The organism is Collinsella sp. TM05-37, assembly GCF_003436455.1.
In the GTDB taxonomy this organism is placed as follows: domain Bacteria; phylum Actinomycetota; class Coriobacteriia; order Coriobacteriales; family Coriobacteriaceae; genus Collinsella.
Genome location: NZ_QSPN01000008.1, coordinates 1 through 57,671, shown reverse-complemented (window position 1 = coordinate 57,671; position 57,671 = coordinate 1). Strand labels below are relative to the sequence as shown.

Genomic DNA, 57,671 nt, shown 5'->3' with positions numbered 1-57,671 from the left:
CACGGTAGAAGCACTCACCATACGGATGCCCTCTGACCAAGCGACATAGCCCTTGCCAGGTGCCGGCTCGGCTTCCGTCCAGCCCACGAAGACGTTGAACTTGCCTGTATCCGCATCGATAGTGCTGACGTCATAAGTAGGCTTCGGGATGCCGCCATTAAGGTTGCCGAGCATATCGTCTTGCTGAGCAACTTTGCCGTCCACATCCGTGGCATTGAGGTGGTACACAACCGCCAACGGCGAATAGTACGCCACGAATGTATAGGCTCCGCCAGGTTCCACCGGATAAGAGCAAGTACCATGCTCCACATCGTAGGGAAGCGTCTTGATCTCGCCGTTCGGAAGCTCGATCTCAACCTTCTGCAACTTATACAGCTCACCGCCTGCTTTATAAACCGGCGTCGTAACGTCAGGGGTCACCGTTGCCGTAGCAGGATTGGTGTCCGCGTTGATAACGGGAGCGATGTTGTAGCTAGGCACATTGACCTTGTCCGTACCCTCAAAACCTGCGCGATGCAGGTTGGTGGTGTAGCTGACGTCGTACTTTGCGTAGACGGGATAGGCATCCTGCCACTGGGTGACCTTGGACTCGTCGGTCGCCAGATACGGCTCTGCCTTATCCGGATCACTCGTCACATAGGAGTCGCCGGCGACGTCGTAGATATACTTCCAGACGTCAGAATCCTTCTGAACCTCGGCGGTCGAAATCCAGCCCAGGAACTTATAGCCCGGCACGGCCATGTCGGCATCGGTCGGGGAAGCTTCGAGGGTCAGGGGGCTCTCATACGATCCCTTCTCACCATCTTCTGGCTTTTCGGCCACTTTAACCGACTTATTAACATGCGGGTAGTAATACGTGAACGTCGGATCCGCCCCGTTCACCTTGGTCTGCAGCAAGTTACTCTCATAGCGCCGCGTGGCAGTCCTCACGACATTATCGCCCTTGTTGTAGAAATTAACGTCCGTGGTAATCATCGCGCGAACGTAGTACTTCTTATCTGTACGCACCATGCTCTCGATGGGATTTTTCACATATGTCCAATATTCACCATCGCGCTCAAGCGTCCAGAAATTCAGGCGATAGCGATCATTCACCGGTTTGACCGTTACGTTCAGCGAAGCCGAAGTCCAAGTATCGCTTAGCGTTGCAGCGCCTGGAAAATCGGTATCGGCATAGAGGTTTTTTAGAGTATCGGCTCCCGTATCGTTTTTAACGTTGTGCGAGTACGCGTTAAGGGGACTCACGACAAGGGTTTCCTTCGTGAAGCGCGTGCCACACGTTTCATAACTATCCTTTATACCGTGGTCAACATGCTCCGGGCCCCAGTGGACGACGTTTTCACGCACGAAGGTACTACCGACGTTTTCCTCAAAGGGCGTTTGATAGCGATTCCAAACGGAACAAAGTAGCTTGCTGTCCGTAAACTCATGGTTGGTATAAGCCCGAACGTAATAATCCACTCGGTACTCAAAGCGGGCGATGTAGGTATGCGGCGCAGTTAAATCGACATCGGCGGGGAGCGTATAGCTGGGGTCGCGGCTTACGCGCACCTCGAGCGGGGCATCCTCGGTTCCCTTGTTTTCATACCAACCCAGGAAACGATAGCCGTCGGGCAGCTGGCCCTCCTCGGATATAGCTTTACCGGATACGTCGAGCACCTGTACGGTATACGCGCTTGTGCCATCTTCTGCAGTCTCAACCTTAACGTCAGTTTTGCCCACACCGTCGCGCCGAGTCTGATCGTCGGTTGCATCCTGCTCATTGCCCTCAAACACCGTCATGATGTTCGACACATAGTCGGTGTACACCGGATAAAAATCGGTAGGGCCAAGCACAGTGATCTCGGTGCCGGCAGGATAGAACGCACCGGCGTTTTTTAACTCGGCAAGCTCAGGCGAGGTGATGGCCGCGTAACCGCCATGCATCCCGGCCTCGCCACTCGGCTGCGTCGTCCAACCGATAAAGGTGGCGCTGGCAGAAAGAGTGCCGCGGTCCGCAGGGGCAGCCGGCGTTAAACCGACGCCATAGCGGTACCAGTCCGTCGACTTGTCGTGCTCCTCGCCGCTCTGCCACGCGAGCGTCTCGCCCTTGACGTTATAGAACAGTACCTGCGCCTCGTACGAAGCAATAAACAGGTCGTTGCCCTTAAAGGCCTCGGCCCCCTTCGCGTTATCGGCGGTATAGCTCGACGTTATCTCGTGCGCTTCGTTCTTCTGGACCTGCTTGCCAGCCTTAACGGCATCGGCATCGGTCTTGCCGTTAAACCAGGCGTTATCGGCATCGATACGGTTCACATTGACTCCGGGCTCACGGAACCAGCCCATAAAGCGGTAGCCGCCGTTGGCCTCGGTCAAACCCTCTGGCTTTGCGGAGGTATCCTGCTTAAACGTTACCGATGTATCGCCCTGGGCCAGGCCTTGGGCCGTTCCCGCCAGCACGGCGCTCACGGCAAAGGCGTACGGATCCGAGGTCGCCTGGTCTTTGCCAAGTTTGGTCTTCTCGATTGTCGCGGTGCCCGCACCGGGAAAATCGATCGTCGCCTTAACGCTCTGGCCATGCACAGGAATATTCAGCTTGTAATCCATCGCCCACTCATTGAAGTGCGAGCCACCCAAGGCCCCGTTGTTAGCAGTCGAGCGCTTGGTGCCGGCACAAAAGTCGTAGTCGTGCTCTTCCCACAGCTCGCGCGTGGTGTAGCGCTCGTCATCCCATGGACCATAGCCATCACCCTTGGTGGTGTCATCGCCGCCAAACGAGGGGATTTTCTTTTTGGCAGGGTTGCCCTGGCTGTTGCCAGAAAGGCTCACGCTCGGCTTAAAGTAGCACTCGGTGACCGTGGCATCATCCTTGTTGGCACGCGCGGCAATGCCGCCCAGGTTCACATCGTTTTGAATGATGGGGATCACGGCGATGGGATTGTACTGACGCGAGCTCAAGTCACCCGCAAAATGGCTTCGAACGAGCTCGTTGCCCTTTTCGGTTAGAATACGACCCGCCAAGCCACCCGTCCACGCGCGCGTCACGGCGACGACGCCCACGTACGACGCGGCATAGCTGTAGCACTGCGCCGTCGAGAAGCAGTCGATAATCTTGGCCTCGCCCGCCATGCAGCCCACAAAACCCGAGGCGTACACGTTGTTGCCGCCCAGGGCGCCAATGGCCACGTCGTACTTATTGGTGACGTCGGTCATGCCCTTCTCGGCAATCGAGCCGTCGTCCTTACGCGTCGGCGTCACGCGACAGTACTCGATAGTCGAGTTCTTAACGTAGCCGGCAAACGCCGCCATATACAGACCCTCACCGCCGAGCGCCTGCACGCCCGAGGTCGTATTGTTGACGGCACGGCCGCCACGGACCTCGCAGTTGTAGAGGGTGCAGCCGTCGAGCTCGCCGGCGATGAGACCGCCCTCAAAGCCTGCGTTGGTAATGAGGTTGAGAGCATTGTTGGCGCAGGTCACGTGCAGCGTGCTCTCCATGACCATAACGTTTTCGAAACGCGTTTTGACGGCCTTGCCCACGATAATGCCACCGCGGAAGTCCGCCCACACGTTGGCGTCCTTGACCAGGAAGTTTTTGATGGTGGCGCCGTTGGTCTCGGCAAAAAATCCCGTATCGCGCTCGGGGTCAAAAGCGTCTTTATCGTAGTTCAGGCCCTCAACGGCGTGGTTTTGACCATCGAACACGCCCTTAAACGGATGCTCCTTGTTGCCAAACGACAGATGCTTAACGGTGTCTGCAACGATGGTTTTCATGTCGTCGCTGTCGAGCTCAATGTCGTTATCGAGATAAACGTGCCAGCCGGACGTATCGCGCTCGCGCGACAGCGCCACACACGACAAAAAGTCAGCCTCGTTTTTGATGTGGAATTCGATTTTGGCCTCGGGCACATCCTCGGCATGCACCACCGTTGGCAGCGCCATAACGCAGCAAAGGGCAATCGCTGCGACGGCAACCAGCCTGCTAAGCATACCCCGGTTCATATTCTTGATCTTCATAGGCTAGTTCGCCTCCGGCCAACCCACAACGTCAAGTACGTCGAGGGCGGTATCGCTTGTCTGCTGGTTTTTGGCCTGCACGGCCTGAACATCGATATCGAGCTTGAATGAGCCGCCGCGCGCGGCATCGTGGTAGTCGCCCACAAATCGCAGCGAGTCCATAAGGCTTTCCGTCATGGCGCCGGGGTCGAGCATGCCGCCACGCCCGGCCAATCCACGGTAGTAGTACCACCCATCGCCGCCGTCGATCCACGGGACCCCTCGCCCGCGTCCACATGAAACGCAACGTTGCCCGAGGCATCCGCGCACGAGCCGTCGGGTGCCACTGACTTCATGCGCAGGCGCGCGCGAACGTACTCAGGCTGCGAGCCGACGTTCTCCACGCGCACAATGCGGCTGATGTCAGAACCCCCGGCTTTGGTGTCGGGATAGTCCCCGTGCTCGTTGGGCTCAAACGGAATCTCCTCGCCCTGCTCGTTTAGGGTGTATTCGCAGACTCGTACCTTCACGCTGCCAAACGATAGAACGTTGTTCGCCGGAACCATATCAACAGTAAAAGCCAGCGTGCCGCACAGGCACGCCAGGGCCAACAGCGCCATCGCGGCAAGCGCCAAGGTGCGTTTCTGATTGTCGGAAAGATTATTGAGCATTACGTTCGCCAGTCGTCGATAAAAAGGGGGACCGAGATCCCGACCCGAAAATGGGGATGGGGAGCGGGCCGGGATCTCGGTAGAGGGGGTGGGATTACTACAGGTCCTTAGCCCAATTCTTGGCAGCAGCCAAAGCAGACGCAGACGAACCCTCAGCGGTATTGTCTGCCGCGTAAATGAAGCAGTTGACATCCATCGTGGCAGAATTGGCGAAATCCTTTTGCTCGGTGTCCTTGGGCGTAGTCACCTGGCTGAACAGCTCGCCAGTCCACTTATCCTCATTCTTGCTGGCAATAAGCGGGGTAGCCTCGGTTCCTTCGCCAACATAAACGAAAAGGCCACCGAGATAATGAGTCGGCTCGCCCTCAACGGCGGTCGCCTCAACGGCCTTCCAGCCAGAGTTAATGGTGAAGTAAGTCGTCTTGGAATGATCGGCCCCGGCAGACGCCGTCTTGTTGTTCACGAAGACGTACACATATGCATCCTCGGATCCCTTGCCGATACCGACATTAGGATTCTTGGGTACAGACACGCCAGGGGCGAGCTTAGAGTCCTTAACCCATTTGGTCTCGGTCAGGTTGCCGTTGACCTTATTGTTATCATCCGGAAGCGGCTGATTCGGATGGTCGGGATCGGTAGTGGGCTTGTTGATGCCCGCAGTGGTGAAGTTGTTGGTCAGGCTCGACTGCGCCGTCAGCCAGGCGTAGGTACCCACGCCGGCAGCCAGCACCAACAGCAGCAGGGCGGCAATGATGCCGTAGCGCTTTTTCTTCTTGTTTTCCATCGTTCTCTTCCTTTCGAGAATCGTCTTCCCCGGCAACGGCCCCTACCGCCGCCGACGTTTTTCCCTGCCGCTATGAACGCCGCTCCCTCGCATGCACGCGGGTATGCTTGCCCGCAGGCTCGTCGGGAACCATCCGATCGAGCACTATCGACGCCGTGATCAGCAGCGCCAGAACGGCCACCACAACAAGCAAACCGGGCATCGTCGTGCAATATGCGTTAACGAAGCCCAGGTAAGGGACACAAAAAGAAACAGTGCCGATAACACTCGAAAAAGGCGTGTGCTCGGCATCGTGCATGATGCTTCCGTCTGCATTTTTGTTCGCAATTCCCTGCGTGCCGATCATCTGCGCCACAGGGTCGATCTGATACACCTGGTGCGTCACCACGGCGCCGTCCGATCGGTAAAAGGTTGCATTGTCGCCCACGGCAATATCCGTTGGCTCAACCTGGCGGACAAACACCATGGAGCCAACGGGAAGCTCGGGTTCCATAGAGCCCGAAAGCACAGCAAAGGGCGTGTATCCAAATGCGCGAGGCACAAAAGAAACAACGGCAAGGGCTATGACAAGCGCGAACGCCAAGCTACTCAAAAGCGTAATAAATCGTTTGAGTCTACGCGCCGTCAAAGTGATAATTCATCCCCCTTGAGGACCTATTCGACCCATCCAAAGGTCAGCAAGTTTCAACAGGAACCGCAAGGCGCTTGAAAAGTGAGTCCGAAATAAGCCAATTTGGAATCTTTTCGTAATAAAAACATAGCGATGTGCTACATATTTTTCAATGTTTTATCGCTAAATGCTACTTATTTTGGCGTAAGTGGTCATTTATCCCCAAATTAGTCTGTTTTATCCAATACTTACGACTAACCCCCTACGCAACTTCCCCATAGAAGGTTCGTTTTTTGCGAAACTAAAATAATGGTACCCCCCCCCCACATTAAAACAAACTACTGGAAGTGTCATTTATTTCCGACCCCCCTTTGCCGGAGTTTTATGACAGCCCCATGTAGTTCGCAGCCCATAATCCTCTGAGAACCGTGTCCCAGAATTCGCTTGCGAAATGGGATGCGGTTTCCGCTTGTGGCCCCGTTGGGAAACCACATCCCACTCCGATCGCAAATTCCGGATCGCACTTTCCGCCAAGACCCTCAACCGGAAACGGCATCCCATTTCTCGGCCGAAAACTGGGATGCGGTTTCCACAGAGCCCCTCAACGGGAAACCGCATCCCATTCCAAAGGCAAATTCCGGGACGCAGCTTCCGCAACCCCACCCATCCGGAAATCCCATCCCACTCCGCACACATCCGGGCATAGAACAATCAGCTTATTAGGCCTTCCATCAATAAAGGGGCGCCCTCGTGTCACGAAAAAAGCCTCGAGAATCTCGAGGCTTTCACGTTTGTATTATCTCGAGCGCGAGGCGACACGCCTACTCGCCCAGCACGGCCTTCTTGGCGGCTGCGGTCATGTTGTCCAGGTCCTCCTTGGTGGGGTGATCCTTTGCGGCAACCCAGTTGTCGAGCAGCATCTTAAATCGGGCGTTTTCGGGATCTTGCTCGAGCATGGCCTCGTAGCGCTGCTTAACCGCGGGACCCATCTTGCCCTGGCACATCGCCCAGCCCGCAAGCTCGGCATCCTCGGCCAGATTGGAAGTTACGCGGTCGACAATCTGCTGGTAATAGCTCTGGTCGGCCCCAAAGCCGCAGGTGCCAAACAGGAACACGCGCTTGCCGTGCAAGGCGGAGAGCAACGCCGCCACCGAGGGCGTGCAGGCACCCTTGTCGCACCAAAAACCGACAAGCACCGTATCGGCAGCGCAGGCACCCTCTGCCTCGTGCGCGACCTGCTCCGGATCTGCATCATCGCTCAGCGCGGCGGCATGGATAAACTCGACGCCTGCAGCCTGCAGGGCGCGCTTGATCGCCCCCGAAACCATCCTGGTATTACCGCTCTTGCTGTTAACCACCATAGAGCATGTCATAGTCACGTTGCCTCGTTTCCCCCGAAACTCGAGCCATTAATGCAATTTGTTAAAAGCATATCTTAGTACTAACGACGCAGATGTAAACCATCTGCCGCTAATCGGCAGCCCCTACTGGGCAAACTGGCTGCGGTAGAGCTCGGCGTAGAAGCCGCCTGCCGCTAGCAACTCGTCGTGCGTGCCGCGCTCGATAATCTGGCCGTCGCGCATAACCAGAATGCAGTCGGCATTGCGGATCGTCGACAGGCGGTGCGCCACCACAAAGCTCGTGCGGCCAGCCATGAGCTCGTCGAATGCCGCCTGCACCTGCAGCTCGGTACGCGTATCGATGCTCGACGTTGCCTCGTCCAGCAGCAGAATCGCCGGATCGGTGAGCATGACGCGCGCGATGCACAGCAGTTGTTTTTGACCCTGGCTAAACGTGCCGCCGTCCTCGCCGATTACCGTATCGTAGCCGCCTGGCAGCTGCACGATAAACTTGTGCGCGTGCGCGCGCTTGGCCGCCTCGATAACCTGCTCGCGCGTGGCATCTGGGCAACCGTAAGCGATGTTTTCCGCCACCGTGCCCTCGAACAGCCAGGTGTCCTGCAGCACCATGCCAAAGGCGCGACGCAGGCTCGAGCGCGTGTAGTCGCGCGACGAACGCCCGTCTACCGAGATGCGGCCGGCATCGATATCGTAAAAACGCAGCAGCAGGTTGATGAGCGTCGTCTTGCCGCAGCCCGTGGGACCGACCAGGGCAAAGCGCATGCCGGGCTTGGCCTCGATGCAGATATCCTGCAGCAGCTTGCGGTCGGGCACATAGCTAAAGTCCACATGCTCAAAGGCCACCTCGCCCTGCGGGGCGGCAAGCTCCACGGCATCTGGCGCATCGGGCTCTTGCTCGCTGGCGTCGAGCAGCGCAAACATACGACGCGCCGAGGCATACGCCGTCTGGATTTGCGTAATGACGTTGGTGACCTCGTTGAACGGCTTAGTGTACTGGTTGGCATAGGACAGGAAGATCTGCACGCCGCCCACCGTGAGCGCCGCGGGCACGCCCGTGATCACGCCCACGCAGCCGATGACGGCAACCACGGCGTAGATGATGTTATTGATAAAGCGCGTACCGGGGTTGGAAAGCGAGCCCATAAACTGCGCGCGCTCGCCTGCGGTGTAGAGCTCAGCGTTGAGGGCATCGAAGCGCTGCTGGGCGTTGGGGCCATAGGCAAAGGCGTCGACAAGCTTCTGCTCGCCCACGTATTCCTCGATATGGCCGCCAAGCTGCCCTTGAATACGCTGCTGAGCCGTAAAGCTCTTGTTGGAGAGCTTGGCAATAGCACCGGCGGCAAAGATGGAGAGCGGCGTGACGAGCACCACCACGAGCGTCATGGTCAGGTTAATGGAGAGCATAAACGCAAGCGTGCCCACGATGGTAATAACACCGGTGAAAAGCTGCGTGAAGCCCTGCAGCAGACCGTCGCCCACCTGGTCGACGTCGTTGACCACGCGGCTCATAAGGTCGCCGTGGGCGTGGCTGTCGATAAAGCTGAGCGGCATGCGGCTGAGCTTGTCGCTCGCCTCCACGCGCATGTCACGCACCGTCTCGTAGGACAGACGGTTGACGCAATAGCCCTGCAGCCACTGGAAGGCCGCGGCCCCCACCACGACGAGCGCGAGTTTGGTGACAAGCGGCAGCAGTGCATCGAAGTCCACCTGGCCCGCCGCGACGATGAGGTCGATGCCCTCGCCGATGAGAATAGGCGTGTAGAGCTGCAAAATCACCGAGATGGCGGCGCTCACAAACGACGCCGTAAACGAAATACGGTGCGGACGGACGTAGCCCATCAGGCGGCGGGTCACCGCGCCCACGGGATAGCGCTCGGGGTCGCCGGGCTGGCGCGGGCCGTCGCCCAGGTCGTTGAGCTTGTCGTTGCCGGACACATTGGCCGTCATCGTGGCGACCGAACCGGAAGAAGTGTACGGATTCATTTAGCAGCCCTCCTTTGCGCAGGCAGATGCAGAGGCGATTGGGGCGGGCGTGGCACTTGGGGCGGACGCGGACGCGGCACTCCCCTGCTGGCCCTCGAGCTCCTCGCGGCGAAGCTGCGACTGGCAGATCTCGCGGTAAAGCTGACAAGTCGCATACAGCTCGTCGTGCGTACCCAAGCCCGCGACCGAACCGTGGTCAAGCACGCAGATCATGTCGGCATCGCGCACGGTCGAGACGCGCTGGCTTACGATGACGGTTGTCAGCGGCAGCCCACCCTCGACGGCACCACGACCGCTGCGCTCACGAATGGCGTGACGAAGCGCCGCATCGGTCTTAAAGTCGAGCGCCGAGGCAGAATCGTCCATGATCAGGACCTGCGGCGAGCCCACCAGGGCGCGCGCAATGGTCAGGCGCTGGCGCTGACCGCCGCTGAAGTTCTTGCCGCCCGCCTCGACCGGGGCGTCGAGCCCCTGCGGCTTGTTGCGCACGAACTCGCTGGCCTGCGCTATATCGAGCGCCGTCCACAGTTCCTCATCGGTTGCCGACTCGTCGCGCCAGGTCAGGTTGCTGCGGATCGTGCCGCTCACCAGCGACGCTCGCTGCGGAACGGTCGCGACCACGTGACGCAGCTGGTCGAGCGGCCATGCGCGCACGTCGGCGCCCATCACGCTCACGCTGCCGGTGCCCGCATCGTACAGGCGTGGGATAAGCGAGACGAGTGTGGACTTGCCGCTGCCCGTACCGCCGATAATGCCGAGGGTTTTGCCCAGCGGGAGTTCCAGCGTCACATCGTTGACAGCATTTGCCGCGCCAGCGCCAAACGAGAAGCTCGCATGGCTCAAGCTCAGCGCGGAGGCCGGAGCGGCATTGCCCGTCGCGCCCGGCTTGGGCAGCGCGACCGGCTGGTTGCCCTCGTCGGTGATGCTCGGCTCGCAATTGAGCACCTCGTTGATACGCGAAGCGCTCGCGCTTGCCTTGGTAAAGACCACAACCAGGTTGGCGACGTACACGATGGAGGTCAGGGTCTGCGTCATGTAGTTCACAAACGCCATGACCTGACCCTGCGTGAGATCGCCCACGTTGACCTGGATGCCGCCCACCCACAGGATGGCGCACACGCCCAGGTTCATCACCAAAAACGTAACGGGGTTAAGGATCGACGAGAGCTTGCCCACCGCGATGGCAGTATTGGCCTGATCGTCGGCTGCTTGGGCAAAACGCTCGCGCTCGTGGTCCTCGCGCACGAAGGCGCGAACCACGCGAGCGCCTGAAAGGCCTTCGCGGCAGATAAGCGCGATGCGGTCGAGCTTTGCCTGCAGCTGCTTGTAGTACGGGATGCAGCGCGCCATGACAAACCAAAATACCAGGCCGATAGCGGGCGTGCAGATCAAAAAGATGATGCCGAGCTTAAGGTCGATGGCAAGGGCCGCGCACATGGAGCCCACCGCCAGGAAAGGCCAGCGGATGAGCATACGCACGCCCAGCGCCACGGCGAGCTGCACCTGGTTGACGTCGTTGGTGATGCGGGTGATAAGCGACGGCGTGCCAAAGCGATCGAGCTCAGCATAGCTCAGCTTATTAATGCGCTCGTAGAGCGCACCACGGATATCGGTGCCCATGCCCTGCGAGGTGAGCGCCGCCATCTTTTGGCAGACGAGCGTAAACGAGATGCCGATCACGGCCATGGCGGCAAGCACTATGCCGTAGTGGACGACGGCGTCCACGTCGTGCGAGCCAATGCCCTTATCGATCATCTGGGCAATCACCAGCGGCGTCAGCAGGTCAAAGATCACTTCGATCAACTTGCACGCAGGGCCGATCACCATATATCGGCGAAACTTACCACCAAAACGCCTGAGCAACTCAATCATGTATAGGCGCTCCCTATCATCATCCACATTCAATTCGAACCATGATAGTACCGCCACCCCAAAAGAAGCGTAAACAACTCGTCATTTCTAACGGGATTCAGTTTTCAGAGGAGCATACGCGCACACCCAGCCAGTGGCGGGCCAATCGCTTGGTATACTTACATTAGTGCTACCAAGTTAGTCGCCGACCCTTGAAATGAGGTGCCGAGATGAACGACATTCTCGCGAGAAGAGCAAGACGAACAACCTTGGGCATCGCCCTTTCCGCGGCACTTATCGCGGGAATCGCCCCCGCAACGGCGATCGCGGCGGAAACCAGCTCCCCCACCGGTGCAGTTGCCTTGCAGACGGAAGACGCGGCCGCCGCAAAAGAAAAAGCGTATGCAGCCATGCAGGAAGCGCTCAAAAACCTCGAGGCCGCAAAAAACGCCGCAAGTCCCGAGAAAATTGCGAGATTCAATGATGACATTGCCCGTTTTCAAGAGCTCCGCGACAAGATGGCGGCGCAAGCCGCCGAATTGAGGGAATCCCTTCCCACCATGCAAGCGGACATCAATGCAGCCCAAGCCAAATACGACAAGGCCATCAACCGGGTAAGCGAGCTCCAAGCAAAATTAGACATGAAACTTGAGGAGCTTAAGGCAGTCGAAGCACTCGGCGACGAGGAGCTTGCCGAAACTATTAAACAGCAAATAAAGTCGTTGCGCCAAGAGATCGTAACGGCAAAAGCGCGAGTTGACTTTTGCGAAATGGAGCTCCGCGAGGTCCAGGACCGCCTCAAAAGGCAGGAAAGACAAGTTAATGACTGTGAACGTTCTGCAGAGAAGTATAAAGCCCATACCGACCAGTTCATAGCCTGGCGAGATGCGCTCCTCGACAATTTGAAAAAGGCGCAAGCGGCCTATGACGACGCCTGCAAGGCATACGAAGAGGCGAAAGCCGCGGCAGACAAGGCCACCTCGCCCGAGATAACGCAACCGACCGAGACGACGCCTCCCTCCAACTCGGCGCAACCGGCCGAGGCGACACAGCCCACCGGCTCGTCCGCGACCGGCAAAAATACCCCGCCGAGCTCCACCAAGCAGGCGAACTCGAGCAGCGGCAAGCAAGCAGATACGACCGCCGGCAAGCTCGCGAACACGGGCGACGCAGCGCCGGGCGCAATCGCACTCGCAGGCATCGCCGCCACAGGACTCGGAATAGCCACCGCAGCCACACGCCGCCTCAAGAACTCAAAATAGCCGCCAGATCATACTACCTTCGCCAATCCACAAACCCGGAGACAAAAGAGGCCCGTTTCCCCAACCAAGGGAAACGGGCCTCTTTAACTACAAAAAATCAAGCAACAGCACCGCCGCCTCTTGAACCACGTAGCCATCAATGCCCAAACAACGCCAACGAGCAGCAAAAGACACGGGATTAAATTATTCAGATAAATGTGACCCTTCAGGTGGTTTTGGTCGGCTACCCGCGAGTGCCGGCAGGGCGCTTGGTAGTCGAGCGATCCCGCAGGCAAAGCCGAGGACCAGCGAGACACCAAGCGCCCTGCCGGCACTCGCGGGTAGCCGCGGCACCAAAAAGCGCCTGCGCGCTCGATGGATTCGGATGCCCGACAGAGGCTCCTTATGGCTGCTTCCTTCCGGACCTGACCAGATTCGGAACATGTCGTCATCCGAACCCATCGAACGCGCTAGGCGCTCGGTATATCTTACCTGCTCCCGCCCGATGGGGCAAGACAGCTAATTTGGGACGGGGCTTTTTTGACTACTTTTTGACTGGGGGCATCAGAGTGGCGAAAGTGGTCAAGAAAGCCCCGTCCCAAATAGACTGGTCTGACGCTGCGCCACGAAAAGGGCCTATCTACTACGTTTAGGCCGCGGGGTCAACCATAGCCGACTTTTTCGAAAATCGGCAAGCTTTCTACCTGCGGTTTTAATTTCACAAAATCCGGGATGGTCGAGGGTGTTCCGCTAAACGTAGTAGATTACCGCATTTCATGGCAGACGGTCCGACCCAAAGCACAAGGCGACCAGCCTCGGATGGCCATTCACGAAGTTGCGGTGGAATACGGACTGAATTGGCGCCTTAAAGGCAAAAACACTCCGTATTTCACCGCAAGTTATTGGGGAGGGATTGGTTTTAGAGGCGGCCAAGGTCGTAGGCTCGCGCGGCAGACTCGCCGGCGCAGATGAGGTTGGTTGCGGCTTCTTGCGGATCGAGCGCCCGCTCCAGGTCCATGGGCTTGCGACAGATCGGCAGGACAAGGTCGATGCCCTGCTCGTACACCGCATCCAGGTTGTCGGCGCGACCGCCCACGACAGCGGCCACCGGCTTGCCATATCGCTTGGCACGGCGGGCCACGCCCACCGGCGCCTTACCGGCGGCGGACTGCTCGTCCATATTGCCCTCGCCCGTTATGACCAGGTCGACATCGCGCACATGTTCGTCAAACCCCACGAGATCGAGCACCGTCTCCACACCCGAGTGTAGCTCCGCACCGAGTGCCAGCAACGCCGCGCCCAAGCCACCGGCAGCGCCCGCGCCGGGCACGCCGAGCACCGAGCCAAATGTCCGTGCGCCCTCGGGTGTGCGCAACAACCCCTGGGCCCGAGCCTCGACAATTGCCGTATCGAGTAGACGACCGTAGCCGACCATCCAGCTGTCGCACCTGCTCAGCGCCTCGGCGTCACCCGTCGGCAAGCCTTTCTGCCCGCCAAACACCGCTAATGCGCCCCGACGCCCCACGAGCGGATTCTCGACATCCGAAAGCACAACGATACGAGCGCCATTCAGTGCCCGTAGCGCCGGTGCCAAATCGATACTCGCCACGTGTTCAAGGCCCGCGAGCCCCGGCGCGATATCGCAGCCACGGTCATCGACAAGACGCGCGCCCAGCGCCTGCAGCATGCCGGCGCCACCGTCGTTGGTGGCGCTGCCGCCCAAGCCAATATAGATAGTCTTTGCGCCCGTGCGAACCGCGCGAAGCATGAGCTCGCCCACGCCATAGGTTGTAGCGGCCAGCGCCGACGACTCCGTGCAAGGCGAGTACCCGATGCCGGCCGCCTCGGCCATCTCGATGACCGCGGACTCGCGCTCGACATCAACCAGCATCCGGGCAGGCACACGCTCGCCCAAGGGGCCTGCCACCTCGCAGGTCACAATCTCACCGCCGCACGCGGCAACGGCATCGAGCGTTCCCTCACCACCATCTGCCAGCGGCAACGTGGCCACCTGGGCATCGGACCACACACGGCGCACGCCTTCGGCAACCGCCGCCTCCGCCTGCGCGCTCGAAACGCTACCCTTAAAGGAGTCGATCGCCAACAGCACACGGCGGGGCCGGCGGCACGCGGCACCAAAATCGACCACCTCAACGGCGATTTCTTCGGCACACGCGAGCGCCTCGGCATGAGCGGCATGTGCCTCAAGATCGGCCCCACAACCGCAGCCAGTACCATCGGTGCCACGCAACCCACTAAAATAGCCGCTCAACACCTCACGACACTCGTCTGCCAGCACGCCAGCCGTCACGTTAAACCGATGATTCAGGCGCGAATCGGCATTCAAATCGTATAGGGATCCCAACGCACCCGCCTTGGCGTCGCTCGCGCCATACACGCAGCGCCCCACGCGCGCGTTGACCATAAGCCCCGCGCACATGCAGCAGGGTTCGAGCGTCACGTAGACCGTACAGTCGGAAAGGCGCCAGCGGCCAAGCGCCTGGGCAGCGGCGCACAGGGCCGCGAACTCTGCATGCGCCGAAGGGTCCTGGTCGAGCTCGCGACGATTATGCGCCCTCGCGACGATCTCGCCGTCGCGCACCACTACGGCTCCGATGGGCACCTCGCCCACCGCCGCGGCGGCTCGCGCCTCCGCCAACGCCTCGCGCATGAACTTCTCGTCGATTTCGGTGATCGTCATCGTTCGCCTTCCCTGTTGCAAATTCAAAACGATGCTATCATTACGACTCACGGAGAGATGGCAGAGCGGTTGAATGCGGCGGTCTTGAAAACCGTTGAGCGCGAGAGCGTTCCGGGGGTTCGAATCCCCCTCTCTCCGCCACTTTTAGTGATGCACCGGCGTCATGGTCCGCTCGAACAGCGCATCGACAACGTCGGCCATCTCGGGTCGACGCTCAAGATTGTGGCCCGATTCCCACCATATCGTGAAAAGTCGAATAATACCGCCGGCGACAAACTCAGACGTCGTCTCGAGTGACACGGGGGCCAGGGCATCCTCGGCAAGCACGTTCATCACACGCTCGCGGATGGAGCGGGCAATACGGTCGCAAATAACGTTGGTCAGCATTCCCGACATGCTGCTCGCCAAAATGTTGTCCATGAGCTGCTCATGGGCCAGAATCAGGTCCATGGCATCGTCCAAAATCGCGTGCCGGAGCGCGCGCACGTCCTCGGCAGACACTGTGCCGGCCTCATCGGGCTGTTTTTGCGGCAAGCCGGACATGAGCTCATCGATATAAAAGGCAAAGTAATCGTTCTTGTCGCGAAAGTGCTTGTAGAACGTCGTGCGGCGAATCATGGCGCGGTCGCACAGCATGGCAACCGTCAGGTCCTCAAAACGATGCTCCTCGAGAAGCTCGGTGAAAGCATCGAACAGGGCACGGTAGGTTTTCTTAATGCGAAGGTCCACTGGTATCGCCATCCTCAGGGCAAAGACAACACTCGTCAATCTGTCGCATATCTTACACCTGTACCTCGCGCGCTTTGTCCCGGTACCAACCCCACCGAAAACATAACGCTTACCGGAAAGTTCGGCACGGCAAAACGTTGCGGGTATACTAGTAGCGTTATACCAACGGCAGCTGGCGCATGCCGCCGCGGCCATTCGAAACGGAGACATCATGATTACCGTCATCATCGGCATCGTTGTTGTCATTGTGATTGTCTGCGCCATCGCCGGCATCTACAACAACATGGTCACCAAGCGTAACCGCATCGATAACGCCTGGCAGAACATCGATACGCAGCTGCAGCGCCGCAACGACCTGATCCCCAACCTGGTCGAGACCGTCAAGGGCTACGCCAAGCACGAGCAGGAGACGCTCTCCGCCGTGATCAGCGCGCGCAACACCGCCGTCAAGGCCACCACGCCCGAGGCCAAGATGGAAGCCGACAACGTGCTGACCGGTGCGCTGCGCCAGCTCTTCGCCGTAGCCGAGGCCTATCCCGATCTTAAGGCAAACACTAACTTTACGCAGCTGCAGGCATCGCTCGAGGATACCGAGAACAAGATTAGCTATGCACGCCAGAGCTACAACGATTGCGTGCTCAGCTACAACAACGCCATTCAGACGTTCCCGGCTGTCATCTTTGCCGGCATCTTCCAGTTTAAGGAGCGCCAGGGCTTCGAGGCCGCCGAAGCAGCCCGCCAGGCCCCGACCGTCAAGTTCTAGTAGTTTGACAGCGCATCCTTAATCGTCCAAATGTATAAACCGCCCCGTCGAATGCATACTTCGACGGGGCGGTTTCCTTTTTCGCGAAGGTCCCCCTCTAAGCGCCGTGCATTTTTAGGAGTATTCAACATAACCAAGGGCTTCGGACGCTACGATAAATGCCAAAGACCGCGAATGTCCCTGCAAATCAAAACGCTGTCAGCCCATAACCCCGCCCATCATTCGTAGAAAACATCGAGAAATCCCGATTTTTGCCCGAGGTCGGTATGCAGGGGCCTTCGATTGCAGAATACTCGCAAAAATGCACGTCGCCACCACCCCCACATGGCGCGAACCAAAACAAAAGCGCGGCCTTCCTTTCCGGCGCACTCCGCAGGACGAAAGAACCTCCGCCGCACGAAGTGCGCAGCGGAGGTTCTTTCATGTCCGAGGATGCGCCGGAAAGGAAGGTTGCCCTCGGGCCGAACAGCTATGGCAGCTTACGCGACGGTGTAAACCCAGTCGTGCTTATCCTCGACAGCACCAGATTGGATGCCGGTCAGGGTCTCGCGGAGCTTCTTCATCACGGGGCCAATCTCGGTGTAGCCAGCCGGGAAGGTCACGGTCTCATCGGCACCATAGACCTTGTTGTCGATCTCGCCCACCGGGGAAATGACGGCAGCGGTGCCGCACAGGCCGCACTCAACAAAGGTGCCGGACTTGACCTCAGCCCACTCGACGGGACGCTGGTCAACGGTCATGCCCAGGTCCTCGGCAACCTGAACAAGCGAACGACGGGTGATGGAGGGCAAGATGGAGTCGGTGTGCGACTGCGGAACGACGAGCGTGCCGTCCTCCTTCACGAACAGAACGTTCGCGCCGCCGGTCTCCTCGACATAGGTGCGGGACTCAGAGTCGAGATACAGGTTCTCGGCATAGCCCTCGCGATGGGCCTCCATCGTGGGCTTGAGGGACATGGCGTAGTTCAGGCCAGCCTTGATGTTGCCGGTGCCGTGCGGCGCGGCGCGGTCATACTCGGAAACGCGCAGCTTAACGGGCTTAAGGCCACCCTTAAAGTACGGACCGACCGGGGTCACGAGAATGCGGAACGTGTACTCAGGAGCGGGAGCCACGCCGATCACGTCACCAGAGCCGATCATAAACGGACGCACGTACAGAGTCGCACCGGAGCCGAAAGGCGGAACCCAGGCGGCGTTGGCAGAAACGACCTGCTTGACGGCCTCAACAAACTTGTCCTTGGGGAACGGGGGCATCTCGAGGCGCTGGGCAGAGTTATACATACGCTCAGCGTTCATGTCGGGACGGAAGCAGACGATGCTGCCGTCTTCGGCGGTGTAGGCCTTCAGGCCCTCAAAGACCTCCTGGCAGTAATGGAAGATTCCGCCGCACTCGGAAACATGCAGGGTGTGGTCGGTGGTCAGGCCGCCCTCGTCCCACTCGCCATCCTTCCAATGAGCCTCGTAGCTGTAATCGGTCTTCATGTAGCCAAAGCCGAGGCTGCCCCAATCGATATCCTTCTTCTCGACAGTCATATGTCGCTCCTTACATACACAGTTGCATACTCGCGAACCCGCACGCAAAGACCGAAGCCGACCGCGTCGCAACGTCGCACGCCCGGAGCGTAGAGCCGGACGGGACACGCGAACGGCATCAAAGCCGATGGCACGTCGATTCGCATGCACGAGATTGTACTCCCCGTACGCGTCTGATAAAACGCTTTTCTTTAACTAAGTAAAGTATTTTCATTTGACCGAAGCAGAAAGGCCCGCCACCGTAAAGGGTGACGGGCCTCAACGGCACGGTTTGCGCGCTGGCTCGAGCTACGCGTTCTTTTTGCCCAGCTTAGCCTTAACCAGACCGACCACGGTCGGGATGATCGACACGGCGACGATGCCGATAATCAGCAGCTCAAAGTGCTCCTGCACAAAGGGGATGCCGCCAAAGAAGTAGCCCAGCAGAGTGAAGACCGTCGACCAGGTAATGCCGCCCAACACGTTAAAGATGACAAAGTTGCGCCAATGCATGCCGCCCATGCCGGCGATGAAGGGCACAAAGGTGCGGATAAACGGGAAGAAGCGACCCAGGAAGATGGCCAGGTGGCCCCATTTGTCCAGGAATTCCTCGGACTTTTTGATGCGCTCGGGCGTCATGGCCTTCACCTTGCCCGAGGCGATGATCTTTTGGCCAAAGAAATGACCGATCATAAAGTTGCACTGATCGCCCAAGATGGCAGCCGTCCATGCGACGGCCAGCAGAGCCACGATGTTAAAGCCGCCGTTGTGGGCAAAGAAACCCGAGGCAAACAGCAGCGAGTCGCCGGGAAGGAACGGGAAGAACACCACGCCCGTCTCGATAAAGATGATCAGGAACACGCAGCCGTAGGCCATAAGCGGGCCGGCGGCGATCCAGCTGGCGATCGCGGTGCGCGGATCCTTAAGCAGCTCGGCGATAAAATTGATGAAACCCATGAAGTAAAACCTCTCAGTTGTGGGCGCGGACACGTCCAAGTTGACCAGTATACGGTTGCGGCGCCCCCTCGTGCGCAACCCCACAAAAGCATGACCCCATTACCAGCAAGTTTGCATAACTGACACCTGTTGCGCAATGCCGCCAAGATTGTCCTTCCTAATCCCTAGCGAATCGCTATACTTTATTGAATCGCATTGCCATGGCGCTAAGGGAGGGCGGCCGGTGAGCTTTATCAATACCATTCGCGAGGACATCAAGACCGTCCAAGCGCAGGATCCCGCCGCGCAAAACGGTCTAGTCATCTTCCTTTCCTATCCTGGCCTGCACGCCAAGTGGAACCACGTGCCCGAGCACTGGCTCTGGGAGCACGGTCATCGCTCGCTCGCCCGCGTGCTCTCGCAAATCCCCCGCCACATCACCGGCGTCGAGATTCATCCCGCCGCACAGATCGGCAAGCACTTCTTTATCGACCATGCCATGGGCGTCGTCATCGGCGAGACCACCATCGTGGGCGACAACTGCGTGCTCTACCAGGGCGTCACGCTCGGCGGTACCGGCAACGAGACCGGCAAACGCCACCCCACCCTGGGCAACAACGTCACCGTGGGCACAGGCGCCAAGGTGCTCGGCAACATCCGCATCGGCAACAACGTCAAAATCGGCGGCAACTCGGTTGTCGTCAAGGACGTGCCCGACAACTGCACCGTCGTGGGCGTGCCGGGACGCATCATCAAGCGCAACGGCTGCCGTGTGTTCGAGGAGAGTTTCGACGCCAAGCAGCATCGCGAGTACATGCCCGATGACGCCGCCGAGCAGAGTGCCCTCAACCGCCAGGGCATCACCGAGAATGCCCGCCGCGTCAAAGAACTCGAGCGAGAGGTGGCCGAGCTCAAGGCCCTCGTCGCCAAGCTCATGGACGAACGTTAGGAACGCAAGCGGCACAAAACAATATCGGCACCGACGCAAAAGGCGCGCCAGGGAATCAATCCCCGGCGCGCCATTCCTTTTGATGTGACATGCGGGACTGTCCCTTTGTCACATTATGCGAACTGACTCAGATAGAGGTCGGCGTAAGCACCCTCGGCAGCCAGCAGTTCCTTATGCGTGCCTTGCTCGATAATGTTGCCGTGGTCCATGACCAAGATCAGGTCGGCGTCCACGATCGTCGACAGGCGATGCGCGATCACAAAGCTCGTGCGCCCGCGCATGAGCGCGTCCATGGCGCGGCCGATAGCAAGCTCGGTGCGCGTGTCCACACTTGAGGTCGCCTCGTCCAGGATGAGAATCGCCGGGTTGTTGAGCAGCACGCGTGCGATGGTCAGCAGCTGACGCTGGCCCTGGCTGATGCTTTCGGCATCGTTGGCTACGCGCGTGTCGTAGCCCTGAGGCATGGTGCGCACAAAGAAGTCGACCTGGGCGGCGCGAGCGGCCGCAACAATCTCCTCGCGCGTTGCCTCGGGGCAGCCGTAGGCGATGTTCTCGGCAATCGTGCCGTCGAACAGCCAGGCGTCCTGTAGCACCATGCCAAACTGCTGTCGCAGCTCGCCGCGATCCATGCGGCTCGTATCCACGCCGTCGAGCGTAATACGCCCGCCGTCAATCTCGTAGAAGCGCATGAGCAGGTTGATGAGCGTCGTCTTGCCTGCGCCCGTGGTTCCCACCACGGCAATCTTCTGGCCCGGCTCGGCGGTAAACGACACGTCGCGCATGAGCGGCTTGTCGGGCGCATAGCCAAAGCGCACGTGCTCAAAAGCGACGCGGCCCTCAATGCGACCCGGCAGCTTGGCGGCCTCGTCCGGCAGCGGATCGGCCTCTATCTCGGGCTCATCAAGCAGGTCGAAAACGCGCTCCGCACTCGCCAGCGCGCTCTGCAGCGAGTTAAAAGTGAACGACAGCTGCGTCATGGGTTCGGACGCCTCGTAGATAAACTGGAAGAACGCCTGGAACACGCCGACGGTCATGTGACCGGCGACCAGCATGCTGCAGCCCACGAGCGCAATCACAATCTGCGCCAGGCGACCAATAAAGCGAACCGCGGGTCCGACGGCGTTGATCATAAAGTCGGCCTTGGTGCTCACGCGCGCCAGCTCGCCCGAGGCCTCGTGCACCTCGGCAGAGCTCTGGTGCTCGCGGTTGAATGCGCGAATCACCAAACGGCCCGAATAGCCTTCCTCGACCGCGCTCGTGATTTTGGACACCCACTCCTGACGCTCGCCCGTCACATCATGCGTACGGCGCGAAACCACCTTGGTCACCAGCAGCGACAGGGCCGTGAAGCCCAAAAAGACGAGCGTGAGCTTAACGCTATAGACGAACATCATGATGATGGCACCCGTCACGGTGCCGATCGACACAAGCAGCTGCAGCAATCCGCGCTGCATGCTCTCGGACATCTTGTCCAAGTCGTTGGTCGCACGGCTGACGACCTCACCGGGACGATGCGCGTCAAAGAAGGCAAGCGGCAGAAGATTGAGCTTTTGTGCGATGCGGTTGCGTAGACGCAGGTTGAGGCGTTCGGCCACGCTCGACATCAAAAAGCTCTGGAGCGCATAGAACGAGGCAGCGGCAGTCCAGACCATAAAGTAGACGAAGATGGTCTTGCCGCAGTTCTCCCAGGTGATGTTGAAGGTGGTTCCGCTGGCAAACGCCACCTGTATATGGCCCCACAGCTCGTCGATAACATGGGCGCTATATGCCGGCGCGGCGGTGTTAAAGATGACGTAGAACACGATGCTCGCAAACACGATGTAGAAGCGCCAATGGTCGCCGGCGGCCTCGCCCCACAAGCGGCGTACCGTCGCCCAGGTATCGCGGGGTTTCTCGTCCTCATCCTCGTCGTCCACATCGCGCATGCGCTCTGCTTCCGCGCGGGCACGCTCGTCCTCGGCACGCTCGTTTTCCTCGTACAGCGCTTGGCGGCGAGCCTCACGCTCGGCCGCGGCCTTGGCAACGTCATCCAGCTCGGTCGACGCGGCAGCCTGCTCGACCGTTTTCTCGCCAGCGTCCACAGCGTTCGAATCGATTGCGTCACCGCACTTCTTGAGCTCCTCGGTCATGCTACTCACCTCCCTTCATCTGCGATTCCGCGATAGCGCGGTACACCTCGCAGGTTTCCATGAGCTCGTCGTGCGTGCCCAGGCCCACGACCTCGCCGTCCTTGAGCACCACGATCTGGTCGGCATGCAAGATCGTCGAGATGCGCTGCGCGATGATGAGCACCGCAGCGTCGCGCGTCTCCTCCCGCAGCGCATGGCGCAGCGCTGCATCGGTCTTAAAGTCCAAGGCCGAAAAACTGTCATCGAAGATATATAGATCGGCATGCTTCATGAGCGCGCGGGCAATGGCCAGGCGCTGGCGCTGACCGCCCGAAAAGTTCGTGCCACCCTGCGCCACCGGGGTATCGAGCCCCTGCGGCTGATCGAGCACAAAGGTGCTCTGGGCAACCTGGAGCGCGTGGAGCATATCGGCCTCGGTCGCGTCTTCGTTGCCAAAGCGCAAATTGCTTGCCACGGTGCCCGAGAACAGCCATGCCTTCTGCGGGACGTAGGCAATGCGCCCGCGAATCTCGTCTTGCGAAAGCTCGCGCAGGTCGACGCCGTCCAGGCGAATGGCACCCTTGGTGGCATCGTGAAAACGCAGCAGAAGCTTTGCCACCGTCGACTTGCCCGAGCCCGTCGAGCCCACGATCGCGGTCGTCTGTCCACGGCGGCAGGCAAAACTCAGGTTGCACAGGGTGTCCTCGTCGGCATCGTCAAAACGGAACGACATGTGGTCGAACTCAGCGACCGCATCCGCATCGCCCCCGGAGGCAGGCGCCCCGTCACCCAGCGTACGCTCGCCGTCCACGATGCTCGGCTCAATCTCCAACACCTGCTGCGCACGGTTCAGGCACGCCGCGGCGCGCGGCAGCGTCAGCACTACCATCTGCGCCATCATCACAAAGAACAGGATCAGGAGCGCATATTCCAGCACCGCCGAGATGCTCGCGATCTGCATGGCGTGGGCGCCCACGCGGTTGCCGCCAACCCACAGCACCGCTACCTCGGCGATGTTCATCAAAAAGAAGCTTGAGCTGTCGAGGCCCACAAACAGGTGGTTGACTTTGATGGCGTTGGCGGCGTAGTCGCTGAACACCTCGTCCAGGCGCCGCTCCTCGTGACGCTCCTTGTTAAACGCACGGATGACGCGCACGCCCACGATGTTTTCGCGCAGCACCACGTTCATGCGGTCGATAAAGCTCTGCAAGCGCATAAAGATCGGAGCCGCGTTGGCAACCGTAAAGACCGCCGCCACCAGCACAATCGCAACCACGACGCCCAGAAGCGTGCCCATGGCAGGATCGATAAACCAGGCAAAGATGATGCCCGCCACGGCCAAGAACGGTACCGGCAGCACCAGCTGAATCGTCTGCAGGATCGCTTGCTGGATCACGTTGATGTCGTTGAGCGAGCGCGTGATCATCGAACCCGTGCCAAAGCGCTCAAAGTCGCTGGCGGACAGCTCGAGCGATTTGTCGTACACGGCGTTGCGGATATCGCAGGCCACGTTGGCCGCCAGGCGGGCCGAAAGATAACAGCCCAGCACCGCACCACCGCTGGCCATGCCGGTCGCGATAAACATGTACAGGCCGTTGCGCAGGATGTAGTCGACATCACCCGTCGTGATACCGGTATTGACCATATTCGCCAACATTGTAGGCACCAACAGCGTGCCGACGTTATCTATCAGCAGCACAAACATCGTCACCGCGATCAGACCGCGGTACGGCCTCATAAACCTCATTAAGAGTCGCATGTCTCCCCCTTGCCCTTATCGTCAGCCTCGTTCTCGGCGGCAACTTGCCGTTTAAATGCCTCGCACTCTTCGTTAAGAACATGGGAGAACTTACCGACCAAGCGCATGATCTCGCGCTGTTCCCACGGCTCGAGCGCCTCGAATGCCTGTTGCTCGGCTTTTTGCGCCGGCAACGCATAGCGCTTGGCAAACTGCATACCTTCTGCGGTCAGTCGCACAACCTTGTTCTTACGACTGCCCTCGGCAAACTCCAACGTCGCAAGCCCTCGCGCCCTAAGCGTCTTGATTGCCGAATTGATGGTCTGTTTGCTGTAGAACCATTCACTCGTCAGCCGACTCACGGCAACGCTTCCACCCGCTGCACTCGTGTCGACGAGCATCCAGTAGGCGCAATCCGAAAGACCACAGGTGCGCGCGAACTCCGAATAGATACGATCAAGCCCGTTGAGCATCCGGTCGAAATCGACCGGGCTAACTGTACTATTCATCTCTCCCGCCATTCGATAGTCCGAGTTTTGACTAATTAGGGTTTCAGGTTAGTCCGAGTTTTGACTATCGTCAAGGGCGGCCGTGCAAGACGTGCGACCCATAACAACATATCGACAAAAAGACCGCCGGCGCGGGGGCGGCGCCGGCGGTTGCAAGAAAATATCGATTGTTGGCCGTTACGCAGCGACGGCCTCGTAGACCGTGGCGCCCGAGAAGCTGTCGTGCAGGCTCTTGCCGGCAATCCACGGCAGCTCGACGACCTCGCAGACCGTGTTGACCAGCTCGGAGCAGTCAGTAAAGTGGCCCTTGTCGTTGAGGGCCTCGCAATCCTGAACACGCCAATAGCCATCGGTGTGCGTGATGTAGTACTCGTGATCGTCAATCGTCACAAAAGCGCGCGTCTTGGAACGCAGCAGCTTCAGAAATCCTTCGAAGTCGGTCTCGACGACATCTCCAGCCTGGAACATGATGTTACCTCCTGGCCCGGCGCCACCACGGCGCATTGATAAACGTTGGTACTCCTTTAGTAAAACCTTTATCAGAGGTTATGCGTTCGTCATTTAGGCAAGTGGTAAAAAACCGCAGGGTAGACGGGATAAAACGTTTAACCATCCCATTTGTTTGTCACATTCTGAAGGTACTTTTATGCAAACCTACTTTCCCAATTGGGATCTACCCTTTTGGCCGGGCAATTGACCGTCTATCGTTTGAGCCCGACGGGTATGAACGTGGCATCTGCAACGCCACCGCAAGGAGACACCATGGAGACTATCGAAGCACTCATCCACCGCCGCAGCTGCCGCAAATACAGTGATCGTCCCGTCGAGGCCGAAAAGCTCGCACGCATTATCGAGGCCGGCCAGTATGCACCCAGTGGCATGGGGCGCCAGCCGGTGACGTTTGTCGCCGTCACCGACCCCACGACCGTTGAGCGCCTCTCGCAGCTCAACGCACAGGTCATGGGCAGCAACAGCGACCCCTTCTATGGCGCCAAGACCGTTGTGGTGGTACTGGTCGACCGCAGCGTGCCCACGCACCTGGAAGACGGATCGCTCGCCATGGGCAACCTGCTCAACGCCGCCTATGCACTGGGTGTCGACTCATGCTGGATTCACCGCGCGCATGAGGTCTTTGACTCGCCCGAGGGCCTGGAGCTGCTGGCCAGCTGGGGCCTGCCCGCCGACGGCAGCCTGCGCGGCGTCGGTCACTGCATTCTGGGCTATGCCGAAGACACGCTACCCGAGCCCAAACCCCGCCGCGACAACGTGGTGTACGTTAGGTAATTAGTTCCGCCGTTCTAACGAACGGCGGACCCGCTCGCAACTTATCTTGCCGATGGAGTTGTCGTCGTTTCGTTCGTGTGGGTCGTTTCGGCGCCGTCGTCTTGTTCGTCCCCGTCCTTTTGAGCGTCGGCGATGGTGGAGGCCGCCGCAACGATACCGCGCTGGGGCGCGACGCCCGTCTGGGTCTGAGCGCCCTCGACTATTTCTGTGCCTGCATGCGCGAGCTCGGGCGATTTAAACATCGCGTCCAAGTTGGCACCGTCGCCGGCGTAGCCAAGCGCAGCGAGTGCGATGACGATCACTGCAACGACGACCGCGATCGGAACATAACGATGCCAACCAGCCGGATTGAGTCCGCTGCGACGAGCCGCCCCGCGGCTGATGTAGCCGAGCGTGCCGTCGTGCTTGAGCTTTGAGCCCACCACGCGTTTGCGGTCCCACAGCGAGGACTCTGCCTGCATTGCCAAGCGGGCACCTGTCGAAGGATAGCCGTATTTAGTGCGCTTGAACGAGCCGTCAAACCCCGAGGCGTGTTTGCCCCACGTCACCGATGTCGTGCGTCGGTTAACCGGCGCGGCGCTCCGCCTTCTGCGGCTCGGTTTTGTAGTCTCAGCCATACGCCCCCGCACGCCGTAACCAAATCGAAACAATAACGCTTTGGACTGTAGCACACGCGTCGCGCGCGGTCACGGGCGCCTCGCTCAACGGTCATCGTCCTTCAGTAAGCGCCACAGCGTTGTTCGGCTTATGCCCAGCACCTCCGCCGCACGGGTTCGGTTGCCGTGGAGATGATCTACAACCAGATGCGCGATATCTCGCTCGGTATCGGCCAGCGGTCGCAGGATATACAGGTCGCTTTCGAGTGTCGGGGCGCCAAAGGTTGCGGTCTTAATCACGTCCTCTTGGGCTAGCACTTCCTCCGCCACAGCGCGATCCACCGTGCCCGCCCCCACCAATATATACAGTCGTTCCGAGACCTCGCGGAGCTGCAGATAATTGCGCGGCCAGCGGTAAGCATCGAGCGCCTTCGTCGCCGCGGCAGACAGCGTGGGCGCTGCCGTCCCAAATGCACCAGCGAGATATTCCAAATAGCGCGCAATCTTTTGCGACGTGGCTCCCTGCTCGACGATTGCCGGCGCCACGCTCACCGCACAGGCGAAGCGCTCGGTCACAAAGGCGGCTTGATCACTTTCGCTGCCGCCCGGCATGTCATTCGCCGTCAGCACCACATGGCAGCGCGTCGCCAACGCGGTGTCGGCCATCGTGGAAACGAGCTCGCGGAGACGCTGGGGGCCAACCGTGTTCCAGCCCTCAATACAAAGTGTCAGCCCCGTTTGGAACAACGGCGATTCGGCGCTTTTGAGCAGATGGCGCCAGCCGCGATCCGTTAGCTCATCGAGCGCAACGGCAACAAAGGGCTGATCGACAAAAGGACCGTCCAGATAGAGGCGCATGGCAATCTCGACCTGACCCGTTCCCAGCTCGCCCTCGAGCATAAGGGGCACACCGTGCGCGTAGCTCTCGGCGACCGGCGCAGCCACCGAGGCAGGCCCCTCAACGATGCCGTACGCGCTCGATTCGTAGCGGGCCTCAACTTCGTCGGCGTTGAGCCACTCGATGCCCGCGTGCGCCGCGGCGCCGCGCACCTCGCGGACCACGACGACCCAAAGGCCCCCGCCCTCTTTGTCGGCGGGGCGAACGGTCAGGCTCAGGCGCGTACCCGCACGCCCCATAACCAGACGCGCGCCGTCTCCTATACGGTCGAGGCGTTCGGCAACAAAAGCTGCCACATCCCGCTCAAGCGCCGCGTCATTCATGGTCGAAATCGCGACGTCCCCACGCGCATCGATTGCCAATGCCGAGGCCCCGGCAGCAGCCAGGGCCTCGGTCAAGATGTTCAGCTTGGCATCGCTATCCATGATTTGCCCCTGTCCGCGGCGACGTGCAACCGCCGACGGTCGCACGACCGAGTGTTTCAAAATTGAACGATATTGCTCACCAAACACTATAGGGCAGAAAGCGCCGTCCTGCGAGTATAGGTGTTGCCCCGCATCGCCATCCTGGCGGGGCGATAAGAGCTCTTCGGGACTTATAAACCTGCGGACAAGCCATACCCGCAAGAGCTCCTATCGCTCCACCGCAGGCTTGCGCTCACCAGCAACCAGCAACCAGCACGCGAATAAGCTACTTCTCTACCAGATTCCCAGCACGTGCTGCATTCCCAAGCTCATGCACGCAATGCCAATCCAGCAGCAAAAGCCCAGCGCGATGGGCTTGCCGCCCTTTTTGACCAGCTCGACGATATCGGTATTAAAGCCAATAGCCGCCATGGCCATCACGATAAAGAACTTCGACAGCTCCTTGATGGGCGCCGTGATGGACACGGGAAGCTGAAGCACCGTGGTGATTACGCTCGCCAGCACAAAGAACAGCACAAACATGGGAAACGCGCGTTTAAGCGAGAACGTGCTTTTGGCGTCGCCGCCGGCCTTGCGCGCCAGATGCATCTGCCAGCATGCGAGGACCAACGTGATGGGAATAATGGCCAGTGTCCTGGTGAGCTTGACCACCGTGGCGCTCTCGAGCACATTGGCGCCGGGATGCATGCTGTCCCAAGCGCTCGCCGCAGCCGTTACGGACGAGGTGTCGTTGATGGCGGTGCCGGCAAACAGGCCAAAGCCCTCGTTGGTCAGCCCGAGCATACCGCCGAGCGTTGGAAACACGAGCGCCGCGATAACGTTAAACAGGAAGATGACCGAAATAGCCTGGGCAATCTCGCGATCGTCGGCATCGATGACGGGCGCGGTAGCGGCGATGGCAGAACCGCCGCAAATCGACGAACCCACACCCACAAGCGTCGAGATCTTACCCGGCACGTTCATAACGCGGCAGAGCACAAAGGCGATGACAAGCGAGGTCGAGATCGTCGCCACGATAATCGGCAGCGACTGGGCGCCCTTGGACAGAATCTGGGAGAGGTTCATGCCAAAGCCAAGCAGGATAACCGCGTACTGCAAGACTTTTTTAGACGTATAGGTGACACCGGCGGCGAGCTGTTCGCGATGATTCTTGGGAAAGACGAGCGCCAGAACCATGCCGAAGAGGATGGCGAATACCGGCCCACCGACCACCTCAATTTGTTTGCCGAGCAACGTCGCGGGAATGGCGATGATCAGGCAGAACAAGACGCCCTTCCAGCGCTCACGTACGATATTCGCCAGTTGCATATGGGATTCCTTCTTTCTATTTCACGTTTGTGACGGCTTATGATACGGCAACATTGAGCGCAGCCTTGCGCAAACACAGACTAAGATGCCGCAATAGTTCTTGGGCAACAGCCGAATTACCCACCGCGGAAAGCTGATTCGCGGCATAATTAACAACTGACATATGAGTTTGATAGAACAGTTGCGAGGCGCTATGGAAGAATCGATGCACGTCGGCGAGCAGGAAACGAGCCTACAGGACCAGTCCTACCACACCATTCGACGCAAAATCGTCTACCTGGACTACAAGCCGGGCGAAAAGCTGGGCGTCAAGCAACTTTGCGACGACCTGGATATGGGTCGCACGCCCGTGCGCGAGGCTTTGGTTCGCTTGGCGCAGGAAGGCCTGGTGCGCACCGTGCCCCAGAGTGGCACCTACGTCTCACCCATCAACCTCACCCTTGCCGAGAGTGCCTGTTACATCCGCGAACATCTGGAAAAGCAGGTGATTGTGGAGTGCTGTGCGCGAGCCACGTCGGCCGGCATCGAGCAGCTCGACCGCGCCATCGTGCTGCAGGAAAAGGCCATGGCCGAAGAGGATCGCATCGGCTTCTTTTTGAGCGACAACCTCATGCATCACATGATTTTTAGCATCGCATGTCGCAGCACCGTGTGGTCGTGGCTCGAAGAGACCAATGCCGACCTGGAGCGCTTCCGCTGGCTGCGCGCCGCCACGCAGGTTCTCGACAATCAGGACATCGTGAACGAGCACAAGCAGATTCGCCGCGCTATCGCCGGTCGCGACCCCATCGAAGCGAGCTTTTTGGTCAGCAAGCACCTGCACATGATGTTCCGTAACCAAACGGAGGTTCTGGACCAGTTCCCCGAGTACTTCGAGACCAGCAAGCTCCGCTAACCTGCCAAGAAGGGACAGGTTTATTTTGGCAGGTTTTATCTGGGCAAATGCAACAAGGCCCGACTCCGCCACAACGGAGCCGGGCCCTTCTTGTTAGCGCGTTTCGACAACGGAGCACCTGATGTCAGTCACCAACAGCGAGCGAGCCGCATTTGCGCCAAGGTGACGTGAAATGAGAGGGCGCTGACCTTCTGGTCGCGCCCTCGAAATTGGACGTCAGATTGGCGTGAATGCGGCTCGCGCAGCGTCGAGCAGTTCCGGCGTTTGGTAAAACGCCGGAACAACAATTACTCGACGGTCACGCTCTTAGCGAGGTTTCGAGGTTGGTCAACGTCGCAACCGCGCAGGATGGCCACCTCGCGGGCGAGCAGCTGCAGCGGGACGCTCGCCGTGATGGGGCTGAACACGTCGCGGACGGCCGGCACGCGGATGATGCAGTCGGCGATCTTGTTGATCTCCTCGTCGCCCTCGGTGGCAACGACGATGACCTTGGCACCGCGCGCCTTGCACTCCATAAGGTTCGACACGGTTTTGTCGTAGGTGGCACTCTTGGTGGCCACGGCGATGACGGGGAAGCCCGGATCGATCAGCGCGATGGGGCCGTGCTTCATCTCGCCGGCGGCGTAGGCCTCGGCGTGCAGGTAGCTGACCTCCTTGAGCTTGAGCGCGCCCTCGTAGGAGATGGCAGCGCCCATACCGCGGCCCACAAACAGTGCCGACTGCGCGTCCTTGCACAGCAGGGCGGCCTCATGAACGGCCTCGGTCTGCGTGTCCAAAATCCACTGGATCTGCTCGGCCGTATCGGAAAGCTCGCGGAACATCATGCGTGCCTGTTTGGTGGTCAGGCGGTACTTGACCTGCGCCAGCAGCAGGGCCAAAAGCGTGAGGCTAACGACCTGACCGATGAAGCTCTTGGTCGAGGCGACCGCGATCTCCTTGTTGGCCTTGGTGTAGATGACGCCATCGCTTTCGCGCGCCACCGGGCTGCCCACCACGTTAGTGATGCCAAAGACCTTGGCGCCCTTGATGCGCGCATCGCGAATGGCGGCAAGGGTGTCGGCCGTCTCGCCCGACTGGGACACGGCCACGACGAGCGTCGTCGGCGTGATGATGGGGTTGCGGTAGCGGAACTCGCTTGCCGCCTCGACCTCGGTAGGAATACGAGCCCAGCCCTCAATAAGGTTCTTAGCGATGAGTCCGGCATGGTAGCTGGTGCCGCAGGCAATCACATACACGCGGTCGATATCGTTGAGCTCCTCGAGCGAAAGGCCCAGCTCGTCGATATCGAGCTCACCGGCAGGGGTCATGCGACCCACCAGCGTGTCGCGCACGACGCGAGGCTGCTCGTGAATCTCCTTGAGCATAAAGTCGGGATAACCGCCCTTTTCGGCCATGTCCAGATCCCAATCGATGTGGGTGACCTTGGGCTCGATGACATTGCCGGCCTCGTCGGTATACTCGACGCCCGCAGGCGTGAGCTTGGCAAACTGACCGTCCTCGAGCACCACGACATCACGGGTGGCGTCGATGAGCGCGATCACGTCGGAGGCAACGTAGGAGCCGGTCTCGCCCATGCCGACCACGATCGGGGAATCCTTGCGGGCCACGGCGATTACGCCAGGCTCGTCGGCGCACACGGCGGCCAAGCCATAGGCGCCCACCACGTGGGTGCAAGCCTCGCGCACGGAGGCCATCAGGTCGTGTGTCTCGGCATAGGCCTCTTCGATCAGATGCGCGAAGACCTCGGTATCGGTCTCGCTCTTAAAGTGATGGCCGCGGCCCTCCAGCTCCTCGCGCAGCTCGGCGAAGTTCTCGATGATGCCGTTGTGGACGATGGCGATACGACCGTCGCAGCTGGTGTGGGGGTGAGCGTTAACGACAGAAGGCTTGCCGTGGGTGGCCCAGCGGGTGTGACCGATGCCGCAGGTTGCGTCGCTATCGATGTTGGAAAGCTCGCTCTCCAGGCCCGCAACCTTACCCACGCGGCGGATAACGTCGAGGTGCGCCGCGGCGCCCTCGCCCACCTCGAGCGCAACGCCCGAGGAGTCATAGCCGCGATACTCCATGCGCTTAAGGCCTGTGACCAGGATGTTCTTTGCAATATCAGAGCCGGTATAGCCGACAATTCCGCACATAGGATAAATCCCTTCGTTCGCGTGACTGCAAGACGTCCACGCACAGGGGGCGCTGAGACGTATAACGTTCGAGTATTGTACTCACGCAAGCGTAAGCTGATATACCAGAAGTGGTATCTCAACTTAGATACCACCTGATGCACACATGCCCAGCCGGTCCAAACCACCACAATGGGACAGGCACCTTTGTGGTGGTTTGGACCGGCGCGGCGGCCTATCCCGGCGAAAGATCTCAATCTGTAACATCTGGGCCGCAATAAGCCGGCTTAGTGTTACAGATCGAGACATTACGGTTCGGCTCCTGCACTATGTCTCAATCTGTAACAGGTGAAGGCGATTTTGCCGTCCAGATGTTACAGATCGAGACAATTGAAGGCCCGGGCAGCTCAAGCCACCACAAAGGTGCCTGTCCCCTTTGTGGTGGTCGCGCCGGCAACGGCGTTTCCCCAGATAAAACCTGCCAAAATAAACCTACCCCTTTTTGGTAGGTTTGGGATGCTACAATCTGGCTTGTACTTGAAACGCATCAAAGGGGCCGCTATGGCAAAGGTTAAAATCAGCGATGTCGCGCGCGAGGCCGGGGTCTCGCTGGGCACGGTATCCAACGCGCTCAACCACCCCGAAAAGCTGCGCCCCGAGACCCTCAAACTCATCAACGAGACCATCAATCGCCTTGGCTACCTGCCCAACCAAAGTGCCCGTCAGCTCGCGGGCGGCACTACCAAGTCCTTTGGCCTGGTCCTCCCCCGTCTCGATCACGGCTTCTCGCTCCAAATTGCCAGCGGCGCCCATAACGAGGCCCGCAAGCACGGTTACGACCTGCTCATCGCCAACGCCGATAACGACGACATTCTCGAGGACCATTACCTGCGCTATTTTATGGGCACGCAGATGTCCGGCGTCATGGTCCAACCCATGGCGTCCCCCGACTGGCGCCCCGCTATGGCCAAGATGCCCGTGCCGATCGTCCATCTGGACACCCACTGTTCCGAGCCCGGTTACTACGTGGCCGCCGACAACGAGGCGCAAGGGCGCATTATCGCCGAGCTCGCCATCGCCCGCGGCGCACGCCATATCGCTGTTGTGGGTCGAGCAGCATTTATGCAACTCACCCTGCGCGTCCTTGGCATTCATAAGGCACTTGCCCTGCATCCCGATATCAAAATTGAGGTCATCGATGCCGGAGAGTGGAATACCGCAGCCGACGGCTACAGCATCGGTACCCAGATTGCCGAACGCCCTGCTGACGAGCGCCCCGATTTTGTCATCGGCCTGACCGACGTATTGGCCTCGGGCGTTATCTCGGCGCTGACCGACAAAGGCATTTCCGTCCCCGGCCAGATTCTTGTTGCCGGCTGCGATGGCAACCCGCTTGCCTGGAGCGGATCGGTCCCCCTCACCACGGTAGCACCACCGGGCTACGAGATCGGCCGCAAGGGCGTGCAGCTGCTCATGGAACAAATCGAGGATAAACCTGCCGCCAAGACCAAACGAGTCCGCATCGGCTCCGCCGCGCGCACCGTCACCACGGTCACGGCCACCGAGGACATTAACCGTCAGGAGCTCGTGCGCCCCTTCCTGCTCGAGCGTGTGAGCACCCAAAAGGCCGAGCAGCAACCGACGGGCCCATCCGCGGCCCCTATAACCGACATCAACCTGGGCGCCTACCTGTAACAAAAAAAACGCCGCAACGGAAACAGCCCCGCTGCGGCGTTTTTGCTGACCCCACGGGCCTTCCCCGTTTAGCCGAACCTGCGGCTACGGATTTTTATGGAATGTAATCCATTTTTCATTAGCTTTTTTGCAAAAATGTATTCAATTCCATTTTTTAGAACAGTGCCTCCGCGCAGGCGCCGTTACCGTCACCGTCCTGCGGGATCGGGCGCGGGGCATGGCGACTCGCGTGCAAACGCTAGCGCACGGCCTTGACCGCCGCCGTCAGATCGAACAGCGTATCGAGCACGGCCTCGCAGCCATCCACCACGTCCTGCGGCAGCGGCACGATATCGGGGACGGCAAAGACGTGGCATCCGGCCGTGATGCCCGAGACGCAGCCGTTGCGCGAATCCTCGACCACGGCACATTCCTCGGGAGCAAAGCCCGCGCGCTCGCAGGCGAGCAGATACATCTCGGGGTCGGGCTTGCCGCGCACGACGTCCTCGCCACAAGTTACCGTTTCAAACTTGTCAAAAAGACCGACCATCTTAAGGTTGCGCTCGGCCGTAACGAGGCGCGACGACGTCGCTAGACCCACGTGATAGCCCGCAGCCAGCAGCTCGTCTAGGCACTCGGCGGCGCCGGCCTTAAGCTCCAGGTCGGTCTTGACCATCTCGTCGCGAATCTCCTTGTGACGACGATAGATCGCCTCAGCGGTTTCGCTGCTGTTGTTATGCTCCTCAAGGATGCCCATGACATCGGGCAGCGTACGACCGATAAACTGATGGATCAGCGCATCATCAATCGCGAATCCCAGCTCGGCCGCTCCCGCCTTCCACGCCTTGATACCCAAACGCTCGGTATCGACCAGCGTTCCGTCCATATCAAAAATAACAGCCTTGATCATATCGGCCCCCCATCGCTTCGCGCTGCTGTACTCCCGCAACTTTACCGCACTTGTAAACTTGTATATAACGTATATAGCATATTGCACTTTCGTTACATAGATAGAAGTCCTATGACAAGTGGCTCGGTAGGATTATAGTTTTCGACCGAGTACTCAACGGCAAGGATCGATTCATGCTTTCAGACACCACCGCACCTGCAGAGGGGCTTCAGGACAAACTCGCAGCGCTCGAGCAGCTGCTTTTGGCATACGGACGCGTCGCCATCGGCTTTTCCGGTGGCGTCGACAGCAGCTTTTTGGCCGCGGTCTGCGCCCGCATCATGCCCGCCAGTACGCTTCTCGTTCACCTCACCACGCCGCTCATCGGCACGCCCGAGCAGGCTTCGTTTGAGCGGTCCGTTGACGGGCAGGCCAATGAAGGGCCGCATTTTAAGCTCCCCGTGCTCAATCTTTCGGTCGATCAGCTGCGGCTCCCCCAAGTAGCCTGCAACGATGCCGACCGCTGCTACCACTGCAAGCGCGCCGGCTTTACCGCCATCGTCAACCACGCCAAGTCGCTGGGCTTTCCCACCGTCATCGACGGCAGCAACGCAAGCGACCGCGGCGACTACCGCCCCGGCATGCGCGCCGCCCAGGAGCTCGGCGTGCGCTCGCCCCTCATGGAGGTCGGCTTTACCAAGGACGAAGAGCGCGAGCTGCTGCGCGCCTGGGGCTATCCCGTTTGGAACCTGCCGGCAGGAGCCTGCCTGGCCACGCGTGTCCCCACGGGCGAGGAGCTCACGCGCGAGAAGGTCGATGTAATCCGCGCCTGTGAGGACTACCTGCACGACTTTGGCCTGGACCAGGTCCGCGCACGCCTCGTCGGCGGCTGCATGCATATCGAGGCCGCGCCGGCAGACGTCGCCAAGATCGCCGCCCTCAGCAGCACCGCGGTCAACGACGAGGGCAAGGCCCCGCTTCCCGTCGCCATCGAATCTGCCCTGCGCAACCTAGGCTGCGGTCATATCTCCCCCGAGGTAACCCCCTACATCCACGGCAACATGAACCTTTAGGTTACGCCGTTTTACAAACGGCGTAACCGCTCGGCGCTGCGCAGGTTCCGGGCGCGGCAATCTGACGTTCAATTTCACGGGCGCGACCAAAAGGTCAGCGCCCGCTTGTTTCACGTCACCTTGCCGCACCCGGAACCTGCTCGCTCGCGTATGCTCAACCTGAACCACATTAATAGTTGCCGACCTTCCGAAAGGGGACAGGTTTATTTTGGCAGGTTTTATCTGGGGAAACGCAGACAGGGCCGCGACACCTATATGGCGTCGCGGCCCTGTTCTATTTATGCCAGCACGTACTGATACGTATCTCCCATGGGGACAAAGGTAACCGGCAGACCTGCGCCAGCGTCCCCGAGCGCGGCGGGCAGCCATTTCGCCATATACTCCATGCCCGGCTCCTCGCCATTAAAGTGACCCATATGGATGGCGCATTTTCCCTGACCGAGCATTGCGGCGTCGCGGATGTACTCGCTCACCGTAAAGTCGATAAACTCCATGGTCAAAATGCAATCGATGCCTTCGGAGTCGATATGGGCAATCTCGTCGTTATCTCGCCCCATGATGTGCATTGGAATCTCGACATTGCGGATGAGCGCGTCACCGTCGCCGATCAAGCGCGTCCCGTTTAATCCAAGCTTGTGTACGAGCGCCTGCGCAAGATCGCGGGCCGGCGTTGGCTCAATGCGGTACCTCATGAATGTCTCGTCTACCGCGGAGCCAAGCCAGTCCATCTTGACCGCGAATCCGTAAAAGATGCCGTCGACCATCGAACCGTCCGAGGCGAGCGGCACACCCGAGTGGATATAGTCATGGCAACGCCAGACCGCGCCACCCCATTCGTCAAGCAAAGCGCACTTCGCCTCAAAGGTCTTGTTCCCCGCAACCACTTCACGGCGGTCTCCGTGGTTCCAGAACAGTGCCTCGTGAGGAACAATCAGGTTAGCGCCAAGCTCCTTGGCACGACGAATCACCTCCGCCGTAGCCCAAATGCATGTAACTATTCCGGTACATTGCTGATCGATGTCGCCGTAAAGCACCTGATCGCGCGTCGTCGCAAGCTCGATGGGCTTCCCGGTAAAAGCATCAATGCCGTCACAATAATCCCGAATAGCTTGAATAGCTTCGCTGATAAGCATATGTAGCAACAACCCCTTCGACATAATATGTAGGGCGGCAGCAAACATACCGCCCTGCGGAATCATCTATAGACGGCACTTTTTTGAGCTGAACCACCTATATGCGACCGCTTTTCTAGCGCTCGGAAATCGGACCGTCCTCGAGCTCATCCTCGCTAAAGCCAAAGAACCAAGCCACAGCAAAGCTTACGACAAAGCCAGCCGCTGAAGCGATGACGGCACTGATCAGGTTCTCGTTGCCGCCGCCAACAAACGTCATAATATTGAGCACGTTGGAGGCAGCACCGGCGAGGTAAGCATTGACATGCAAGGCGAGCGCCACGGCACCGGCGACAAACGAACCCGCCATGCAGGCAACGAACAGTTTACGATAGCGGAACATCATGCCATAGATGAACGGCTCGCCGACGCCTCCGATGAGCTGGGCGACAACATACCCGGCACATTGGCTCTTTTCCTCCTTGTTACGGAGTTTGAGCCATGTCGCAATCTCCGCTCCATAGGCAGCCCACAGCGCAACCGTAGGGGCGACCAGAATAAAGCTGTCAGAGCCCGTCAACATAAAGTTTGCAATGGCAATCATGATGACCGCAACATGCATGCCCGTAATGACCATGGGCAACCAAATTGCTGCAAGCAAGCCGCCACCAATAATCGCCACGATACCTCCCTCGGCACCGAGGAACTCAAAGACAACCGCCAAACCGTTACCGCACCAAGAACCAAGAGGAGCAAGCAGGCAAAGCGCAAAGGGGACAGTCAGGGCAAGCGTGCAAAGCGGCGTAAAGACCGTGGTGAGCGAATCGGGCATGTGCTTGCGCAAGAACTTCTCGAACACGGACATCAACGCAACCGTGAGCAGAATGGGAATAACCGTCTGCGCATAGTTTGCAGGCACGCAAGGGATGCCATAAACGCTAAAGGCTTTTCCCTCGGCTGCCATTTGCATAAACGTCGGTTCGATAAGCACACCGCCCATAAAAGCGCCGTACATGGGCGTGGCGCCAATGTTCTCGGCAGCCGCAAAGCCCAAGAAGATCGGAATGAAATAGAACGTCACGTTGTAGAGCATATTGAGCAGGACATAAAGATCGCTCGTATCCGCAATGAGATTGAGCATCGTTGGCCCGAGTACGACGGCAACGGTTTTGAACATGCCCGACGCGAGCAGCAATGGAATCATCGGAACCATGGAGCCCGAGAGGTAGTTAAGAATCGCATTGCCAACGGCTGCCGGGGTAAGCGGTGTTTTGACTCCACTTGCGTCGAGGTTCTCGTCGATGCTTTCCTGCTTGGCCAAGCCGCTCATCTTGATGAGCTCGTCATATACCTTAGGCACGTTTTGCCCAATAATCACCTGGAACTGCCCGCCAGATATTTGAGCGCCGATGACGCCGTTAATTTTTTTAACAGCGTTAATGTCGGGCAACTCCATATCCTTAAGGTTAAAACGCAGACGCGTCATGCAGTGGGCTGCAAAGGTGATGTTGTCTTTGCCACCCAGCGCCTCGAGCACATCGGCTGCGATCTTCTTATTGTCAGCCATATCATCTTCCCTTTCGAACGATCCGGTTCCTCCCTCGCTGCGCGCGCGAGGAGACAAAGCGGACGGTGGCCCGTCGCCCGCACGGAAGTATTCGATTGTTGAGGGAAACGGCGTAAAGACAAAAGCTCCAAAACGAGACATCGACAGGTCGCTCTGTCTTTACGTCACGCTTCGGAAGCTCAGCTCTCGAATAACACCTTATGTCGCGGCAAGAATATCAGCTTCACCATGCGAACGTCGGCCTTATGATGCCCAAAAGACTGTGAACGGCAGGTTTTCTTCCCTGAACGGTATAGAAAGCGCCTATTTGTCGGATGACACCTCACCCGTCACGTTGCCGGCATAGACCCGATTGACATGGAGCATGAGATACACCTTCTCCTCGGGCACGACGGAGGCATGATACGTTTCCTCGATAAGTCCTGCCATTTCGTCAACACAAGTCGCTATAGCCGGATGCTCTTCACAGAGAGGACGATAGAGCGCCGCATTATCGGTATTAAGCGGTTCCCCGGTGCGGACGCGCTCCAGCAAGTAGCGCACATGGGTGTCATAGCGCGCATAGTCAAAAGCATCGCGGTCAACGACAATGGCAAGATCTTTCTCGATAATCGCTACGAGCTTTTCGATCAGACGTTCCTCGCGGCGGACGTCGTTTGATTTCGCCTTACTAGAACTTGCCATAACGCTGTTAACGATGCAGAGTGCGATGCCCGCCCTCTCCCCGCGTGGCATAGATATGCCGAATTCGCGCTCTATGCCAGCATGGGCAAGCGTCGCGATCTTAAATTCAATGGGATATTGCTGCTGAACGTCACAAGAAAGCGGCATCTGAACATACATGTGCTCACGGCAGCGCTTGATGGCAAAACTAATGTGGTCGGCAAGCGTAAAAGGAAGGTTCGCCGACAGTTCACGCGAAATGTTGGTGCGCGCGACATCGGCAATCTGCGCACTAAACTCCATTACCTTGGGATCGATCTCGTTAAGAAGTGGCAGATAGCGCGCATCAACGTTGTAAAACGTGCGCTCAATCTGCGCAAGCGAAACCTCACCGGGGCCGTCAGGAAAACCAATGCCTTTCCCCAGCGCCACAAGCTCGGTTCCCTTATCGTTGACAAGCAAGGCGGCATTGTGATTAATGCGCTTAACGACCCTCATGATGCCTCCGAAAATAGGCGCAGCCGAAGGGCAAGCGCAATGAATTCTAGTTAAGATGGTTCGCCTCGATTATTCCACGCAACGTCACGCGAAACAAGCAAACCCGAGCCCCCGCAACCTACTAAAAAAAGGGGCAAGTTTATTTTGGCAGATTTTTATCGGGGAAAACGCGAAGAGGGGCACGCCATATCACTGTTGTGGGCAGAGCGGCATTCATGCAGCTCGCTCTGCGCATACCTGGCATCCACAAGACCCTCGCCCCGTATCCCGATATTAAAATTGAGTTCATTGGCGCCGGAGAGTGGAATACCGCATCCGACGGCTACGGCATCGGCAGCCAGATTGTCGAGCGCGTCAGCACCCGGGCAAGCAGCCACGCCAAAGCTACCGTCATCGACCTCGGCGCATACCTTTAGCGCACGGCCTTGACCGCCGCCGCCAGATCGAACAGCGTATCGAGAACGGCCTCGCAGCCATCCGCCACGTCCTGCGGCAGCGGCACGATATCGGGCACAGCAAAGACATGGCAGACGGCCGTGATACCCGAGACGCAGCCGTTGCGCGAATCCTCGACCACGGCGCATTCCTCGGGAGCAAAGCCCGCGCGCTCGCAAGCGAGCAGGTAAATCGCGGGATCGGGCTTGCCATATGCGACATCCTCGCCGAAGGTCACCGTTTCAAACTTGTCAAAGAGGCCGACCGTTTTAAGGTTGCGCTCGGCCGCAACGCGGCGCGACGACGTCGCAAGGCCCACGTGATAGCCCGCGGCCAGCAGCTCGTCGAGGCACTCGGCGGCGCCGGCCTTAAGCTCCAGGTCGGTCTTGGCCATCTCAGTGTGAAGCTCAATGTTGCGGGCAAAAATCGCGTCGGCGGTTTCGCCCTTGCCGTAATGTGCCTCAAGGATGTCCTTAACATCGGCATTCGAACGGCCGATAAACTGATGGATTAACGCATCATCAATCGTGATCCCCAGCTCGGCCGCGCCCACCTTCCATGCCCTCATGTCCAAACGCTCGGTATCGATCAGCGTTCCGTCCATGTCAAAAATAACAGCTTTAATCATATCGGCCCCTTCATCGGCTTGCGTTGCCGCAAATCTACTGCACGTCACAAACTTGTATATAACGTATATATCATATTGTACTTTCGCTACATAGACAGAAGCCTTATGACGTAACCTGCCAAAAAGGGACAGGTTTATTTTGGCAGGTTTTATCTTGGGAAATGTCGAATAGTCCCACACGCCCAACCACTGCAGCTCCATATGAGGCAAATGAATCCGTAGCGTTTGTCCCAAATCTTGAGTATTTGTTCGGTGGAGCGGCCCCTGCCGGCTCCTGCTAGACTGGTAGATTCCCAACCGTCCCTCCAGGAGCCTCAATGTCGCGCAAGCCCGCCTACAAGCAAGTACTTTCCATCGGCACCGCCGTGGTGCTGGGGTTTGCGCTGTTCACGGGGTCGCTCGACGGAGCGCCCAAGCTGTTGTCGCCGCAAAGCGATGAGCAGGCAGCGGCTCTAGCCGAAAAACAAAATGAGAGTCCCAGCCGCACCGACGACGAGGCAGACCTGGTTGCCCGACTCGAATCGGGAACAGCGAGCTCCTCGGACTCTCAAAATAGCCAAGACTCTGGCGATGGCTCCGATTCCGCCGCACCCGACACCAGTGACGACGCTTCCGCGGACAGCGCCGCCACCCCCATCGACGAGGTCGAAAACCCCGATCTCGACCGCGCCCGCGGCGTATATCTCAGCAGTGTTCCCGACTACGCGGGTAACCCCTATGTTGCCCTGCGCGCCGATAGCACCCACCCGCTCGGCACGCCGTCATTCACACTCGATGAATACGAGCGCGCTACAGAAGAGGGCTGCTTTAAGAAGTTCTCCAAGCTCGACAGCCTGGGCCGCACCCGCAAAGCGCTCGCCTGCGCGGGCCCCGAATCGCTCGGTCAAGGCAAGCGCGGCGATATCTCGCGCATCCACCCCGCCGGATGGCGCCAGCAGCGCTACGACTTTATTCCGGGCCAGAGCCTCTACAACCGCTGCCACCTTATCGCCTGGTCGCTCTGCGGCGAAAACGCCAACCGCAAGAATCTCCTCACCGGTACGCGCTATCTCAACGAGACGGGCATGCTGCCGTTTGAAGAACAGATTCTCAACTATATTCGCGATACGGGTAACCATGTGCTCTACCGCGTCACGCCCATGTATAACGAAGAGGAACTTGTCTGCCGCGGCGTGCGCCTGGAGGCACAGTCGGTCGAGGACCACGGCAAGACGCTGTGCTTCCACGTGTACTGCTACAACCTGCAGCCGCATGTGCAGATCGACTACGCCACCGGCCGCAACCAGGCCTTGGGGGACTAGAGTCGCCGCATCATCCCAAAAACCAAAATGATCCGTTTTCCTCCGTCGCATACGGATCAAAATGGACCGCCCCGGATTGCCCAAGGCGGCCCATTGGTTGACATGGATATTGTGGCTAAGCCTGCTCGTTACTTGGCGCGGCCCTCCTCATAGCGCTCGACTAGCTTGGCCTGAACGTCATAGGGAACCTGCTCGTAGCCGGCGGGCTTCATGGTAAAGTCGCCCGTGCCACGCGTGATAGAGCGCAGACGCGTCGAATAATCCGTCAGCTCGGCGAGAGGTGCCTGTGCGATAACCACAGTGTCTCCGCGCTCATCGGTCTCCATACCTGTCACGCGACCGCGCGAGGCCGAGATGTCACCCATCACGGCGCCGGCGTAGCTTTCGGGAATAGTCACCGTGATTTCCTCGATGGGCTCCAGCACCACCGGATCGGCATCAGCGCATGCCTTGCGCAGGCCGATGCGAGCCGCCGCGCGGAACGCCATCTCGTTGGAGTCGACGCTGTGATACGAGCCGTCGTACACAGCCACGCGAATGCCCGTGAGCGGATAGCCGGCAATGATGCCGTCCTTCATAGTCTCCTGAACGCCCTTGTCCACGGCAGGGATCAGCGAGCGCGGAATGCGGCCGCCCACGACCTCGTCCACAAACTCATAGCCGTCGCTCGTACCGTCGGCGGCAATCATCGGCTCCACACGCAGCCAGCAGTCGCCATACTGACCGGCACCACCGGTCTGCTTCTTATGACGACCCTGGGCACTTGCCGTGCGGCGGATGGTCTCGCGATACGGAATACGGATCGGCACGCTCTTGGCAGCAACCTTGGTGCGGTCCTCCAGACGATTGAGCAGGACCGAAACCTGCGCCTCGCCCACCGCCGAGATGATGGTCTGGCCGGTCTCCTCGTCGCGGTCGATGCTCATGGTCGGATCGGCCTTGCAAGCCTTCTCGATAAACGTGTAGAGCTTCTCTTCGTCGCCGCGATTCTCGGCCTCGATGGCGATGCGGTACTGCGAGTTGGGGAACTTAAACGCCGCAGCCTCGACCTTGCCGGTAATCGAGAGCGTATCGCCCGTCTCGGCCGCCAGCTTGGGTGCCACGATGATGTCACCGGCATACGCGTGCCCGACCTCGGTCATGTCGCGGCCGCACATCACATACAGGTGAGCCAGACGCTCGCCCTTGCGCGTGCGCGCGTTGACCAGCTCAAGGCCCGGCTCAAGCGTGCCCGTCAGCACCTTGATAAAGCTGATGCGACCCTGCTGCGGATCGGCCAGGGTCTTAAACACAAACGCCACCGGGCGGTCATCGTCACTCGAGATCTTGAGCGAATCGCCGTCGATGAGCGGCATCTCGCCGTAGTCCGTCGGCGCCGGGAAGTACGTAGCGATGTCGTCCATCAGCGAGTTGACGCCCTGCTCCTTAATGCAATCGCCCGCAAAGACCGGCACAAAGATGCGCTCGGCAATCGCCTTCGACAGCAGGCCTTCAAGCTCCTCCTGCGTCAGCGTCTCCTCGCCTTCCAAGTACTTCATCATCAGCTCGTCGTCAGCCTCGGCCACCAGCTCGCACAGATGGTCATGGGCCTCCTCGGCCTGGGCACGATACTCCTCAGGAATCTCCGACTCAACGGCTTCGGTGCCGTTGCAATGGCGTGCCTTCATGCGCACCAGGTCGATGATGCCATCAAAGTCCTCGCCCCAGGGAAGGGCCACGGCGCCCAGGCGCGTGCCAAAGCGCTCTTGCAGCAGGTCCATCGTGGTCGCAAAGCTGGCCTCGGAGCGCGACAGGCGGTTTACGAACACCGCACGCGCCAGGCGCAGGTCCTCGGCGGCATACCAGAGCTTAACCGTCGTAGGCTGCGGGCCGGCCTCGGCGTCAACCACAAACAGAGCCGTCTCGCAAACGCTCATCGCGGCAAAGGCGTCGCCGATAAAATCGGGGTAGCACGGGGCATCGAGCACATTGATGCGCGCGCCCTTCCAGTCGATCGGCGCAATGGTCGTCGAGATGGAAAACGCACGCTTGACCTCTTCGGGGTCATAGTCGAGCGTGGGCTTGGTGCCGTCGTGGCCGCCCAGGCGGGCGGTCTTGCCGGAAAGGTGGAGCATGGCCTCGGCGAGTGAAGTCTTGCCCACCCCGCCTTGGCCTACGAGCACCACGTTCCTTACGTTACCGGTCTTGGGAGCACCCATGATGACCTCCTTGCAGGGCCGCGCGCAATGCGCGACGCCAACGGGGAGAGTTCGCGGTCGGTGCCGTCCCGGGAGCAGCATGGTCGGCAGCCGAGCCGACTCACCCTCCAAATGTCCTATGCCACCACCCTACCCTCACGGGTGACTGTCCATGCACACCTTTCGGCGCACGTGTGAATACAGGCGGCGAGAGGAAGAGACAAGCTTGTGAGGCGATTATTGAACCCCGTCGATGCAAACAAAAGCCGCCACAGACCGTAAGACCTGCGGCGGCTTCACCTCAATTAATAGTTGAGTAAATACCTGAGTCTACCCCTCGATACGGCTCAAGAACTCACGCGTGCGCTGCTCGCGCGGATGGCCGATAACCTGATCGGCAGGCCCCTCCTCGACAATGCGGCCGCCATCCATAAAGACCACGCGGTCGGCAACATCGCGCGCAAACTGCATTGCGTGGGTCACAATCACCATCGTCATATTCTGCGCGGCAAGGTCTTTAATGACACGCAGCACCTCGGCCGTCAGCTCGGGATCGAGTGCCGAGGTCGGCTCGTCAAAGAACAGGATCTCCGGATCGAGCGCCAAGGCGCGGGCGATACTCACACGCTGTTGCTGGCCGCCCGAAAGCTCACATGGCACCTTGTTCTCGTTGCCCGTAAGCCCCATCTGCGCGATCAACTCGCGCGCACGAGCTTCCGCCTGCTCGCGCGGGCGCTTAAGCACGCGGATCGGCGCGTCGATGATGTTTTTCATCACGGTATAGTGCGGGAACAGGTTGTAATTTTGGAACACCAGGCCGAATCGCGAGCGTGCCCGCTTGGGCACATCGCCCTTCGCATAGACCGCGCCCGAACCCGCATCCGTCGCAACGGCAAGGTCACCAAACGAGAGTGAGCCTCCGTCGAGTGTCTCGAGCAGCGTGGCACACCGCAGCAGCGTGGACTTGCCGCCACCCGAAGGCCCGATAATCGCCACGACCTCGCCACGCTTCACCTCAAGCGAGATATCCTTGAGCACCTCATTGCCGCCAAACGCCTTACGCGCGTTCGATATATTCATTACCGTTCCGGACACGGGAACCTCCATGTGTTTGAGAAGTCAGCGAGCGTGTGGATGACGAGACAATGTGCTTCGAAAGAGGAGCGCCGCGTACTTCTGTACGCAAGCGACAGCTTGAGAAGCAGATTGGCCGTCAGACACGCGCGCAGCGTCGAGCAGTCCGCCGTTCGTTAGAACGGCGGAACGATCTAGTCATGATAATAGTCCAGCTTCTTTTCGGCGGCGCCCAGCAGCATCTCGACCACAAAGTTAAAGACCCAGTAGATCAACGCCGCGATCGCAAACGGCGCCATGCTCACCTGCGAGGCGACCAGTGCCTTGGCCGTCGAGAACATCTCACCCACGCCAATGGCAAACGCCAGCGACGTGTCCTTGACCAGCGTGATGATCTCGTTGCCCATCGCAGGCAGAATACGCTTGGCGACCTGCGGCATCACGATATACAGAAACGTCTGCATGCGCGAATAGCCCAGCACCTCGGCTGCCTCGTATTGACCGCGCGGAATCGACTGCAAGCCCGAGCGATAGATCTCGGCAAAGTAGCCGGCGTAGTTGATGATGAACGCCACAACGCACGCCGTCCACTTGGAATCGGGCGTAAGCGAAATGCCGAACACGTAGTACGGGGCAAAGTAGATGGCAAACATCTGCAGCATGAGCGGTGTACCGCGCATGACCGAAATGTAGATGCGCGCAATCCAGCGAAGCGGCGCGATTTTGCTCATGCGCATAAACGCCACGGGAATTCCCAGCGGAATCGACCCGAGCAACGTCAGCACAAACAGCTGCAAGCTGACCAAGAATCCCTGGCCAAGCATCTGCATCATGACCTGAATAGACAACCCAAGCTCTCTTTCACAGTAACGGAACAGCGAACCCAATGCTAAAGCGGGTTTTCCAGGTGCCCGAGTTTGCCGTGAAAGAGGAGCGCCGCGTACTAAATGTACGCAAGCGACGGTTTGAACGGCAAAATCGGGTGCCTGGGAAAGCCGCTATTTGAGCACCCAGTTGTCGAAGGAAAGACCATAGCTTGAATACTTGTCGCACAGGTCCTTAACCGTGCCGTCCTCATAGAGTGCCTTGAGCGACTCGGTCACGGCGTCGGCCGACTTGGTGTCGCCCTTCTTAAAGCCGACGGCGTAGTGCTCGCTGGACAGCGGCTCATCAAGCTGCGTATAAGCATCAGGCTTGGCGGCAAGCTGATACTGGGCAATCGAAAGGTCGCAAGCCACGGCATCGACCGCGCCGCTCTCGAGCTGCATAAAGGCCGTGTTGTACTCGCCGATCGTGTCGAGCGTGGCAAACGTCGCCGCCAGATCCTTCTGGTCACCCTCGAGCACATCCTGCGCAGCGGAATCAGTCTGGGTAATCACGGTCTTGCCGGCAAGATCGTCCCAGCTCTTGATACCCGCGTCCTTCTTGACCACGAGCACCTGCTCATTGAGCATGTACGGCTCGGAGAACGTGTAGTCGTCCTCGCGGCCCTCCATGGTAAAGCCGTTCCAGATGCAGTTGATGGCGCCGGAGTTGAGCAGCGTGTCCTTGGCATCCCAATCGATGGCCTCGTAATCGACATCCCAGCCCTGCTTATCGGCAACGGCCTTGGCAAGGTCAAGGTCAAAGCCCGTGTACTCGCCGTCATCGCCCACAAAGCCGTACGGAGGGTAGGACTTGTCAAAGCCCACCACGAGCTTCTTGGACTCCGCGGCGCCCTTCACATCCTTGGCCGCGGCAGAACCAGCAGCGGAGCCCTTGCCAGCACCACCGCCGCAGCCGACAAGACCAAGGCCAAGCACCGTGGCGAGCGAGCCGGCTAGACCAACAAACTGACGACGAGACATATCGGTGTTCATGGTATTCCCCCTTGATGGCACTTTAGTTAAGTAAAGTGAATCATGTAACGTTCAGAATCATACACTTTAGCGTGATAGAGCACAAGGCGAGTTTGCCCGCCGCGTGAGGGGTGTGGGGGTTAAGTTTCCTGCTCTACAGTCCTGCTCACGACGGAGGCCACATTAAGTGGCCTCCTGTTCGTGCGGAACTCGCGATAAACTTAACCCCCACACCCCTCACGCGGCGGGCAACCGTCGTTGGGCTTATCACTGACACGAATAAACCGCTTGTATATCGTCTGCTGGCTTGGCACGGTACAATACTTGCAGCTTTAATTCATGAATTAGTGGAGTTATTGATGGCAGAATCTCGTGCGGAGCGTAGGGCTCGTCGTGCTTTGATCGAAGCGACTGAAGGGTCGGAGGAGAAAAAACCTTCTAAGAAATCCAAGTCGTCTCAGGATGCGAAGGGCAAGGCTAAGGCCAAGCATCCCGGCTCTCGTCGGAACGAGGATAAGGCATCTCATACTCGCTCCAAGCGCTCGCATAAAGATCGGGTTTCGTCTGCGCGTAAGGCTGTGGACCCCAAGTCTCCCTGTTCGATCATGAAAGCTTGCGGTGGGTGCACGGCGCTCAATCGTCCTTATAAAAAGCAGTTGGCAGCTAAGCAGGCTGCTATGGAGGAGCTTTTTGCTGCTCTTTGCGAGCGCGAGGGTATTAGCGTCGACCCCATTCGCGGTATGGGCGTCACCTTGGGCGACCCGGGCAAGTATCCTGCGCCGCGTGGTTTTCGTCATAAGGCTGCCACTCCCTTTGCTCCCGGTAAGGAGGGCGCTGTCCGCTGCGGCTTCTTTGAGCGCGGTTCGCACAGAATCGTTGCCGTGCCCGAATGCCCCGTCGAGGCGCCGGGAGCCCGCCAGATTCTCAACGGCATCGCTCGCGAGGCCGAACGTCTGCATATTCCTGCCTTTAACGAAGACAAGCATCTGGGGCTGCTCCGCTATGCCGTCGTTCGCTGCGGTTGGCGTACCGACCAGATTATGGTCACCCTCGTGACCGCTCAGCGCGACTTGCCGCATGCGCAGGATTTCTTTGAGGCTGTCGCCGCACTCGATCCGCATATCGTCACCGTTGCCCAAAACATCAACGGACGCCCCGGTAACGCCATCTTGGGTGAGGAGACTCGCATCGTCTATGGCGCCGAATGCATGCGCGACCAGCTACTCGGCTGTGAGTTCGACATCTCCCCCACTGCGTTCTACCAGACCAACCCGCAGCAGACCGAGCTGCTCTACCGGCTCGCCATCGAAGACATGGACCTACGCCAGGGCGACGTGCTTATGGATGCCTACTGCGGCAGCGGCACCATCGGCCTTTGCGCCGCAAAGGATGCCCAGGACAAGGGCATCGGCATTATGCTGCTTGGCGTGGAGCGCAACCACGCCGGCATCGCTGACGCACGTCGCAACGCCGAGCTCAACGGCCTTACTCGCAACGCATGGTTTATGGCCGACGATGCCACCGACTACATCCTCGATGCCGCCGACAACAACGAACGCGTCGACGTCCTTTCCATCGACCCGCCGCGCGCCGGCTCCACCCCCGAGTTCCTCGAGGCCGCCTGCGCGCTCAAACCGCGCCGCATCACCTATATCAGCTGCAACCCCGTGACCCAAGAGCGCGACCTGCACCAGCTCCTCGACGGAGGCTATCGCCTGCTCAAGATCACGCCGGTCGACATGTTCCCCCATACCGACCACACCGAAACCGTAGCGATCCTCGAGCGCCGCTAACCCACCCCGGTCGATTTTTGGGACAAGAAAGGGGGCGGCCCGTCTGGACCGCCCCCTTTCGTTGGCTATATGAGCCCGTTACATGCTCTTGCGCAGGTCACACACGCCGGCAGCCGCCATCTCGCGCAGCAGCGTCTCGCGGTCGCGCGTCACGATCAGATTCAGCGGGAAGTGAATCTCATCGAGCATCTTGCGCGCCTGCTCGAGCTTGCCAATCGCCATACCAATGTGCGCGTCGGTCGAGACGCCAATCCCCACGCCCAGCTCGGCGCAGCGCTCGGCAATCTTGCGGCACACGCTCCAATGCTCGGCATCGGTGCCATGCTCAAGACTATGGTTGTTGATCTCGATAATCTTGTGCTTGGCCTTGGCCGCCAACAACACCTCATCGATATCAAACGGAACGCCCGAGCGACCCGCGTGGCCCAGCATGAACACCTTGGGGTGCTCCAGGGCATTGATATACATCTCGGTCGCCTGGGCCAACGTCGCACCTTCGGCAATCTGCGGATTATGCACGCTTGCAACCAAATAATCCAAATTGCGCGTAACCAAATCGAACAGCGAATGCTGGCGGCTGTACGAATCGCCAGCAATATCGAGCGTGACAGGAGTGTCCTCGCCAAACAGGCTTCCGTCCAGCGAAACGATATCGGCCTCGGCGCCGCGCAGTACCAGTACGCCGCTCCAAATGCGCGGCCAGATATCCTGGTTGATAAAGAACTGGTAACTGCGCAGGTCATTGGGGCAAGGTGAAACCATAGAGCTCAGATGGTCGGCAGATCCGAGCACCTGCAGGCCACGCTCTGCCGCCCAGTACACATTCTCCTCAATGGTCGAATATGCATGCGCAGAGAACATCGTATGGGTATGGATATCACAAGAAAGCAGGTAGGGCATCGGATCTCCTTATCCGGCATGGCCGTCGCGTATATTCATTGTACGCATAGCTTTCGGCAGTCGTAAAACTGCTTCATCCCAATCACACAACGGCATAGACAACGGGGTCTGGCTTAAAACCAAACCCCGTTTCACGTAAAACATTGTAAGCAGAGCGCTTTACTTTCGAAGATATTCGTCGGCCAGTTGCTTCCAGGCAGGCAATGAATTGACGATGGTCTCGTAGCTCACGCAGTATCCCAAGCGGAACCAGCCCGGCATGCCAAAGCTGTCCGAGGGAACCGCGAGCAGTTCGTACTTCTTCGCGCGCGCGCAGAACGCATTCGCATCGGGCTCCAGCGCTTTCACCCACAGGTAGAACGCGCCATCCGGCTCAACATAGGTGTAGCCGTACTCCGCCAATGCATCGGTGAGCGCCGTGCGGTTGCGTGCATAGGCCTCAACGTCACTCGGCTCATCGATGCAATCGATAATCACGCGCTGGAAGAGCGCCGGAGCGCACACGAAGCCCAGCGTACGGGCGGCACCGGCAACGGCGGGCATTAGACGAGCTGCCTGAGGATTCGTATTGGGAACCAGGATCCACCCGACGCGCTCGCCCGGTAGCGAAAGCGACTTGGAATACGAGTAACACACGATGGTGTGCTCGTAGATCGAAGGCACCCAAGGCACCTCGGCGCCATAGACAATCTCGCGATACGGCTCATCCGAGATCAGCATGATCGGATTCTCGGGGTCGCGCTTGGCGTTGATCTCGCACAAAACTTTAGCCAGGCGCGTCAAGGTATCGCGCGTATACACAGCGCCGGTCGGGTTGTTGGGTGAGTCGATAATGACGGCCGCCGTTTTATCGGTAATCGCCTTGAGCACGTTATCCACGCTCAGCTGGAACGTATCTTCATCGGCAGACGCCTCGACACACGTACAGCCGGCCTTCTCAATCCACACGCGATACTCCGGGAAGTACGGGGCGATAACAATAACCTCGTCACCCGGGTTCGTAACGGCATTGAGCGTACAGGTGAGCGAAGCCGCGGCACCCACCGTCATAAAGACGTCCTTACCCTCATAGTTCGTGCCAAAGCGGCGGTTGAGCGATTCGGCGACGGCTGCTCGGCATTGCGGCAGGCCCGGCGCGGGCGTATAGCCATGCAGCTGGTCACTCGGCAGCTCCAAGGCCTTCTTAATGGACTCCGCCACGGCAGCAGGCGCCGGAACACTCGGGTTTCCCAGCGAAAAATCGAATACGTTCTCTGCACCGATCTGCGCCTTGCGCTCAAGGCCATAGCTAAAGATCTCGCGGATGATGGAGCTCTCCGCACCGCGAGCATACATAGTTTCGTTGATCATCTGTTCCCCTTTCGCATAGGCGCTATTGTACGCTTTAGCCAACTAGAGCGCTACATTGTTGATTGGGGACAGACTTAAATGCGTGAAAACGCTCATTTAAGTCTGTCCCCAATCAACAAAGGAAAAAACCTCCGCAGGTTTCCCCGCGGAGGCTTTCGCTACAAGAACTATTTGTCGGCGTCGGTGTTGCCGTCAGCGTTGACAGCATTGCCATCGCCAGCATCATCGGATGCGGCTTCGGCATCCTCCTGCATGGCCGCCTGCGCAAAGGCCGCGGCATCAGCCGCCAGTTCCTCCTCGCTCATACGAGGCGCGCGCTTCTTGGTCGGCATGCCGGCCGCCTTGGCATTGCGCTCCTCCTTGGCCGCCAGGATATCGCCCTCGCGCTCAAGGTAGGCGTCCCACTCGTTATCGAGCAGGGCATTCACGGCATCGCCCTCGACAGTCTCGCGCTCAAGCAGCACCTTCGCCATCAGATCGAGCTGATCGCGACGGGCGTCCAGGATCTCGACCGCACGACGATGGGCCTCACGCATAATGCGCTGAACCTCGATATCGATGCGGCGCGCCGTCTCCTCGGAGTAATCCTGGTGATCGGCGTAATCGCGACCAAGGAACACCTGATGTTGCGCCTCGCCAAACACTTGCGTGCCCAGCTCCTCGCTCATGCCCAGGCGCGTGACCATCTCGCGCGCCATCTTAGTCGCGCGCTCCAGATCGTTGCTCGCGCCCGACGTGATGTCGTCGCACATGAGCTCCTCGGCAACGCGACCGCCCAAGAACACGGCGAGCTCGTCGAGCATCTCGTTCTTGGTCTTGAGGAAGTGATCCTCCTGCGGAAGCTGCAACGTGTAGCCCAGAGCCTGGCCGCGGCTGACAATCGAAATCTTATGAACCGGATCGGAATGCTCCAAGATGTGGCCCACCAAAGCGTGACCGCTCTCATGGTAGGCAATCGTGGTGCGCTCGGCTTCGGTCATCACGCGGCCCTTGCGTTGCGGTCCGGCAATCACACGCTCCATCGACTCCTCGACCTCGTCCATCGAGATCACAGAACGATGACGGCGAGCGGCCAGCAGCGCAGACTCGTTGAGCAGGTTCGCCAAATCGGCACCAGTAAAGCCAACGGTCATCTGGGCGAGCTTCTCAAACTTAACGTCCTCGTCCATCGGCTTGTTCTCAGCATGCACGCGCAAGATCTGCTCGCGGCCCTTTACGTCCGGGCGGTCAACCGTGACTTGGCGGTCAAAACGGCCGGGACGCAGCAGCGCCGGATCCAGAATGTCGGGGCGGTTGGTCGCGGCGATCAGGATGACCGACTCGCTTTCCTCAAAACCGTCCATCTCGACCAGCAGCTGGTTGAGCGTCTGCTCGCGCTCGTCGTGGCCGCCGCCCAAACCGGCTCCGCGCTGACGTCCCACGGCATCGATCTCGTCAATAAAGATGATTGACGGAGCCTGAGACTTGGCCTCCTTAAAAAGGTCGCGCACGCGGCTGGCGCCGACGCCCACGAACATCTCAACAAAGTCAGAGCCCGAGATGCTAAAGAACGGCACGCCCGCCTCGCCGGCAACGGCCTTGGCCAGCAACGTCTTACCGGTACCCGGAGGGCCCACCAGCAACACGCCGCGGGGAATCTTGGCGCCCAGCTTGCGATAGCGGTCCGGGTCGCTCAAGAAATCGCGAATCTCTTCGAGCTCCTCGACCGCCTCATCCACGCCAGCGACATCCTCAAACTTGACCTTGGGACGCGTAGCCTCGTTGGTCTTGGCATTGGTCTTGCCAAACTGCATGTTCCTATTATTGGCGCCCATCATCTGGCGCATAAAGTAGAACATGATGGCGATCAGGGCAATCGTCGGCAGCACACTCATCGCCAAGTCGCCCCAAAAATCGGGGTCGTTGGTGTTGACGATGTACTTGGTGTCAGGGTGCTCCGCCATAAGCTCGGCAAGCGAATCGGAGCCGACATAGGTCGAGGAGAAGCTCTTGAGCTCGCTCGTATCACCCTTGTCCTTTTTCGTCTTCCAGTAATGACCAGCCACGCTTCCGTCTTGAACCGTATAGGTCAAATCTTCGACGCGATCCTGCTTAATGGCGCTCACCATCTCGCTCGTCGCGAGCTTAACGGTATTGCTGGAGCTGGCAAAGCCGGAGCCCATGTTAAAGAAGGCGTAGCCCAGAAGCGCGCAAGCCAAAATAAAATACAGCCAGCCCGTACGCGTGGGCTTCTTGCCTCCGGGCATCCCCGGGATCTTAGGCTCCCGGGGAGTCTGGGAATTGTTATCGTTACGGTCGTCGGGCATCTTACGAATAAACCTCCGGTTTCAAAATGCCCAGATACGGAAGGTTGCGATAGCGCTCGGCATAGTCGAGGCCGTAGCCCACCACAAAGGCATCGGGGCAATGGGTTCCAACATACTTGGGCGTGACGGCCGAGGTACGGTCCTCAACGTCCTTCCATAGGAAGGCGGCGACCTCCAGAGAAGCGGGCTTGCGGCTCTCGAGGTTCTTCATCAGGTACTTGAGGGTCAGGCCCGAGTCCAGAATGTCCTCGACGATCAGCACGTCGCGACCACGGATGTCGATATCCAGGTCCTTAATGATACGCACGATGCCCGAGGACTTCACACCGTCGCCATAGCTCGAAACAGCCATGAAATCGATGTTGGTCGGCAGCTCGATCTTGCGCATCAGGTCGCCCATAAAGACCACGGCGCCGCGCAGGACCGCAATCAGCACCAGATCCTTACCCGCGTAGTCGCGAGTAATCTGCTCGCCTAGGCGAGAGACGATACCGTCGATATCCTCCTGCGTAAACAGAACCTTCTCGATATCCGGATGTTGAGAAGCCATGACAACCCTTTCTTGTGCTTATCGCCCACGCACCGCCGCATGGACGCGAACTACACATTCTAGCAGCGCACGGGGTATATTTACCAGCACGTGCGCCATCAGCGCGGGAATACCGTCAACGTCGCACAGAATAGCTGGCGCGAAGCGCTATTCCGCATCGACCACACGAAGCAGATATGCCACGCGCGTTGCGGCCGTGCATTTAAAACGCTCGTCCGCGCGAACGCCCGCGACCCATACTACGGCACCTCCCGGAGCCGTTCTTACCACGGGTACGCCAGAGCGGTCTGAAACAGGAATGCGCGCCTCGTTCAACAGGTCTGACACTTTCTTGCTTCGGCCGTTCATCCCCAACGGGCACATCACGTCTCCCGGCACAGGGCTATCCACCCACAGGCGCGCCGATCGTGCCTCGGTGGGAATCTCCCCGCGCGAGCCGGCTAACATCCGCTCGCTATCGCGGTCGGCAAACCCCAGGGCCGCCGCATCCACCAAGGCCGCAACCTTTCCGGCAGCAGCAAGCTCGCGGGCACGGTGCACGATATTGCACCCCGGCTCCACAGCCATCGGCTCCGCTGTCAGCATATGCCCCGCCCCCAGCGGCAGACGACCGGGAACGGAGATCCAATCGGCCACTAAACCCTCGCGCGCCGCCGGGGCCTTGAACGCCAGCGTGCCAAACTCCACACGGGCATCAATTCCCGCAGGAAGCGTAACCGAGCCCGAGCCCGCAGCGACGCAGGCGAGCACGCGCTCCACGTGCCGCATCTCCGGTCGCGCGTCGGGATCGATGCGCTTAATCGCCAATCGCACGATACGCCGTGCAATCACAACCTCAGCGGCGGCAAGACGGCGCGCATCGAGCACAAGTGCGCCCGCCGCTTCCTTGCGCAGGCAGCTTCGAAACGCCTGTGCCGAAAGCTGGGAAAGAAAGGCGTCTTCGTCGCCCAGAATTTCGCAAGCGGCGCCAATCGTCTTACAGACGCTCGCGTTGCGCTGTGCCACCACCGGCATCACCCGATGGCGTACATAGTTGCGCAGGTACGAAACGTCCTCGTTGCTTTCATCTTCCCGCCATGGCTGACCGTGCACCTGCAGATAGCTCACGAGCTCATCGTGCGTGAGGTCGAGCAAGGGGCGAACCACAATGTTCCGACGGCGCGGAATGCTCGATAGACCCGCGGGACCCGACCCTTTAATGGCATTCATCAAAAATGTTTCCGCGCGGTCCGACGAAGTATGCGCGGTACAGATACGAGCCGCCGTCCGCGGTGCGCCCGATTCGGCACAAAGTTCGCGAACATATCTCCGTGCCGCGGCATAGCGCACCTCGCGAGCCGCAGCCTCGATATTGCCCGATTCGTCATCAAAATAGGCATGCTCAACACACAGCGGCAAGCCGTATTGCGCGCACAGGTCACGTACAAAGGCCTCGTCGCCATCGGATGCCTCCCCGCGCAGATGATGGTTTACATGCAGCACGTGCAATCGCTCGCGCGCAATGGGAGCGACGCCGCGCCCGTCCTGGATATCCAGCTTTGATGTGCAAGCCATAAGGAGCAGCGCCGTCGAGTCCGCACCGCCTGATACCATGAGCACTACGGGGGCAGCGGCCTGCCGCGTTGCCAGGACGCTCTTATCCGTCCTCGGCGCGGCATGATGTCCATAGTGCTGAGATACCGTTGGCATTCGCTTACTCCTCTATTCGTCCGCACTCATTGTATCCTTTGGAATCTTATGTCTCGCCTGCACCTTCATATCCTCGGCAGCGGCTCAAAAGGCAACTGCGCACTCGTCGAGGGGCCTCAGGGGCTCATCATGATCGACAACGGCCTGTCCCGCCGCGAGACACTTAAACGCATGGCGGAGCTTGGCCTCTCGGCAGACGACGTCGCCGCTCTTGTAATCACCCATGAGCATGGTGACCATATCAAGGGGCTCGATGTATGGTGCAAGCACTGGCATGGTCCCCTCTTTGCCAGCAGGGATACCCTTTCATGCAAAGAAAACCTCGCGCACCTGCCCGTAGAGGAATTTGACCCCGGCGACACGCTCCCCATTGCCGGCATCCACGTGCAAACCTACTCAACATCGCACGATGTCATCAATCCTGTCGGCTATCGATTTAATGCTCTCGATGATTCCATTGGGTTTGCCACCGACACCGGAGAGTTATCGAGCAAGGCCATAGGCATCCTCAAAGACTGTCGAGTTCTCGCGCTCGAAAGTAACCACGATGTAACTATGTTGCGCGAAGGAGCGTACCCCCGCTTTCTTCAGGAGCGCATCCTGTCCACAAAGGGGCACCTCTCCAACAACCAGGCCGCCGAAGCCGCGCGCGAACTTGTTACCGATCGCACCGAACAACTCATCGCCATGCACATCAGCCAGGACAATAATCGTCCAAGCCTTACCGTCAAAAGCTATGCCAACGCGCTTGATGCAAGTCTCGATGATGAACTCGGCAGTTCTGCCACCCGTCTTCAAGGGCCGCGGAAGCTCTCGATACGCCCTGCAAGCCAATATCAACCGACAACCATTCAATAGCCCCTCAAGACAACAAAGGGGAGGCTGGGAATCACTTCCCAGCCCCCCTTAACTCATACTCTCGATTGAAGCAGAGCCATCGTTAGTCGATGGAGATCTTCGTAACGTTCTTCTTCTCGACAATCTTGGGAACCTTAACGGTCAGGATGCCGTCAGCATACTTAGCCGAAAGGCCCTCGCTCGAAGCGTCCTTCAGATACACGCCGCGCGTCGCGCTGTACGAGCTAAACTCCTTCTGCAGGAAGTTCTTGCCCTCGTTCTCCTCGTCCTCCACAACGTTCACGCTAATCGACAGGCGACCCTCGTTAAGCTCAACGTCGATATCATCCTTAGCGACGCCGGTCAGATAGGCCTTGACCTCATAACCATCGCCCTTGTCCTCGACATCAACGGGGAACGCCTTGGAAGCAATCGAGTTGTTTGCAAGATCGGTCATATCATCAAACAAATCGAACAGCGAGCTAGCAGAAGGACGAACGCCAAAAACCGAACGATAAGGAACCATGCTTGCCATGTTTACCACTCCTTTTAAGGACTGCCGAGTCATCTTCTAGGTGACTGGGACTTCTTTTGACGCTGTTATATATGCCCAGCCGCTTCTTATATATACATCGACTATAAAGTTTTTGAGTCTATTGATATAAGCATATCTAAGTCTGGTTGACTAAGGTTTTGTCTAATAAACGGAATTTGAACGAAGGCTTAAATAATGTATGCAATCCCATCAAAACTAGACGGCTGGCTTACAATGGGCGCATACACGATATTGATGACGAGCTAAGGGCATCATGAACGATCAAAAACAGGACAACACGTTTATGCCGGAGCAGGACGAAGCATCCAGCCCGCAACCGATTCGATTCCATCGCCCCCACATCTCGCAAGAGCCCATCAATGGCCCAGAGCCCAAATATGTGACAAGAAACCGATATCAAACGCTCGAAGAAGCCCAAACGGGACGTAAACATATGGGCGTTGCCTCGGGAGACCCTGTATATCTGAAAGACGCACCATTATCTAAAAACAGCGCAGCTAGTGATGAGCCGATGAAAGCATCCGCCGCTCATCAACAAAGAGGGCCTCGACCCAAGCAAACCTTGACGCATTCGGCTCGCTATCTCGAGACTCCAAAACAGGGAAAATCAATCTTCGTTTCGTCAAGTAAACGACGCAAGCAGCATCAGCTGACAATCCTGCTTATGATCATTGCGGCCATAGCAGTTGCCCTTGTTATACGATTTATTTTCTTTAAATAAAGGCTCAATACCGAAAACAACAAGATCGTCTGGTGTAATTGAGTCATTCACGCCCCGTAAACGCAAAAAAAGGGGGAGGCCGCGAGGCCTCCCCCTTCTT

General features: G+C 59.0%; 47 protein-coding genes, 1 tRNA gene and 1 other RNA gene (1 of these 49 running past the window's edge). 13 read left to right on the top strand and 36 right to left on the bottom strand.

Annotated elements, in window-relative coordinates; genetic code table 11:
* From DXD48_RS05675 to DXD48_RS05645, 8 genes are all read right to left on the bottom strand, one after another.
* Positions 1-3,996, bottom strand: partial view of a hypothetical protein gene (locus DXD48_RS05675; protein ID WP_117564340.1) — the 5' portion only. 1,476 nt of this gene lie to the left of the window's left edge; the window shows 3,996 of its 5,472 coding nt (coding positions 1-3,996); it begins with the start codon at positions 3,994-3,996; its stop codon lies beyond the left edge, outside the window.
* A gap of 3 nt (positions 3,997-3,999) precedes the next feature.
* Positions 4,000-4,158: a hypothetical protein gene (locus DXD48_RS10095; RefSeq protein WP_158548936.1), complete on the bottom strand. Its 159-nt coding sequence runs from the start codon at positions 4,156-4,158 to the stop codon at positions 4,000-4,002.
* 11 nt (positions 4,159-4,169) lie between these two features.
* Positions 4,170-4,646 carry a hypothetical protein gene (locus DXD48_RS05670; protein ID WP_117564339.1) on the bottom strand — a complete coding sequence of 159 codons (477 nt, stop codon included), beginning with the start codon at positions 4,644-4,646 and terminating at the stop codon, positions 4,170-4,172.
* 97 nt (positions 4,647-4,743) lie between these two features.
* Entirely contained in the window at positions 4,744-5,430 is a 687-nt protein-coding gene (locus DXD48_RS05665; RefSeq protein ID WP_117564338.1) for a hypothetical protein, read from the bottom strand.
* Positions 5,431-5,500: 70 nt separating this feature from the next.
* A complete protein-coding gene (locus tag DXD48_RS05660; protein WP_158548935.1) occupies positions 5,501-6,013 on the bottom strand; it encodes a signal peptidase I in 513 nt (170 codons plus the stop codon).
* An 848-nt stretch (positions 6,014-6,861) separates the two neighbouring features.
* Positions 6,862-7,413, bottom strand: coding sequence for a flavodoxin family protein BilS (gene bilS, locus DXD48_RS05655; RefSeq protein WP_117564336.1), 552 nt, complete (start codon positions 7,411-7,413; stop codon positions 6,862-6,864).
* Between the two features lie 111 nt (positions 7,414-7,524).
* On the bottom strand, positions 7,525-9,384 hold the full coding sequence (locus DXD48_RS05650) for an ABC transporter ATP-binding protein (RefSeq protein ID WP_117564335.1): 1,860 nt from the start codon (positions 9,382-9,384) through the stop codon (positions 7,525-7,527).
* Positions 9,385-11,256 (bottom strand): ABC transporter ATP-binding protein, encoded by a 1,872-nt coding sequence (locus DXD48_RS05645; RefSeq protein WP_117564334.1) that lies wholly within the window; start codon positions 11,254-11,256, stop codon positions 9,385-9,387. It lies immediately after the preceding gene.
* Positions 11,257-11,465: 209 nt separating this feature from the next.
* On the opposite strand from DXD48_RS05645, the gene DXD48_RS05640 reads away from it, so the two are divergent.
* Positions 11,466-12,497 (top strand): hypothetical protein, encoded by a 1,032-nt coding sequence (locus tag DXD48_RS05640; RefSeq protein ID WP_117564333.1) that lies wholly within the window; start codon positions 11,466-11,468, stop codon positions 12,495-12,497.
* Positions 12,498-12,845: 348 nt separating this feature from the next.
* On the opposite strand, the gene ffs is transcribed toward DXD48_RS05640, so the two are convergent.
* Positions 12,846-12,941, bottom strand: an RNA gene (gene ffs / locus DXD48_RS05635) — signal recognition particle sRNA small type.
* 454 nt (positions 12,942-13,395) lie between these two features.
* Positions 13,396-15,177: a tRNA adenosine(34) deaminase TadA gene (tadA, locus tag DXD48_RS05630; RefSeq protein ID WP_117564332.1), complete on the bottom strand. Its 1,782-nt coding sequence runs from the start codon at positions 15,175-15,177 to the stop codon at positions 13,396-13,398.
* 51 nt (positions 15,178-15,228) lie between these two features.
* Between tadA and DXD48_RS05625 the strand changes: the two genes are divergently transcribed.
* Positions 15,229-15,318 (top strand) — tRNA-Ser (locus DXD48_RS05625).
* A gap of 3 nt (positions 15,319-15,321) precedes the next feature.
* On the opposite strand, the gene DXD48_RS05620 is transcribed toward DXD48_RS05625, so the two are convergent.
* Positions 15,322-15,906: a TetR/AcrR family transcriptional regulator gene (locus DXD48_RS05620; RefSeq protein ID WP_158548934.1), complete on the bottom strand. Its 585-nt coding sequence runs from the start codon at positions 15,904-15,906 to the stop codon at positions 15,322-15,324.
* A 211-nt stretch (positions 15,907-16,117) separates the two neighbouring features.
* Here DXD48_RS05620 and DXD48_RS05615 point away from each other — a divergent pair, with 211 nt between their 5' ends.
* The gene (locus DXD48_RS05615; protein WP_082421874.1) at positions 16,118-16,669 is read left to right on the top strand and encodes a LemA family protein; all 552 of its coding nucleotides are present in this window, start codon (positions 16,118-16,120) and stop codon (positions 16,667-16,669) included.
* A 479-nt stretch (positions 16,670-17,148) separates the two neighbouring features.
* On the opposite strand, the gene DXD48_RS05610 is transcribed toward DXD48_RS05615, so the two are convergent.
* Together DXD48_RS05610 and DXD48_RS05605 are read right to left on the bottom strand one after the other, a co-directional pair.
* Positions 17,149-18,201 carry a branched-chain amino acid aminotransferase gene (locus DXD48_RS05610; RefSeq protein WP_117564331.1) on the bottom strand — a complete coding sequence of 351 codons (1,053 nt, stop codon included), beginning with the start codon at positions 18,199-18,201 and terminating at the stop codon, positions 17,149-17,151.
* 288 nt (positions 18,202-18,489) lie between these two features.
* Positions 18,490-19,137, bottom strand: a complete 648-nt coding sequence (locus DXD48_RS05605; protein WP_117564330.1) for a DedA family protein — start codon at positions 19,135-19,137, stop codon at positions 18,490-18,492.
* 223 nt (positions 19,138-19,360) lie between these two features.
* Here DXD48_RS05605 and cysE point away from each other — a divergent pair, with 223 nt between their 5' ends.
* Complete coding sequence (gene cysE / locus DXD48_RS05600; RefSeq protein WP_117564329.1) at positions 19,361-20,065, top strand: serine O-acetyltransferase; 705 nt, start codon at positions 19,361-19,363, stop codon at positions 20,063-20,065.
* A gap of 113 nt (positions 20,066-20,178) precedes the next feature.
* On the opposite strand, the gene DXD48_RS05595 is transcribed toward cysE, so the two are convergent.
* From DXD48_RS05595 to DXD48_RS05580, 4 genes are all read right to left on the bottom strand, one after another.
* Positions 20,179-22,194, bottom strand: a complete 2,016-nt coding sequence (locus DXD48_RS05595) for an ABC transporter ATP-binding protein (RefSeq protein ID WP_117564328.1) — start codon at positions 22,192-22,194, stop codon at positions 20,179-20,181.
* Position 22,195: 1 nt separating this feature from the next.
* Positions 22,196-23,920 carry an ABC transporter ATP-binding protein gene (locus tag DXD48_RS05590; protein ID WP_117564327.1) on the bottom strand — a complete coding sequence of 575 codons (1,725 nt, stop codon included), beginning with the start codon at positions 23,918-23,920 and terminating at the stop codon, positions 22,196-22,198.
* Positions 23,920-24,420, bottom strand: a complete 501-nt coding sequence (locus DXD48_RS05585; protein ID WP_117564326.1) for a MarR family winged helix-turn-helix transcriptional regulator — start codon at positions 24,418-24,420, stop codon at positions 23,920-23,922. The genes DXD48_RS05590 and DXD48_RS05585 overlap by 1 nt, the downstream gene beginning before the upstream one ends.
* A gap of 177 nt (positions 24,421-24,597) precedes the next feature.
* A complete protein-coding gene (locus DXD48_RS05580) occupies positions 24,598-24,888 on the bottom strand; it encodes a hypothetical protein (RefSeq protein WP_055251737.1) in 291 nt (96 codons plus the stop codon).
* Between the two features lie 294 nt (positions 24,889-25,182).
* Here DXD48_RS05580 and DXD48_RS05575 point away from each other — a divergent pair, with 294 nt between their 5' ends.
* Positions 25,183-25,704 (top strand): nitroreductase, encoded by a 522-nt coding sequence (locus DXD48_RS05575; RefSeq protein ID WP_117564325.1) that lies wholly within the window; start codon positions 25,183-25,185, stop codon positions 25,702-25,704.
* 41 nt (positions 25,705-25,745) lie between these two features.
* On the opposite strand, the gene DXD48_RS05570 is transcribed toward DXD48_RS05575, so the two are convergent.
* From DXD48_RS05570 to DXD48_RS05560, 3 genes are all read right to left on the bottom strand, one after another.
* Positions 25,746-26,321 (bottom strand): hypothetical protein, encoded by a 576-nt coding sequence (locus DXD48_RS05570; RefSeq protein ID WP_147324144.1) that lies wholly within the window; start codon positions 26,319-26,321, stop codon positions 25,746-25,748.
* A gap of 84 nt (positions 26,322-26,405) precedes the next feature.
* Positions 26,406-27,623 carry a helix-turn-helix domain-containing protein gene (locus tag DXD48_RS05565; protein ID WP_117564323.1) on the bottom strand — a complete coding sequence of 406 codons (1,218 nt, stop codon included), beginning with the start codon at positions 27,621-27,623 and terminating at the stop codon, positions 26,406-26,408.
* A gap of 273 nt (positions 27,624-27,896) precedes the next feature.
* Positions 27,897-28,931, bottom strand: a complete 1,035-nt coding sequence (locus DXD48_RS05560) for a YeiH family protein (RefSeq protein WP_117564322.1) — start codon at positions 28,929-28,931, stop codon at positions 27,897-27,899.
* Positions 28,932-29,124: 193 nt separating this feature from the next.
* Here DXD48_RS05560 and DXD48_RS05555 point away from each other — a divergent pair, with 193 nt between their 5' ends.
* A complete protein-coding gene (locus tag DXD48_RS05555; protein WP_050766156.1) occupies positions 29,125-29,826 on the top strand; it encodes a GntR family transcriptional regulator in 702 nt (233 codons plus the stop codon).
* Between the two features lie 287 nt (positions 29,827-30,113).
* On the opposite strand, the gene glmS is transcribed toward DXD48_RS05555, so the two are convergent.
* A complete protein-coding gene (gene glmS / locus DXD48_RS05550) occupies positions 30,114-31,961 on the bottom strand; it encodes a glutamine--fructose-6-phosphate transaminase (isomerizing) (protein WP_117564321.1) in 1,848 nt (615 codons plus the stop codon).
* Positions 31,962-32,501: 540 nt separating this feature from the next.
* Here glmS and DXD48_RS05545 point away from each other — a divergent pair.
* Positions 32,502-33,635 carry a LacI family DNA-binding transcriptional regulator gene (locus DXD48_RS05545; RefSeq protein ID WP_117564320.1) on the top strand — a complete coding sequence of 378 codons (1,134 nt, stop codon included), beginning with the start codon at positions 32,502-32,504 and terminating at the stop codon, positions 33,633-33,635.
* 238 nt (positions 33,636-33,873) lie between these two features.
* Here the strand turns inward: DXD48_RS05545 and DXD48_RS05540 are convergent, their stop codons facing one another.
* Entirely contained in the window at positions 33,874-34,524 is a 651-nt protein-coding gene (locus tag DXD48_RS05540; RefSeq protein WP_117564319.1) for an HAD family phosphatase, read from the bottom strand.
* 173 nt (positions 34,525-34,697) lie between these two features.
* On the opposite strand from DXD48_RS05540, the gene DXD48_RS05535 reads away from it, so the two are divergent.
* Complete coding sequence (locus DXD48_RS05535) at positions 34,698-35,576, top strand: ATP-dependent sacrificial sulfur transferase LarE (RefSeq protein ID WP_117564318.1); 879 nt, start codon at positions 34,698-34,700, stop codon at positions 35,574-35,576.
* A gap of 278 nt (positions 35,577-35,854) precedes the next feature.
* Here the strand turns inward: DXD48_RS05535 and DXD48_RS05530 are convergent, their stop codons facing one another.
* From DXD48_RS05530 to DXD48_RS05520, 3 genes are all read right to left on the bottom strand, one after another.
* Entirely contained in the window at positions 35,855-36,709 is an 855-nt protein-coding gene (locus tag DXD48_RS05530; RefSeq protein WP_117564317.1) for a Nif3-like dinuclear metal center hexameric protein, read from the bottom strand.
* Between the two features lie 115 nt (positions 36,710-36,824).
* Positions 36,825-38,255: a PTS transporter subunit EIIC gene (locus tag DXD48_RS05525; RefSeq protein WP_158548940.1), complete on the bottom strand. Its 1,431-nt coding sequence runs from the start codon at positions 38,253-38,255 to the stop codon at positions 36,825-36,827.
* A 303-nt stretch (positions 38,256-38,558) separates the two neighbouring features.
* Positions 38,559-39,416, bottom strand: a complete 858-nt coding sequence (locus tag DXD48_RS05520) for a PRD domain-containing protein (RefSeq protein WP_117564315.1) — start codon at positions 39,414-39,416, stop codon at positions 38,559-38,561.
* A 215-nt stretch (positions 39,417-39,631) separates the two neighbouring features.
* Here DXD48_RS05520 and DXD48_RS05515 point away from each other — a divergent pair, with 215 nt between their 5' ends.
* Positions 39,632-39,832, top strand: a complete 201-nt coding sequence (locus DXD48_RS05515; protein ID WP_199407902.1) for a hypothetical protein — start codon at positions 39,632-39,634, stop codon at positions 39,830-39,832.
* Here the strand turns inward: DXD48_RS05515 and DXD48_RS05510 are convergent.
* A complete protein-coding gene (locus DXD48_RS05510) occupies positions 39,829-40,479 on the bottom strand; it encodes an HAD family phosphatase (protein WP_158548933.1) in 651 nt (216 codons plus the stop codon). The two genes, DXD48_RS05515 and DXD48_RS05510, sit on opposite strands and share 4 nt — an antisense overlap.
* Before the next feature lie 317 nt (positions 40,480-40,796).
* Between DXD48_RS05510 and DXD48_RS05505 the strand changes: the two genes are divergently transcribed.
* A complete protein-coding gene (locus tag DXD48_RS05505; protein WP_117564313.1) occupies positions 40,797-41,780 on the top strand; it encodes a DNA/RNA non-specific endonuclease in 984 nt (327 codons plus the stop codon).
* Positions 41,781-41,908: 128 nt separating this feature from the next.
* On the opposite strand, the gene DXD48_RS05500 is transcribed toward DXD48_RS05505, so the two are convergent.
* The 4 genes from DXD48_RS05500 to DXD48_RS05485 form a co-directional block, all read right to left on the bottom strand.
* Positions 41,909-43,978 carry a translation factor GTPase family protein gene (locus DXD48_RS05500; RefSeq protein ID WP_117564312.1) on the bottom strand — a complete coding sequence of 690 codons (2,070 nt, stop codon included), beginning with the start codon at positions 43,976-43,978 and terminating at the stop codon, positions 41,909-41,911.
* A gap of 309 nt (positions 43,979-44,287) precedes the next feature.
* Positions 44,288-45,037 (bottom strand): amino acid ABC transporter ATP-binding protein, encoded by a 750-nt coding sequence (locus DXD48_RS05495; protein ID WP_199407910.1) that lies wholly within the window; start codon positions 45,035-45,037, stop codon positions 44,288-44,290.
* A gap of 188 nt (positions 45,038-45,225) precedes the next feature.
* The gene (locus DXD48_RS05490; RefSeq protein WP_233514966.1) at positions 45,226-45,879 is read right to left on the bottom strand and encodes an amino acid ABC transporter permease; all 654 of its coding nucleotides are present in this window, start codon (positions 45,877-45,879) and stop codon (positions 45,226-45,228) included.
* Positions 45,880-46,029: 150 nt separating this feature from the next.
* The gene (locus DXD48_RS05485; protein ID WP_117564309.1) at positions 46,030-46,890 is read right to left on the bottom strand and encodes a transporter substrate-binding domain-containing protein; all 861 of its coding nucleotides are present in this window, start codon (positions 46,888-46,890) and stop codon (positions 46,030-46,032) included.
* A 557-nt stretch (positions 46,891-47,447) separates the two neighbouring features.
* Between DXD48_RS05485 and rlmD the strand changes: the two genes are divergently transcribed.
* Positions 47,448-48,662: a 23S rRNA (uracil(1939)-C(5))-methyltransferase RlmD gene (gene rlmD, locus DXD48_RS05480; RefSeq protein ID WP_370446303.1), complete on the top strand. Its 1,215-nt coding sequence runs from the start codon at positions 47,448-47,450 to the stop codon at positions 48,660-48,662.
* Positions 48,663-48,740: 78 nt separating this feature from the next.
* Here the strand turns inward: rlmD and DXD48_RS05475 are convergent, their stop codons facing one another.
* The 5 genes from DXD48_RS05475 to tilS form a co-directional block, all read right to left on the bottom strand.
* The gene (locus tag DXD48_RS05475; RefSeq protein ID WP_117564307.1) at positions 48,741-49,562 is read right to left on the bottom strand and encodes a phosphatase; all 822 of its coding nucleotides are present in this window, start codon (positions 49,560-49,562) and stop codon (positions 48,741-48,743) included.
* Positions 49,563-49,721: 159 nt separating this feature from the next.
* Complete coding sequence (locus DXD48_RS05470; RefSeq protein WP_117564306.1) at positions 49,722-50,912, bottom strand: pyridoxal phosphate-dependent aminotransferase; 1,191 nt, start codon at positions 50,910-50,912, stop codon at positions 49,722-49,724.
* Between the two features lie 167 nt (positions 50,913-51,079).
* Positions 51,080-53,158 carry an ATP-dependent zinc metalloprotease FtsH gene (gene ftsH / locus DXD48_RS05465; protein ID WP_255413207.1) on the bottom strand — a complete coding sequence of 693 codons (2,079 nt, stop codon included), beginning with the start codon at positions 53,156-53,158 and terminating at the stop codon, positions 51,080-51,082.
* Between the two features lie 61 nt (positions 53,159-53,219).
* Positions 53,220-53,768, bottom strand: coding sequence for a hypoxanthine phosphoribosyltransferase (hpt, locus tag DXD48_RS05460; RefSeq protein ID WP_055251779.1), 549 nt, complete (start codon positions 53,766-53,768; stop codon positions 53,220-53,222).
* A gap of 147 nt (positions 53,769-53,915) precedes the next feature.
* On the bottom strand, positions 53,916-55,457 hold the full coding sequence (tilS, locus tag DXD48_RS05455; RefSeq protein WP_199407901.1) for a tRNA lysidine(34) synthetase TilS: 1,542 nt from the start codon (positions 55,455-55,457) through the stop codon (positions 53,916-53,918).
* A gap of 48 nt (positions 55,458-55,505) precedes the next feature.
* Here tilS and DXD48_RS05450 point away from each other — a divergent pair, with 48 nt between their 5' ends.
* Positions 55,506-56,315: an MBL fold metallo-hydrolase gene (locus DXD48_RS05450; RefSeq protein ID WP_089573686.1), complete on the top strand. Its 810-nt coding sequence runs from the start codon at positions 55,506-55,508 to the stop codon at positions 56,313-56,315.
* Positions 56,316-56,397: 82 nt separating this feature from the next.
* Here the strand turns inward: DXD48_RS05450 and DXD48_RS05445 are convergent, their stop codons facing one another.
* Complete coding sequence (locus tag DXD48_RS05445; protein ID WP_117564304.1) at positions 56,398-56,829, bottom strand: Hsp20/alpha crystallin family protein; 432 nt, start codon at positions 56,827-56,829, stop codon at positions 56,398-56,400.
* Between the two features lie 274 nt (positions 56,830-57,103).
* On the opposite strand from DXD48_RS05445, the gene DXD48_RS10000 reads away from it, so the two are divergent.
* Positions 57,104-57,571 (top strand): hypothetical protein, encoded by a 468-nt coding sequence (locus DXD48_RS10000; RefSeq protein ID WP_147324143.1) that lies wholly within the window; start codon positions 57,104-57,106, stop codon positions 57,569-57,571.
* Positions 57,572-57,671: the final 100 nt, after the last annotated feature.

Bases quoted from the DNA above. Each gene is read 5' to 3' on its own strand.
- DXD48_RS05540 (WP_117564319.1), bottom strand. From the start codon at position 34,524: ATGATCAAGGCTGTTATTTTTGATATGGACGGAACGCTGGTCGATACC.
- DXD48_RS05575 (WP_117564325.1), top strand. From the start codon at position 25,183: ATGGAGACTATCGAAGCACTCATCCACCGCCGCAGCTGCCGCAAATAC.
- tadA (WP_117564332.1), bottom strand. From the start codon at position 15,177: ATGACGATCACCGAAATCGACGAGAAGTTCATGCGCGAGGCGTTGGCG.
- DXD48_RS05445 (WP_117564304.1), bottom strand. From the start codon at position 56,829: ATGGCAAGCATGGTTCCTTATCGTTCGGTTTTTGGCGTTCGTCCTTCT.
- tilS (WP_199407901.1), bottom strand. From the start codon at position 55,457: ATGCCAACGGTATCTCAGCACTATGGACATCATGCCGCGCCGAGGACG.
- DXD48_RS05520 (WP_117564315.1), bottom strand. From the start codon at position 39,416: ATGAGGGTCGTTAAGCGCATTAATCACAATGCCGCCTTGCTTGTCAAC.
- DXD48_RS05605 (WP_117564330.1), bottom strand. From the start codon at position 19,137: ATGGGTTTCATCAATTTTATCGCCGAGCTGCTTAAGGATCCGCGCACC.
- DXD48_RS10095 (WP_158548936.1), bottom strand. From the start codon at position 4,158: ATGGACTCGCTGCGATTTGTGGGCGACTACCACGATGCCGCGCGCGGC.
- glmS (WP_117564321.1), bottom strand. From the start codon at position 31,961: ATGTGCGGAATTGTCGGCTATACCGGCTCTGATATTGCAAAGAACATC.
- DXD48_RS05615 (WP_082421874.1), top strand. From the start codon at position 16,118: ATGATTACCGTCATCATCGGCATCGTTGTTGTCATTGTGATTGTCTGC.
- DXD48_RS05515 (WP_199407902.1), top strand. From the start codon at position 39,632: ATGCAGCTCGCTCTGCGCATACCTGGCATCCACAAGACCCTCGCCCCG.
- ftsH (WP_255413207.1), bottom strand. From the start codon at position 53,158: ATGCCCGGAGGCAAGAAGCCCACGCGTACGGGCTGGCTGTATTTTATT.
- DXD48_RS05645 (WP_117564334.1), bottom strand. From the start codon at position 11,256: ATGATTGAGTTGCTCAGGCGTTTTGGTGGTAAGTTTCGCCGATATATG.
- DXD48_RS05475 (WP_117564307.1), bottom strand. From the start codon at position 49,562: ATGCCCTACCTGCTTTCTTGTGATATCCATACCCATACGATGTTCTCT.
- DXD48_RS05595 (WP_117564328.1), bottom strand. From the start codon at position 22,194: ATGACCGAGGAGCTCAAGAAGTGCGGTGACGCAATCGATTCGAACGCT.
- DXD48_RS05535 (WP_117564318.1), top strand. From the start codon at position 34,698: ATGCTTTCAGACACCACCGCACCTGCAGAGGGGCTTCAGGACAAACTC.
- DXD48_RS05450 (WP_089573686.1), top strand. From the start codon at position 55,506: ATGTCTCGCCTGCACCTTCATATCCTCGGCAGCGGCTCAAAAGGCAAC.
- DXD48_RS05590 (WP_117564327.1), bottom strand. From the start codon at position 23,920: ATGAGGTTTATGAGGCCGTACCGCGGTCTGATCGCGGTGACGATGTTT.
- DXD48_RS10000 (WP_147324143.1), top strand. From the start codon at position 57,104: ATGAACGATCAAAAACAGGACAACACGTTTATGCCGGAGCAGGACGAA.
- DXD48_RS05485 (WP_117564309.1), bottom strand. From the start codon at position 46,890: ATGAACACCGATATGTCTCGTCGTCAGTTTGTTGGTCTAGCCGGCTCG.
- bilS (WP_117564336.1), bottom strand. From the start codon at position 7,413: ATGACATGCTCTATGGTGGTTAACAGCAAGAGCGGTAATACCAGGATG.
- DXD48_RS05585 (WP_117564326.1), bottom strand. From the start codon at position 24,420: ATGAATAGTACAGTTAGCCCGGTCGATTTCGACCGGATGCTCAACGGG.
- DXD48_RS05510 (WP_158548933.1), bottom strand. From the start codon at position 40,479: ATGATTAAAGCTGTTATTTTTGACATGGACGGAACGCTGATCGATACC.
- DXD48_RS05665 (WP_117564338.1), bottom strand. From the start codon at position 5,430: ATGGAAAACAAGAAGAAAAAGCGCTACGGCATCATTGCCGCCCTGCTG.
- DXD48_RS05495 (WP_199407910.1), bottom strand. From the start codon at position 45,037: ATGAATATATCGAACGCGCGTAAGGCGTTTGGCGGCAATGAGGTGCTC.
- DXD48_RS05610 (WP_117564331.1), bottom strand. From the start codon at position 18,201: ATGACTGTCGAGAAGAAGGATATCGATTGGGGCAGCCTCGGCTTTGGC.
- DXD48_RS05500 (WP_117564312.1), bottom strand. From the start codon at position 43,978: ATGGGTGCTCCCAAGACCGGTAACGTAAGGAACGTGGTGCTCGTAGGC.
- DXD48_RS05570 (WP_147324144.1), bottom strand. From the start codon at position 26,321: ATGGCTGAGACTACAAAACCGAGCCGCAGAAGGCGGAGCGCCGCGCCG.
- DXD48_RS05640 (WP_117564333.1), top strand. From the start codon at position 11,466: ATGAACGACATTCTCGCGAGAAGAGCAAGACGAACAACCTTGGGCATC.
- DXD48_RS05580 (WP_055251737.1), bottom strand. From the start codon at position 24,888: ATGTTCCAGGCTGGAGATGTCGTCGAGACCGACTTCGAAGGATTTCTG.
- DXD48_RS05530 (WP_117564317.1), bottom strand. From the start codon at position 36,709: ATGCTTATCAGCGAAGCTATTCAAGCTATTCGGGATTATTGTGACGGC.
- hpt (WP_055251779.1), bottom strand. From the start codon at position 53,768: ATGGCTTCTCAACATCCGGATATCGAGAAGGTTCTGTTTACGCAGGAG.
- DXD48_RS05565 (WP_117564323.1), bottom strand. From the start codon at position 27,623: ATGGATAGCGATGCCAAGCTGAACATCTTGACCGAGGCCCTGGCTGCT.
- DXD48_RS05555 (WP_050766156.1), top strand. From the start codon at position 29,125: ATGGAAGAATCGATGCACGTCGGCGAGCAGGAAACGAGCCTACAGGAC.
- DXD48_RS05670 (WP_117564339.1), bottom strand. From the start codon at position 4,646: ATGCTCAATAATCTTTCCGACAATCAGAAACGCACCTTGGCGCTTGCC.
- DXD48_RS05650 (WP_117564335.1), bottom strand. From the start codon at position 9,384: ATGAATCCGTACACTTCTTCCGGTTCGGTCGCCACGATGACGGCCAAT.
- DXD48_RS05505 (WP_117564313.1), top strand. From the start codon at position 40,797: ATGTCGCGCAAGCCCGCCTACAAGCAAGTACTTTCCATCGGCACCGCC.
- DXD48_RS05525 (WP_158548940.1), bottom strand. From the start codon at position 38,255: ATGGCTGACAATAAGAAGATCGCAGCCGATGTGCTCGAGGCGCTGGGT.
- DXD48_RS05560 (WP_117564322.1), bottom strand. From the start codon at position 28,931: ATGCAACTGGCGAATATCGTACGTGAGCGCTGGAAGGGCGTCTTGTTC.
- DXD48_RS05545 (WP_117564320.1), top strand. From the start codon at position 32,502: ATGGCAAAGGTTAAAATCAGCGATGTCGCGCGCGAGGCCGGGGTCTCG.
- DXD48_RS05470 (WP_117564306.1), bottom strand. From the start codon at position 50,912: ATGATCAACGAAACTATGTATGCTCGCGGTGCGGAGAGCTCCATCATC.